At 63.5% G+C, this 53,980-nt stretch carries 57 protein-coding genes (1 of these 57 cut by a window edge); 30 read left to right on the forward strand and 27 right to left on the reverse strand.

What is annotated here, in order from left to right; genetic code table 11:
- Window positions 1–316: 316 nt before the first annotated feature.
- The 3 genes from EN808_RS15860 to EN808_RS15870 all read right to left on the reverse strand — a co-directional run bounded on the left by EN808_RS15860 (window position 317) and on the right by EN808_RS15870 (window position 2,404).
- Window positions 317–1,099, reverse strand: coding sequence for an SH3 domain-containing protein (locus EN808_RS15860; protein ID WP_127280847.1), 783 nt, complete (start codon window positions 1,097–1,099; stop codon window positions 317–319).
- A gap of 105 nt (window positions 1,100–1,204) precedes the next feature.
- Window positions 1,205–1,981: a metallophosphoesterase family protein gene (locus EN808_RS15865; RefSeq protein ID WP_127280846.1), complete on the reverse strand. Its 777-nt coding sequence runs from the start codon at window positions 1,979–1,981 to the stop codon at window positions 1,205–1,207.
- A 66-nt stretch (window positions 1,982–2,047) separates the two neighbouring features.
- Window positions 2,048–2,404 carry a helix-turn-helix transcriptional regulator gene (locus EN808_RS15870; RefSeq protein ID WP_127280845.1) on the reverse strand — a complete coding sequence of 119 codons (357 nt, stop codon included), beginning with the start codon at window positions 2,402–2,404 and terminating at the stop codon, window positions 2,048–2,050.
- Between the two features lie 196 nt (window positions 2,405–2,600).
- On the opposite strand from EN808_RS15870, the gene EN808_RS15875 reads away from it, so the two are divergent.
- Window positions 2,601–3,779, forward strand: coding sequence for an MFS transporter (locus tag EN808_RS15875; protein WP_135916328.1), 1,179 nt, complete (start codon window positions 2,601–2,603; stop codon window positions 3,777–3,779).
- Between the two features lie 46 nt (window positions 3,780–3,825).
- Here EN808_RS15875 and EN808_RS15880 read toward each other — a convergent pair whose 3' ends face one another.
- Entirely contained in the window at window positions 3,826–4,290 is a 465-nt protein-coding gene (locus EN808_RS15880; RefSeq protein ID WP_135916329.1) for a MarR family winged helix-turn-helix transcriptional regulator, read from the reverse strand.
- A gap of 235 nt (window positions 4,291–4,525) precedes the next feature.
- Between EN808_RS15880 and EN808_RS15885 the strand changes: the two genes are divergently transcribed.
- Window positions 4,526–5,320: an SDR family oxidoreductase gene (locus EN808_RS15885; RefSeq protein WP_135916330.1), complete on the forward strand. Its 795-nt coding sequence runs from the start codon at window positions 4,526–4,528 to the stop codon at window positions 5,318–5,320.
- A gap of 385 nt (window positions 5,321–5,705) precedes the next feature.
- On the opposite strand, the gene EN808_RS15890 is transcribed toward EN808_RS15885, so the two are convergent.
- Window positions 5,706–6,305, reverse strand: a complete 600-nt coding sequence (locus tag EN808_RS15890) for a LysE family translocator (protein ID WP_135916331.1) — start codon at window positions 6,303–6,305, stop codon at window positions 5,706–5,708.
- 56 nt (window positions 6,306–6,361) lie between these two features.
- Between EN808_RS15890 and EN808_RS15895 the strand changes: the two genes are divergently transcribed.
- Window positions 6,362–7,270, forward strand: coding sequence for a LysR family transcriptional regulator (locus EN808_RS15895; protein WP_189524127.1), 909 nt, complete (start codon window positions 6,362–6,364; stop codon window positions 7,268–7,270).
- Window positions 7,271–7,315: 45 nt separating this feature from the next.
- Here EN808_RS15895 and EN808_RS15900 read toward each other — a convergent pair whose 3' ends face one another.
- The 3 genes from EN808_RS15900 to EN808_RS15910 form a co-directional block, all read right to left on the reverse strand.
- Window positions 7,316–7,966, reverse strand: a complete 651-nt coding sequence (locus EN808_RS15900; RefSeq protein ID WP_135867268.1) for a dihydrofolate reductase family protein — start codon at window positions 7,964–7,966, stop codon at window positions 7,316–7,318.
- 93 nt (window positions 7,967–8,059) lie between these two features.
- Entirely contained in the window at window positions 8,060–8,902 is an 843-nt protein-coding gene (locus EN808_RS15905; protein WP_189524128.1) for a protein-L-isoaspartate O-methyltransferase, read from the reverse strand.
- A 54-nt stretch (window positions 8,903–8,956) separates the two neighbouring features.
- Window positions 8,957–10,321, reverse strand: coding sequence for an Nramp family divalent metal transporter (locus EN808_RS15910; protein ID WP_135916333.1), 1,365 nt, complete (start codon window positions 10,319–10,321; stop codon window positions 8,957–8,959).
- A gap of 213 nt (window positions 10,322–10,534) precedes the next feature.
- On the opposite strand from EN808_RS15910, the gene mntR reads away from it, so the two are divergent.
- The 3 genes from mntR to EN808_RS15925 all read left to right on the forward strand — a co-directional run bounded on the left by mntR (window position 10,535) and on the right by EN808_RS15925 (window position 12,138).
- Entirely contained in the window at window positions 10,535–10,984 is a 450-nt protein-coding gene (gene mntR / locus EN808_RS15915) for a manganese-binding transcriptional regulator MntR (protein ID WP_127870037.1), read from the forward strand.
- A 104-nt stretch (window positions 10,985–11,088) separates the two neighbouring features.
- Complete coding sequence (locus EN808_RS15920) at window positions 11,089–11,277, forward strand: hypothetical protein (protein WP_127870038.1); 189 nt, start codon at window positions 11,089–11,091, stop codon at window positions 11,275–11,277.
- A gap of 27 nt (window positions 11,278–11,304) precedes the next feature.
- Window positions 11,305–12,138 (forward strand): alpha/beta hydrolase, encoded by an 834-nt coding sequence (locus tag EN808_RS15925; protein WP_135916334.1) that lies wholly within the window; start codon window positions 11,305–11,307, stop codon window positions 12,136–12,138.
- 41 nt (window positions 12,139–12,179) lie between these two features.
- Here EN808_RS15925 and EN808_RS15930 read toward each other — a convergent pair whose 3' ends face one another.
- Both EN808_RS15930 and EN808_RS15935 read right to left on the reverse strand, forming a co-directional pair.
- Window positions 12,180–13,070: a polysaccharide deacetylase family protein gene (locus tag EN808_RS15930; protein ID WP_135916335.1), complete on the reverse strand. Its 891-nt coding sequence runs from the start codon at window positions 13,068–13,070 to the stop codon at window positions 12,180–12,182.
- A 92-nt stretch (window positions 13,071–13,162) separates the two neighbouring features.
- Window positions 13,163–15,226, reverse strand: a complete 2,064-nt coding sequence (locus EN808_RS15935) for a hypothetical protein (RefSeq protein ID WP_135916336.1) — start codon at window positions 15,224–15,226, stop codon at window positions 13,163–13,165.
- Window positions 15,227–15,414: 188 nt separating this feature from the next.
- On the opposite strand from EN808_RS15935, the gene EN808_RS15940 reads away from it, so the two are divergent.
- Window positions 15,415–16,344 carry a neutral zinc metallopeptidase gene (locus tag EN808_RS15940; RefSeq protein WP_135916337.1) on the forward strand — a complete coding sequence of 310 codons (930 nt, stop codon included), beginning with the start codon at window positions 15,415–15,417 and terminating at the stop codon, window positions 16,342–16,344.
- A 154-nt stretch (window positions 16,345–16,498) separates the two neighbouring features.
- Window positions 16,499–17,764, forward strand: a complete 1,266-nt coding sequence (locus EN808_RS15945) for a TCR/Tet family MFS transporter (RefSeq protein ID WP_135916338.1) — start codon at window positions 16,499–16,501, stop codon at window positions 17,762–17,764.
- A 231-nt stretch (window positions 17,765–17,995) separates the two neighbouring features.
- On the opposite strand, the gene EN808_RS15955 is transcribed toward EN808_RS15945, so the two are convergent.
- The 3 genes from EN808_RS15955 to carA all read right to left on the reverse strand — a co-directional run bounded on the left by EN808_RS15955 (window position 17,996) and on the right by carA (window position 19,928).
- Window positions 17,996–18,379 carry a helix-turn-helix transcriptional regulator gene (locus tag EN808_RS15955; protein WP_127279690.1) on the reverse strand — a complete coding sequence of 128 codons (384 nt, stop codon included), beginning with the start codon at window positions 18,377–18,379 and terminating at the stop codon, window positions 17,996–17,998.
- Window positions 18,376–18,642, reverse strand: a complete 267-nt coding sequence (locus EN808_RS15960) for a type II toxin-antitoxin system RelE/ParE family toxin (protein WP_127279691.1) — start codon at window positions 18,640–18,642, stop codon at window positions 18,376–18,378. Before EN808_RS15960 ends, EN808_RS15955 begins: the two co-directional genes overlap by 4 nt.
- A gap of 68 nt (window positions 18,643–18,710) precedes the next feature.
- The gene (carA, locus tag EN808_RS15965) at window positions 18,711–19,928 is read right to left on the reverse strand and encodes a glutamine-hydrolyzing carbamoyl-phosphate synthase small subunit (RefSeq protein ID WP_127870044.1); all 1,218 of its coding nucleotides are present in this window, start codon (window positions 19,926–19,928) and stop codon (window positions 18,711–18,713) included.
- A gap of 275 nt (window positions 19,929–20,203) precedes the next feature.
- On the opposite strand from carA, the gene EN808_RS15970 reads away from it, so the two are divergent.
- Both EN808_RS15970 and EN808_RS15975 read left to right on the forward strand, forming a co-directional pair.
- The gene (locus tag EN808_RS15970) at window positions 20,204–20,653 is read left to right on the forward strand and encodes a GatB/YqeY domain-containing protein (RefSeq protein ID WP_127279693.1); all 450 of its coding nucleotides are present in this window, start codon (window positions 20,204–20,206) and stop codon (window positions 20,651–20,653) included.
- A gap of 45 nt (window positions 20,654–20,698) precedes the next feature.
- Complete coding sequence (locus EN808_RS15975) at window positions 20,699–21,853, forward strand: serine hydrolase (RefSeq protein WP_210235450.1); 1,155 nt, start codon at window positions 20,699–20,701, stop codon at window positions 21,851–21,853.
- A gap of 69 nt (window positions 21,854–21,922) precedes the next feature.
- On the opposite strand, the gene EN808_RS15980 is transcribed toward EN808_RS15975, so the two are convergent.
- Window positions 21,923–22,852 carry a LysR family transcriptional regulator gene (locus EN808_RS15980; protein ID WP_135916339.1) on the reverse strand — a complete coding sequence of 310 codons (930 nt, stop codon included), beginning with the start codon at window positions 22,850–22,852 and terminating at the stop codon, window positions 21,923–21,925.
- 100 nt (window positions 22,853–22,952) lie between these two features.
- Between EN808_RS15980 and EN808_RS15985 the strand changes: the two genes are divergently transcribed.
- Window positions 22,953–23,744 carry an alpha/beta fold hydrolase gene (locus EN808_RS15985; RefSeq protein ID WP_135916340.1) on the forward strand — a complete coding sequence of 264 codons (792 nt, stop codon included), beginning with the start codon at window positions 22,953–22,955 and terminating at the stop codon, window positions 23,742–23,744.
- 28 nt (window positions 23,745–23,772) lie between these two features.
- On the opposite strand, the gene EN808_RS15990 is transcribed toward EN808_RS15985, so the two are convergent.
- Window positions 23,773–24,756 carry a hypothetical protein gene (locus EN808_RS15990; protein ID WP_127279696.1) on the reverse strand — a complete coding sequence of 328 codons (984 nt, stop codon included), beginning with the start codon at window positions 24,754–24,756 and terminating at the stop codon, window positions 23,773–23,775.
- A 287-nt stretch (window positions 24,757–25,043) separates the two neighbouring features.
- On the opposite strand from EN808_RS15990, the gene EN808_RS15995 reads away from it, so the two are divergent.
- Complete coding sequence (locus EN808_RS15995; RefSeq protein WP_135916341.1) at window positions 25,044–25,601, forward strand: GNAT family N-acetyltransferase; 558 nt, start codon at window positions 25,044–25,046, stop codon at window positions 25,599–25,601.
- A gap of 144 nt (window positions 25,602–25,745) precedes the next feature.
- Here the strand turns inward: EN808_RS15995 and EN808_RS16000 are convergent, their stop codons facing one another.
- The 3 genes from EN808_RS16000 to EN808_RS16010 form a co-directional block, all read right to left on the reverse strand.
- Window positions 25,746–26,783, reverse strand: coding sequence for a P1 family peptidase (locus EN808_RS16000; RefSeq protein WP_135916342.1), 1,038 nt, complete (start codon window positions 26,781–26,783; stop codon window positions 25,746–25,748).
- 1 nt (window position 26,784) lies between these two features.
- Complete coding sequence (locus tag EN808_RS16005) at window positions 26,785–27,969, reverse strand: MFS transporter (protein WP_135916343.1); 1,185 nt, start codon at window positions 27,967–27,969, stop codon at window positions 26,785–26,787.
- A gap of 148 nt (window positions 27,970–28,117) precedes the next feature.
- Window positions 28,118–29,782, reverse strand: coding sequence for a Na/Pi cotransporter family protein (locus tag EN808_RS16010; protein WP_135916344.1), 1,665 nt, complete (start codon window positions 29,780–29,782; stop codon window positions 28,118–28,120).
- Window positions 29,783–30,160: 378 nt separating this feature from the next.
- Here EN808_RS16010 and EN808_RS16015 point away from each other — a divergent pair, with 378 nt between their 5' ends.
- The 5 genes from EN808_RS16015 to rpoD all read left to right on the forward strand — a co-directional run bounded on the left by EN808_RS16015 (window position 30,161) and on the right by rpoD (window position 35,799).
- Window positions 30,161–30,541 (forward strand): RcnB family protein, encoded by a 381-nt coding sequence (locus EN808_RS16015; RefSeq protein WP_135916345.1) that lies wholly within the window; start codon window positions 30,161–30,163, stop codon window positions 30,539–30,541.
- Window positions 30,542–30,672: 131 nt separating this feature from the next.
- Window positions 30,673–30,921 (forward strand): type II toxin-antitoxin system RelE/ParE family toxin, encoded by a 249-nt coding sequence (locus EN808_RS16020; protein ID WP_127278335.1) that lies wholly within the window; start codon window positions 30,673–30,675, stop codon window positions 30,919–30,921.
- 12 nt (window positions 30,922–30,933) lie between these two features.
- Window positions 30,934–31,299 carry a helix-turn-helix transcriptional regulator gene (locus tag EN808_RS16025; RefSeq protein ID WP_127278334.1) on the forward strand — a complete coding sequence of 122 codons (366 nt, stop codon included), beginning with the start codon at window positions 30,934–30,936 and terminating at the stop codon, window positions 31,297–31,299.
- 107 nt (window positions 31,300–31,406) lie between these two features.
- Complete coding sequence (dnaG, locus tag EN808_RS16030) at window positions 31,407–33,347, forward strand: DNA primase (protein ID WP_135916346.1); 1,941 nt, start codon at window positions 31,407–31,409, stop codon at window positions 33,345–33,347.
- Window positions 33,348–33,774: 427 nt separating this feature from the next.
- A complete protein-coding gene (rpoD, locus tag EN808_RS16035) occupies window positions 33,775–35,799 on the forward strand; it encodes an RNA polymerase sigma factor RpoD (RefSeq protein WP_127278332.1) in 2,025 nt (674 codons plus the stop codon).
- Between the two features lie 59 nt (window positions 35,800–35,858).
- Here the strand turns inward: rpoD and EN808_RS16040 are convergent, their stop codons facing one another.
- Window positions 35,859–36,917 carry a TauD/TfdA family dioxygenase gene (locus tag EN808_RS16040; RefSeq protein WP_135916347.1) on the reverse strand — a complete coding sequence of 353 codons (1,059 nt, stop codon included), beginning with the start codon at window positions 36,915–36,917 and terminating at the stop codon, window positions 35,859–35,861.
- Window positions 36,918–37,198: 281 nt separating this feature from the next.
- Between EN808_RS16040 and EN808_RS16045 the strand changes: the two genes are divergently transcribed.
- The 5 genes from EN808_RS16045 to EN808_RS16065 all read left to right on the forward strand — a co-directional run bounded on the left by EN808_RS16045 (window position 37,199) and on the right by EN808_RS16065 (window position 40,271).
- Entirely contained in the window at window positions 37,199–37,492 is a 294-nt protein-coding gene (locus tag EN808_RS16045) for a GYD domain-containing protein (protein ID WP_127280454.1), read from the forward strand.
- A gap of 125 nt (window positions 37,493–37,617) precedes the next feature.
- Complete coding sequence (locus EN808_RS16050) at window positions 37,618–37,884, forward strand: DUF333 domain-containing protein (protein ID WP_127280453.1); 267 nt, start codon at window positions 37,618–37,620, stop codon at window positions 37,882–37,884.
- Window positions 37,885–37,962: 78 nt separating this feature from the next.
- Entirely contained in the window at window positions 37,963–39,027 is a 1,065-nt protein-coding gene (locus EN808_RS16055) for a DMT family transporter (protein WP_135916348.1), read from the forward strand.
- Window positions 39,028–39,030: 3 nt separating this feature from the next.
- Window positions 39,031–39,411 carry a DCC1-like thiol-disulfide oxidoreductase family protein gene (locus EN808_RS16060; protein ID WP_135916349.1) on the forward strand — a complete coding sequence of 127 codons (381 nt, stop codon included), beginning with the start codon at window positions 39,031–39,033 and terminating at the stop codon, window positions 39,409–39,411.
- Window positions 39,412–39,575: 164 nt separating this feature from the next.
- Window positions 39,576–40,271 (forward strand): PadR family transcriptional regulator, encoded by a 696-nt coding sequence (locus EN808_RS16065; protein WP_135916350.1) that lies wholly within the window; start codon window positions 39,576–39,578, stop codon window positions 40,269–40,271.
- Between the two features lie 81 nt (window positions 40,272–40,352).
- On the opposite strand, the gene EN808_RS16070 is transcribed toward EN808_RS16065, so the two are convergent.
- Window positions 40,353–40,613, reverse strand: coding sequence for a YiaA/YiaB family inner membrane protein (locus EN808_RS16070; RefSeq protein WP_127280449.1), 261 nt, complete (start codon window positions 40,611–40,613; stop codon window positions 40,353–40,355).
- A gap of 64 nt (window positions 40,614–40,677) precedes the next feature.
- Complete coding sequence (locus tag EN808_RS16075) at window positions 40,678–41,355, reverse strand: PspA/IM30 family protein (RefSeq protein WP_135916351.1); 678 nt, start codon at window positions 41,353–41,355, stop codon at window positions 40,678–40,680.
- 179 nt (window positions 41,356–41,534) lie between these two features.
- On the opposite strand from EN808_RS16075, the gene EN808_RS16080 reads away from it, so the two are divergent.
- The gene (locus EN808_RS16080) at window positions 41,535–42,176 is read left to right on the forward strand and encodes a TetR/AcrR family transcriptional regulator (protein WP_135916352.1); all 642 of its coding nucleotides are present in this window, start codon (window positions 41,535–41,537) and stop codon (window positions 42,174–42,176) included.
- 44 nt (window positions 42,177–42,220) lie between these two features.
- A complete protein-coding gene (locus tag EN808_RS16085; protein ID WP_127278827.1) occupies window positions 42,221–42,514 on the forward strand; it encodes an HlyU family transcriptional regulator in 294 nt (97 codons plus the stop codon).
- A gap of 37 nt (window positions 42,515–42,551) precedes the next feature.
- Here the strand turns inward: EN808_RS16085 and EN808_RS16090 are convergent, their stop codons facing one another.
- Together EN808_RS16090 and EN808_RS16095 are read right to left on the reverse strand one after the other, a co-directional pair.
- Complete coding sequence (locus tag EN808_RS16090; RefSeq protein ID WP_135916353.1) at window positions 42,552–43,439, reverse strand: hypothetical protein; 888 nt, start codon at window positions 43,437–43,439, stop codon at window positions 42,552–42,554.
- A gap of 94 nt (window positions 43,440–43,533) precedes the next feature.
- A complete protein-coding gene (locus EN808_RS16095) occupies window positions 43,534–44,568 on the reverse strand; it encodes a class I SAM-dependent methyltransferase (protein ID WP_127278825.1) in 1,035 nt (344 codons plus the stop codon).
- Window positions 44,569–44,854: 286 nt separating this feature from the next.
- Between EN808_RS16095 and EN808_RS16100 the strand changes: the two genes are divergently transcribed.
- Entirely contained in the window at window positions 44,855–46,861 is a 2,007-nt protein-coding gene (locus EN808_RS16100) for an EAL domain-containing protein (RefSeq protein ID WP_135916354.1), read from the forward strand.
- A 145-nt stretch (window positions 46,862–47,006) separates the two neighbouring features.
- Here EN808_RS16100 and EN808_RS16105 read toward each other — a convergent pair whose 3' ends face one another.
- Window positions 47,007–48,209 carry an MFS transporter gene (locus EN808_RS16105; protein WP_135882324.1) on the reverse strand — a complete coding sequence of 401 codons (1,203 nt, stop codon included), beginning with the start codon at window positions 48,207–48,209 and terminating at the stop codon, window positions 47,007–47,009.
- 228 nt (window positions 48,210–48,437) lie between these two features.
- Window positions 48,438–48,896, reverse strand: a complete 459-nt coding sequence (locus EN808_RS16110) for an Lrp/AsnC family transcriptional regulator (RefSeq protein WP_015316228.1) — start codon at window positions 48,894–48,896, stop codon at window positions 48,438–48,440.
- A 171-nt stretch (window positions 48,897–49,067) separates the two neighbouring features.
- Between EN808_RS16110 and EN808_RS16115 the strand changes: the two genes are divergently transcribed.
- Window positions 49,068–49,802 carry an AzlC family ABC transporter permease gene (locus EN808_RS16115; RefSeq protein ID WP_135916355.1) on the forward strand — a complete coding sequence of 245 codons (735 nt, stop codon included), beginning with the start codon at window positions 49,068–49,070 and terminating at the stop codon, window positions 49,800–49,802.
- Window positions 49,799–50,098, forward strand: coding sequence for an AzlD family protein (locus EN808_RS16120; protein WP_135882326.1), 300 nt, complete (start codon window positions 49,799–49,801; stop codon window positions 50,096–50,098). The genes EN808_RS16115 and EN808_RS16120 overlap by 4 nt, the downstream gene beginning before the upstream one ends.
- A 54-nt stretch (window positions 50,099–50,152) precedes the next feature.
- Here EN808_RS16120 and EN808_RS16125 read toward each other — a convergent pair whose 3' ends face one another.
- Window positions 50,153–50,785 carry an FMN-dependent NADH-azoreductase gene (locus EN808_RS16125; RefSeq protein WP_135867284.1) on the reverse strand — a complete coding sequence of 211 codons (633 nt, stop codon included), beginning with the start codon at window positions 50,783–50,785 and terminating at the stop codon, window positions 50,153–50,155.
- Window positions 50,786–50,894: 109 nt separating this feature from the next.
- Between EN808_RS16125 and EN808_RS16130 the strand changes: the two genes are divergently transcribed.
- Window positions 50,895–51,857, forward strand: a complete 963-nt coding sequence (locus EN808_RS16130) for a LysR family transcriptional regulator (protein ID WP_135916356.1) — start codon at window positions 50,895–50,897, stop codon at window positions 51,855–51,857.
- A 42-nt stretch (window positions 51,858–51,899) separates the two neighbouring features.
- Here EN808_RS16130 and EN808_RS36335 read toward each other — a convergent pair whose 3' ends face one another.
- Entirely contained in the window at window positions 51,900–51,998 is a 99-nt protein-coding gene (locus EN808_RS36335) for a putative RiPP precursor (protein ID WP_189343773.1), read from the reverse strand.
- 176 nt (window positions 51,999–52,174) lie between these two features.
- Between EN808_RS36335 and EN808_RS16135 the strand changes: the two genes are divergently transcribed.
- Both EN808_RS16135 and fabF read left to right on the forward strand, forming a co-directional pair.
- Window positions 52,175–52,756 carry a TetR/AcrR family transcriptional regulator gene (locus EN808_RS16135; RefSeq protein ID WP_127870067.1) on the forward strand — a complete coding sequence of 194 codons (582 nt, stop codon included), beginning with the start codon at window positions 52,175–52,177 and terminating at the stop codon, window positions 52,754–52,756.
- A gap of 76 nt (window positions 52,757–52,832) precedes the next feature.
- Window positions 52,833–53,980, forward strand: the 5' portion of a protein-coding gene (gene fabF / locus EN808_RS16140) for a beta-ketoacyl-ACP synthase II (RefSeq protein ID WP_135916357.1). Its footprint extends 121 nt past the window's final position; the window shows 1,148 of its 1,269 coding nt (coding positions 1–1,148); it begins with the start codon at window positions 52,833–52,835; its stop codon lies off the right edge, out of view.

The raw sequence follows: 53,980 nt of genomic DNA on the forward strand, positions 1-53,980 counted from the left end.
ACAAACCGTAGCCGCTCGTCCATGATCCCAGTTTCTCGCCAAACCATCGCCGGTCCTCCCGGCGGACAAGAAAACTGTCACCCATGCTATCGGTCCATTCTGTTACCTATCTATCCGGTTCGGACACCGGGACCTTCTCCCCGTATAGTGACGGGGAGAGGGGCGCTATCCCTGGTGGTTTCGCCAACCTCCGACGTTGCAAAAAAGCGCGGCTTTGCGGACGGCTTCTTTCTCCCCGTCTACGGGGAGAAATGTCCGGCAGGGCGATGAGGGGCAGCGCAAACCCCGGCAATTGAGCAGCCATTGCAAAAGCCGCCTAATCCCCCAGCACCACCGTATCCATGATCTCGAAGCGCTCGGACACACCAATGCGGATCATGTTGAGTTTGCCTTCCCTGGTGAAGCGGAAGTCGCTGCCGGCGTCCGAGCTTGCCGGCAGGCCGGCATCGAAGGAGATGACGCGGCTGCCGCCATCGGGCCAGGTCACGGTCACGTCGGCCTTGTCCGTGCCCTTGCGCGTCACGTTCGCCGCGCAGAGCGCCATGGGCTGTCCAACGTAGCGGGCGCAGGGAATTTGCAGGGTTCCGTCCGCCGCCAGCGCCAGGCCATAGGCATCCTGCATGGCGATCTCCGCCGCGGATTTCGGCTTGGTTTCGGGGCTGGCCGGCTGGGTCGTGCTGCCCAGCCGAGCGGTCAGGTCGGGTGCATCTGGCGTCGCGCCGGTACCTCCTTCGGCGGGCGCGACGGCAGACGTATCCGCGGCCTGGTCGGGCACCGTCGCCGGATTGAGGGGAACGAGATAGCGTGCTGGCGTCCAGCCGGTTGCCTTGGGATTGTCCGATTCGATCTTGCACCAGGGGTGGCCGTCAATGTCGTTGCAGCCGAGGTTTCGGACGCTCGCACCGGCGGCCAGGCGGGCCTCGGTCTTGCCGATCGGCGATGGCTTGGCGCGGACATTGAGCAGGTCGTCGGGAGCGAGCCCGGTGACAACGGAGATGAACGGCGCCTCCTCGGCGACAGCCGGCCACGCCGCCATCATCAGCGGAGCGGCAATCAGCGCATGCAAACTTTGTCGGAGCGTAATCGTGCGCCTCATCATTTGGCCGTGCGCCGTACTCAAATCACCCTGCCGCGGCGGTCTCGCCGCATGCCCGGCCGGTTTTATAAGGGACGACGCGCCGCCATGTAAGTCGGAAAATTCAGGCTAACCATGGTGCTGGGCGGCTTCCGGCATGAAGCCGGTGCGCAGGCCGTGCGCCCATTCGGCGCGTCCCGCCTGTTCGGCCTGACGCGCCGCCGCCTCGTGGTCGTAGTCCACCGCGATCATCTCGAAACGATCCTGCCGACCGGCGTCGCCCAAGGTGACGATCCCGTAGCGGGCGTGCGGCGAGCCCTGTTCGGAGACATGCGCCGGAGGCGTGTCGTCGTCATAGGCAGGGCAGCCGATGCTGCCCGGATTGAAGATGACTGGGCCATTCGGGATGCGGATCAATTCCGCCCGGTGGCTGTGGCCGCAGAGCGCGATGCGGCAGGCCGGGTCGAGTGCCTTCAACCGGCGCCGGATCGCCGCCAGCGGCGCGCGCACCAAATGGCCATCGGTCACGGTATCGAGCAGATATTTCTCGTCATGGTCGGGGCGGGCATGGAAGGCGATGACGCCAGGCGCGATCTCAAGGGTCAGCGGTTGGGCGAACAGCGCATCGCGCTGCGCCTGCGTCAGTCGCTCCTGCGCATAGACGTCGGACGCCCACATGGTTTCGTCGGGGGGATCGGCGGCGACGCGGCGGTCATGGTTGCCGCGCACCGTCGGCAAGTTGAGCGCTTGCAGCCGCTCCATCGTCTCGCGCGGCCACAGCGGCCCCGAAACGCAGTCGCCGAGATTGACGGTGAGGTCGGTGCCGCCGCGCCGCGCCAGGTCCTCGAGCACGGCGTCCAGTGCGAGAACGTTGCCGTGGATGTCGGCGAGGACGGCTATGCGCATGAGGAGGTTCCCGGTGGGTGGCAGGACCTGGTCTCCTCACCCCGCTTCGCGACTGAGAGGAAAAGTTCAGGCCGGCATTTCCAAATCATGGCCGCCGACCGCGGGCAGGGCGGTGTCGTCCGCGGCCGCGGCGATGACACTGTCGAGCAGGCCGGGGAAGCGGGCGTCGAGATCGGCCCGGCGGAGCGTGATCATGCGGTTGGTGCCGACCACCTCGGCGCGGGTGACGCCCGCCTCGCGCAGTTTGGCGAGGTGGTAGCTGAGATTGGTCTTGGAGGCGAGGTCGAGGAAGCGGCTGCAGTTCAGTGGCAGGCCTTCCTTGCTGGCCAGATAGCGCACGATGGCGAGCCGCGTCGGGTCGCCGAGCACGCCGAGCACGATGGGCAGGCTGATCTGGTCCGTATTGGGGTGTGGCAAGGTCATGGCAGGAACCTAAGCACAGTTCGGGCCGATTTCAACGCGTCGATCCTGCTCGGCCCATACACACTGTTTCTCCTTTCGCGTGACCGTCCTGACACAGGGCTGTCAGCATGGTTCAGCTATTTTGCCCTGGCTTCATTGACATCATGGCCTGTTATGTCCAATTGTTCAATAACTTTTGAACTAAGGACGCATCCCCATGGACAAGAGAATCTTCTGGCTGGCGCTTGGATCGTTCGCGATTTCGACCGAAGGCTTCGTCATATCAAGCCTTCTGCCCGACATCGCCAGGGATGCCGGCATCTCCGTGCCGCTCGCCGGCTCGCTGATCACCGCCTTCGCGCTTGCCTACGCGATCGGCACGCCGATCCTGGCAACGCTGACCGGCGAATGGGACCGGCGCCGCGTCATCCTGTGGACGCTGGTGTTCTTCGTCATCGGCAATGTCGTCGCCGCCCTGAGTTCGTCCTTCGAAGTGCTTCTCGTCGCGCGCATCATCATGGCGCTGTCGTCGGGCCTGTTCGCGGCGACCGCGCAAGGCACGGCGGTAGCGTTGGTCGATGACCATCACCGGGCCCGCGCCATTGCCGTCGTCGTCGGCGGCACCACGGTGGCGGTCGCCGTCGGCGCGCCGCTTGGCGCGCTGGTCGCGGCCATCGCCGGCTGGCGCGGCACTTTCTACGCCATTGCCGGCCTTGGCGCGCTGTCCGGCGCCATCCTGTGGTACCGGCTGCCACGCGGCATCATCGGCACCAGGCTGCCGCTGAAGCGCCGCCTGGCGGCGGCGATGCGTCCCGGCGTGATGCCGATCCTGGTGACGACGGCGCTTGCCCTCATCGGCGCGTTCACCGTGTTCAGCTTCATCGCGCCGCTAGCCATCGAAGGCGCCGGGCTGTCGCCGATCGCGCTGCCGGGCATGCTGCTCGCCTTCGGCGCCGGCGCCGTCATCGGCAACATTGCCGGCGGCCAGGCCGCCGATCGTTTCGGCGCGACGCGTACCGTCGCCTGGTCGCTGGCGCTCTCCGCGGCCATGCTCGTCACCTTTTCGCTGATCCCGACCTTCCTGCCGCATCACCTCGCCGGGCCGGCGCTGATGGGCATGATGGTGCCGTGGGGCATCGTCGGCTGGGCCTTCCCGCCGGCACAGGCGAGCCGCATCATCAAGCTCGCGCCGGACGCGGCGCCGATCGTGCTGTCGCTCAATGCCTCGGCGCTCTATCTCGGCGTGGCGCTGGGTGCTGTGGTGGGCGGCGCGGTGCTGCGTTACGGCGCGCCGGCCGATCTCGGCCTGATCGCCGCGGCCTTCCCGGTCATCGGGCTCGGCATCGTGCTGGCCGGGCGGGTGTTTGCCAGACCGGTGGCGATGCCGGCGGAATAAGACTGACCCCGAGGCTTGCACCCCTGTTTTTTACGCGGCCGCTTCTTCAGCTGGAAGGAGTGGCCGCGGGCAGTTCCAGGTTCAACGCGGCCACTTCATCGAGCGTGGCCCGCAGTTTCGCGGCCTGCTCGGCGCCGATCATGGCCTCGAATTGCCGCTGGGCAACGCTCCATAGCTTGATCGCCTCGTCGAGCTTGACCTGGCCGGTCGGCGTCAGCCGCACGCGCTTGACGCGGCGATCGTCCTTGTCGGCGAAGGTTTCGACATAACCGTCGCGAACCAGAGGCTTCAACGTGTGGCCGAGTGCCGAGAGATCCATGATCAACGCCTCGGCAATGGCCCCCATCGCCGGCTCGCCGCCGACACTGATCTGGAAGAGCAGGCCAAACTGCGTGCCCTTCAAGCCGGAAGGCGCCAGCGCGTCGTCGTAGAAGCGGCCGAGCCTGCGCGCGGTGCGCCGCAAGGTGGCATTGTTGCACTGGCTGAAGCCCGGCTGCTGAACGTCGGTCATGTCAACTCCTTGCCGGAGCATTCCGGCGAAACCGCTGGGCGCTTTTGCTGGAATTGCTCTGGCAGGGGCGCTGGCCCTGCCGCAGAAATAGTTTTCGCGGCTGCCGTTGACAAGATAGTGGCATATACCTATTTCGCCGAAAGTGGTATTTGCCACTAATTGATATCAGGACAATGGGCTCGACCGCCGGCGCGTTCGTCGAAGCCGAATAAGAGCCAACAGAAGGAACGTGACAATGAGCAAGAACGACAACAAGGGGACAGCTGTGGTAACAGGCGCTTCCTCGGGCATCGGCGCCGTCTATGCCGACCGGCTGGCGGGGCAGGGCTATGATTTGGTGCTGGTGGCGCGCCGCGCCGATCGGCTCGGGGAATTGGCCGAGAAGCTGCGCCATGCCTATAGCCGCAAGGTCAGCGTCATCGCCGCCGACCTGTCCGACGACGACGATGTGCGCCGCGTCGAGAAGGCGATATCAGCCGACGAGAGTGTGACGCTGCTGGTCAACAATGCCGGCCTTGGCGGTCAGGCGGTGGTGGCAACCGCCGACGCGGATGCGGCCGAGCGCATGATCAAGGTCAATGTCGTGGCGCTGACCCGGCTGACCCGTGCCGTGCTGCCGGGGTTTTTGGCGCGCAACCGTGGCGGGATCGTCAACATCGCCTCGGTACTGGCCTTCGACACCTCGTTCGGCGGCATCTACAGCGGCACCAAGGCCTATGTCGTCAACTTCACCGAAGCGCTGCATCGCGAGGTCGCGGGCACCGGGGTGACGGTACAGGCGGTGCTGCCGGGCGCGACCCGGACCGATTTCTGGGAGCTTTCCGGCGGCGATATCGATACCCTTCCGAAGGAGATCATCATGACCGCCGACGATATGGTCGATGCCGCTCTTGTCGGCCTCGCGCGGGGCGAGGCTGTCACCGTGCCGGCGCTTGCCGATACGGGAAAGCTGGATACGTTCCTCGGCGCCCGGCAGGCCTTCTATGGCAGCTTGCACGCCGACAAGCCGGCAGCCCGCTACGCGGCTTGAGGCCACTTCGGTCTGGGACTCTGGCGCTTGTGCACATCTTCCGCGACTAGCGTGGCCGATCGGCCCGAGGCTTGATTGCCACGTGGTTCCCCCAATCCGTCGCGGCTTCGCCGCGCCACCTTTCCCCCTCCGGAGGGAAAGGAAGGGAGCGCTACTGGGCGAGCATTGACGGCAAAAAGCCTGGCGCTTTTCCTCTCCCCCGTCGATCGGGGGAGAGGTGGCTCGGCGAAGCCGAGACGGAGTGGGGGTCGACCAGCGCGGCACAAGACAATTCACGCGCTAAGCCGTCATGCCACGCGATCGCCGCTACCAGCCGCCCGGAAATGCGCGCGTCCCGTAGCGCTATGGCGGGGCAAGAAACCCAACTCCTGGAAGGCCGACGCTTCTAATGCGTCTGCCACATCGGAATGATCGAGGCGGCCAGCACCAGCGCCAGCACGATGTTGAGCGCGCGCCATTGCCATTCGGTCTTCAACAGCCGTGCCAGCACCATGCCGGCCGCGCACCAGGCAGACAGCGAGATGGCCGCGGCAAGGCCGAAGGTCGAGCCGAGCAGCAGCGCCAGTTGTCCTGGCCCGTCGGCAAGCGCGGCGAAGGAGGCTGCCGCGCCCAGTCCCATCGCCCAGCCCTTCGGGTTCATCCACTGGATGCCGGCGCCGCCGAAGAAGCTGTTCGGCCTGGCCATGGTCACGTCGAGATTGGGCGGTCCGGCGCGGCCGATCTTGATTGCCAGCCAGACGAGATAGAGCGAGCCGGCGATCTTCATGGCAAGCTGCAGCGACGGCATGGCAAGCAGCAGCCCGGCAAGCCCGGCGGCGGCGGCCCCTGTCACGGTAGCGAGCCCGGCGGCGCTGCCGATCATCAGCGGGATCGACCTTCGGAAGCCGAACCGGGCCCCGGAAGCGGTCGACAGGGTAGTGGCGATGCCCGGCGTGGCGGTGGCCACGAAGGCAAACAGGATCAGCGGCAAGACAGGCTGGAGCATGGGGCATCCTTTGTCGGAAGCTCCATGGTAGACGCGGGCTGGCATCAGTAAATGCAATGTTTGCGATGATCAGCATTAGCATCTATAATGAAGACATGATCCGCAATCTCGACACCAGTCTCGTGCGCACCTTCGTCACTGTCGCCGACAAGGCGAGCATGACGGCGGCGGCGAATGCGCTCCACCTGACGCAGGGCGCGGTCAGCCAGCAGGTCAAGCGGCTGGAGGAGACGCTCGGCTGCAGCCTGTTCGAGCGCGACCGGCGCGGTCTGCGCCTGACCCATTCCGGCGAGCGGCTGTTCGACAAGGCTAGGCGCCTGCTCAGCCTCAATGACGAGATCTGGTCCGAGATGGCGGGGAGCGCTGTCGCCGGCCAGGTGCGGCTCGGCGTGCCCTACGACCTTGTCGGCACCTTGCTGGCGCCCGTCCTGAAAGCCTACGCCGAAGCCTATCCGCAGGTCGAGATATCGCTGCTCTGCGCCTCCTCACCGGAACTGGCGGCGGCACTGGCGGCGGGAACCATCGACCTCGCGGTGATCGAGGAGCGGGTCGGCCCGACCTCGGGCGAATGCCTGGCCGTCGACCGGCTGGTCTGGGTCGGTGCAAGGGGCGGGGCGGCCCGCGCCAAGCGGCCATTGCCGGTCTCGATCGTTGCCGATACTTGCGCCTTCCGGCCGGTGGTGCTGTCGGCACTCAACGCGCATGGGCTGGAATGGCGCAGCGTGTTCGAGAACGGCAATATCGACGCGACCACGGCGACGGTGCGCTCGGACCTGGCCGTCACCACATGGCTGGCTTCCACCGTGCCGGCGGATCTCGACATATTGCCGTTCGACGCCGGCCTGCCGCCGCTGCCGAATTTTGCCATCAACCTGCATCTGCCGGGGCATGGCGTGGGTACGGCTGCGCGGGAGTTCGCGCGGCATATCCGTGAGGGGCTGGGGCGGCGGGCGCAGGCGGCTTGATGGTGCGCCCCTTCTCCCCGTATAGGGACGGGGAGAAAGAACCACTCACTTCCAGTTCTTGCGGCGCTCGAGTTCGGCGTCGGATGGCTCGCCCGTGACAAAGGAGCCGACTTCGATTTCGCCCGCGCGCTCATAGGTCGCCATGATGACGCCGGTGGTGGAAGCCTGCGATTTGACAAGCTTGAAGGCGGCCGGCATCGCGGCATCGCCGAACAACCGCTTGCCCTTGCCCAGCAACAGCGGGAAGGTCATCAGCCGGATCTCGTCGATCAGCCCGTTGGCGAGCAAGGTCTGGATCAGATTGCCCGATCCCTGGATGAGCAGGTCAGGTCCATCTTCTTGGCGGAGGCGGCGCAAAGCCGCGATGATATCAGGCCCGAGCGCGTGCGTGTTCTGCCAGGCCAGGGTATCCGGCCGATGCGTCGCCACATATTTGGTCGCGGGGTTGAAGGCATCCGCGATCGGATCTTTCTGATAAGGCCAGTACGCGGCGAAGATGTCGTAGGTTCTGCGGCCGAGCAGCAGGGCGAACGGTTTGGAGAACAGATCCTCAATTGCCGCGCCCGCCACCTCGTCAAAGTAGTGGAACGTCCAACCGCCGAATTTGAAGCCTCCGACCGGATCTTCTTCCGGCCCGCCCGGCGCCTGCATGACGCCATCGAGACTGACGAAGGTCGCGGCGATGATTTTTCTCATCCGTCTTCTCCTTTTTGCGATCCGCACCGTCACGGCCGGATTCAACCTTACGACGAACGGCAGGCTTCCTTTTCGACACGCGACGACAAATTTCTAGCCGTTGTCGCCGGCGTGAACGGGGTCGGAGGAGAACCAGACTTCGCCGAGGATTGCGGTAGCGGTGCTGTCTGGCTGCCTGTCCTCAATCAGCCAGACAGAACGGCTGCGCGTGGCCTCGTCGCGTGTCGGGATCTTCGCCGCAGGAGGGATCGCCGAGGCGCCGACGCAAGGGATGAACCACGAGCGCATGAACGGATGGCAGGCAAAGCCTTTTTCTCTGTGAGTCACCATCACCGCGAACGGAATGCTCTCGGCCGGACGCCACGGGAAGATCATGCGGCCACCGGGGCGCAGCGCCCTCAGCCATCCGGCGAGAGGGGCCACGACGCCAGCATTGACATAGATGATGTCGGATGGCGGCAGGGGCGAGGTCACGGCATTGCCATGGACAACCGTCGCATTGCCATAGGCTTCGAGATTTCTGCGCGCCAGTTCGGCCATCTGGTCGTCGAGTTCGAAAGCGGCGACGGTGCCGCCTGGCGAAACCAGCGTGGCCAGCAAAGCCGTGTAGTAACCGCTGCCGGCGCCGATATGCGTGACGGCCTCGCCGGGTCTTGGCGCCAGCTTTCCGATCCACATGGCGTGCAGGAACGGCTCGCCATTGTTGATGCCCTTTTCGGCGTCGAGCGTCACCAGCACATTCTGGTAGATATGGGCCGGGTCGGCGCTCGGCGTCGTGATCTTGGCGTTGCCGGCAATGACCGTCCATGGCCCCGGACCGAGAAAGGCCTCGCGCGGCACGCTGGCGAACACCTCTTCCAGGCGGGGATCCGATGAAGCGGCGTTGGCCGCCATCAGCCGCGCGTAGAACCTCCTGATGTCTTCGATGTTGCTCATGGCATCGGGAAAGATAGAGCGATCTGGCGGTTTGTCTCGGGATTAGACGGAGCTTCAACCAACCCCGGACATGGTGTCGTAGAGCAGCTTGAAATTGAGCACCAGGATGACGGCCGCGACAACCCAGGCCAACGCCGCCACGCCGCGCGGGATGGCGAGGTTGCCCATCTTCTTCTTGTCGGAGACGAACTGCACCAATGGGATGACCGCGAAGGGCAGTTGCATGGACAACACCACCTGGCTGAACACCAGCAGCTGGCTGGTGCCCTTCTCGCCATAGAGCGCGGTAACGGCCACCACCGGAATGATGGCGAGGCCGCGCGTCAGCAGCCGTCGTGCCCAGTTGGGAATACGCAGACGCAGAAAACCTTCCATGATGATCTGGCCGGCGAGCGTTGCCGTCACCGTCGAGTTGAGGCCCGAGGCGAGCAGTGCCACGGCAAACAGGATCGAGGCGATGCCCAGGCCAAGCAGTGGCGACAGAAGCTTGAAGGCCTGGTCGATCTCGGCGACATCCTGGTGGCCGGTGTCGTGGAAGGCGACCGCCGCGACGATCAGGATGGCGGCGTTGACGAACAGCGCCAGCATCAAGGCGATGCTGGAGTCCGCCGTCGCCCATTTGATGGCATCGCGCTTGCCCGCGTCGGTGCGTTCATAGGCGCGGGTCTGCACGATCGAGGAGTGCAGATAGAGATTATGCGGCATTACCGTGGCGCCGATGATGCCGATGGCGATGTAGAGCATCGCCGGGTTGGTGACGATGTCGGAAGACGGCACGAACATCGAATGCAGGATCGTGCCGGCCGGCGGGGCGGCAACGAAGATCTGGATCGCAAAGCAGCTGAAAATGATGATCAGTAGCGCCACGACGAAGGCTTCGAGATAGCGGAACCCCTTGTTCATCAAAAGCAGCACGAGGAAAGCGTCGAGCGCGGTGAGTATGGCGCCGCCGATCAGCGGGATGCCGAACAAAAGCTGCAGCGCGATCGCGGTGCCGATCACCTCGGCGAGGTCACAGGCGATGATGGCGAGCTCGCAGGCGATCCACAGCACGAAATTGACCGGGCGCGGGTAGTAAGCGCGGCAGGCCTGGGCGAGATCGCGGCCGGTGGCGATGCCAAGCCGCGCGGCCAGCGCCTGCAGCAGGATCGCCATCAGGTTGGACAGCATGATGATGAACAGCAATGTGTAGCCGAACTGGGCGCCGCCGGCGAGGTCGGTCGCCCAGTTGCCCGGGTCCATATAGCCGACCGAGACCATGTAGCCCGGCCCCATGAAGGCGAACAGGCGGCGGAACCAGACGCCTGACGTCGGCACCGCGATGCTGGAATTGACCTCGCGCAGACTGGGCTGGTCGTCCTCCTCCCGTTTGACGAACCGCCATGCGGACCGGGGGGCTGTGACGTCTGCTTCTGACATGAAAAGGCTTTCCGCAGGTTCCGGAGAATGCCCCTAAGCTATGCCATGGCTCAACATTATGCAATAGGCTATATTTCATTGTCGGTGCTTGTTGTGAGGGCGGGCAGCCGGAGACGCCGGTTGCACCTCTCGCGGAATGCAAATAAACGGCCTGAAGAATCAGAGCCTGTGCTATAAAAGCAGCGACGGCTAAACTTCCGAGGAGGAGTGCGCTTGGCGCTGAAGAACAGACCGGTCCCGCGTGAGCCGTTGCTCGATGCCGATATCCATTCGGAAGGGTTCCGGCAGACCCGCGAAGCGCGCCGCAGCGCGCTGGTCGAGGATTATGTCGAGCTGATCGCCGACCTGATCGAGGATGGCAACGAGGCGCGGCAGGTCGACATCGCCGCGCGGCTCGGCGTCGCCCAGCCGACGGTGGCCAAGATGCTGACGCGGCTGTGCGCCGACGGGCTGGTGTCGCGAAAACCCTATCGCGGCGTGTTCCTCACCGAAGCCGGCCGCAAGGTCGCACAGGAAAGCCGCATCCGCCACCAGACGGTGGAAGCCTTCCTGCGCTCGCTCGGCGTCAGTGCCGAGACGGCGCGCATCGACGCCGAGGGCATCGAGCACCATGTCAGCGCCGAGACGCTGGACGCGTTCCGCAAGGCGATGACGGCGCGCTGAGGCGCGTCATTGCCGGGTTGCCCGACAGCGTTAGCCGCTGGAACCGCCGCCGCTTATGCGCGTTGCTTCTCATCGCGCGCTTGTTGCGCGCCAGGGAGGAAGCAATGGGCGTCGAGCAGGCACCGACCGCGAAAGGCAAGCAGGCAGCCACAGGACTGAAACAGGCGGCGGCCAGGGATGAGCGCAAGACCGAGGCCGAAATGGGCCATCCGCTGAAGAAAGGCGCCGATCGTTTCGAGGAACGCTCGAAAAGCTCGGACGGGAAGAGCGCCGGCGCCAAGCAGAAAGAGTAGGCCGGCAGCAATTCTGGATCGATGCTGATGACGATCGAGTGGCGCCCGCCCGAACGCTTTGTCTTTCAAGGACATTCAATTGCCTGGGGTGTGATGGGGGAAGGACCGCCCGCCGTCGTTCTTCACGGTACCCCATTCTCCTCGGTGGAGTGGCGCCGCATCGCGCCATGGCTCGCGAAGCAGCGGCGCGTCCACTATTTCGACATGCTTGGCTATGGCTGGTCGGACAAGCCTGACGGCGACGTGTCGCGCGGCATCCAGAACGAATTGTTCGCGGCGCTCTATGCCCACTGGAAGCTGGAACGGCCCGACGTGGTCGCGCATGATTTCGGCGGATCGACCGCTCTGCGCGGTCATCTGCTTAATGGGGTGGAGTTCCGCTCGCTGGTGTTGATCGATCCGGTGGCGATCAGCCCGCAAGGTTCGCCGCTGGTCCAGGCAGCCAAACAGAACGAGAAGGTTTTTGCCGAGCTGCCAGCGTATGTTCACGAAGCGATCCTGCGCGCCTACATCAACGGCGCGACGTACAATCCGTTACGCGAAGACGAGATGCAGGCCTATCTGCGCCCATGGCTTGGCGACGAAGGCCAGAAGGCATTCTGGAGGCAAGTCGCGCAGATGGATGACAAGTACAGCGAGGAGGTGGAGTGGCGATATCGCGAGGTTCGATGCCCGGTCACCATCCTCTGGGGCGACAATGACGATTGGATCCCGGTAAAGGACGGCCGGGAACTGGCGCGGCGCATTCCCGGCGCGACGTTTCAGACAGTCCCTGATGCGAAGCATCTCGTCCCGGAAGACGCGCCAGAAGCGATCGCCGCTACGGTCCTTCAGTTCTGGCGGAGCATGGAAGCCGGCTAGGGGACCGATCAACCCTTTGTTTTGGCGTAATTCCCGTGCTCCTATCGGGTCTCCGCGTAGGCCGTCTGCTGGACCGTCGTCACGGTGCCTGTCGTCAGCGATGACACCAGCGGTTCGCGGCCGCGGTGGCCGGGCACCAGCCGCACCACCTTGTAGCCCTTGGCTCTGAGGTCGGCCATCAGGTGCGGCAGCATTTGCGCGGTGCGCGGGTGGATGTCGTGCATCAGGATGATGCCGGAGCCGCGCTGCTCGATGCGGGCCATGGTGCGCTTGCGCAGCTGGTCCGGCGTCGACGGGAAATAATCCTTGGAATCGATATCGGCGTCGATGACGACGATGCCGCGCGCCGCGAGCTGGCGGCGCAGCGTCGCCGTCGAGGCGAGATAGGGGAAGCGGAAGAAGGGCGCGACGCCGTGCATGGACGGCACCAGTGCCGCAGACACGCTCTTGATGCCGCCGTCGATCTGCGCTTGCGCCCCCGTGGCACTCATATGCGTCAGGTTGGCATGGTTCTGGGTGTGGGTGCCGATGGTGTGGCCGTGCGCGGCGACCTCGCGCACAAGGGCAGGGTAGGAGCGGGCCATCTGGCCGACCATCATGAAGGTCGCCTTGACGCCGGCATTGTCGAGCACTTTCAGGACGTTTTCGGTGCGGCCGGGCATCGGGCCGTCATCGAAGGTCAGCACCACCTCGTGGTTGCGCAGCCTGAGGTCGGCGATGCTGTTGACGGTGACGCTGCGGCCGGCAAGGCCGCTGAAGGAATGTGAGGAGAAGAAGCCGCCGGCGCCGGTCTCCTTCGGCTCTGTCGCATAGGCGAGCTTGCCATCCTTGGCGTCGGTCGCAGGTTTCGCCGTCGTGCAACCGGTGGCCAACGCGCCCAAGGCGACAATGCCAAACAGCTGCGCCAGATGGCGCCCGGACACAAAAGCCATGGCGGAAGGATCCCTTTGAATCGCTTACGCTTTTAGTCCGCTTATGGTTAATGAAAGTTTTACTTCGGGCTGTTGCGCAGTCAGCGGACAGCTCACTCGCTAACATCCTGCTTCCAGCTGCGCGGGTGGCCGTCGACGCGGAACTGGAAGATGAAATAGGGCGGGATGCAGGTGCCTTCGCCAGGCTTGGCATCGGGCAGATCGTCATATCCGGCGGTGCAGATATAGTCCTCGCGGCAGGGATGCGCCTTGTCGCAGGCGCGCAGGCCGGCGGTCTTGGTGAATTCCTTCGTGCAGAATTTATGGTCCTTGCCGGACGCGATGCAATCATTGAAGCCGGTCTTGGCGAGGCGACCGCAACTTGCCTCGTCGGGGAGCTTGTCGCAGCTCGCCTTGCGCAGCATGCCGCCGGGAAAGCCGCCGGTCTTCTGTTCGGGATTGTCGTAGCGCTGGCGCGCGGCGCCATAGCCGGCGAGCTTGACCGCCGGCTTCCTGTCGCGTGCCGGATCGATGGCGCAATCCTTGGCGGTTGCCGGCGACAGGCGGCAATACCGGTCGCTGCCCCAGGTCGACATCCTGATTTCGCCGAATTCCACGGGGTCGCCGACCGCGGTGCCTTTCTCGCTGACGCATGTGCCGAAACCAGGATGGATGGCGCTTTCGTGGACCCCGGCGCAGCGCAGGCCGGTGCCGCAGGCCCAGTCCTTGAAGCTTTCATCCTCGCCGCGATAGCAGATCGAGCCCCAGCCATTGTAGAGATCGGTGCCTTTCAGCGCGTCAGCGTATTTCTGGTCGGGACGGGCGGCGAAACCCCTGGTGAAATCGGGATGGCCGCCGGCGGCGAATTCCTCGACGATGGCGCGGCGGCGCGGCAGGTCGGCGAAGAAGACGGCCGAGCCCGGCACGAAGACGGCATTGCGGCGCGGCTCGCTGGCCGGGTCGGCGCCGGTATAGTGGAAGCCGGCAATGCCATGCGTCTGGTGGCAGCCGGTGCAGGACATCTCGTTGAGGCGCAGGTTGAAGCCGGCGACCGACTTGATGGTGGCAAGCGTGTTGCCCCTGGCGACATAGTCCTTCAGCGCCTTGTCGATGTCGGCGTCATCGACCAGCCCATGGACGATGTTGTTCTGCGAGCGGCTCAAGCCGCCGGGTGCCACCGAGACGGCGCTCTTGGCCAGGAATTTCTCGTCGACGATCAGCCGTCCGTGATCGAGATCGTAGATGTTGCGGTCAGTAAGCAGCCATTTGGCGAAGGCGGGCCTGTCAGCCAGCACCGTCGCCCGGTCGATCTCGTTTTCCATCCTGGCTTCATAGAAGCTTGAAATGGCCGGATCCCATTTGAAGATCTTCAACAGGTACTCGGCATGGCCGCCGAAATCGCGCCGCGTCGACGCCGACAGCCTGAGCACCTGCATGTTGAGCTCGAGCCGCATGATCTGCGAGGAATTCAGCATGGCGCCGGACAGCGGGCCTTCGTCGGAGCGCAGCCAGGCGGCCAATTGCTCGGGTGGCAAGTCCTTTCGACCGGCGGCCAGCCAGCGCCGGGCGACGTCCGCGCAGGACGCGTCGGTGGCGCTGGGAAGGTCCTTAGAAGCGCGGGCCTGCGCCTTCCCAGGCTTGGCGTTGAAGACCAGGCTCATGGTCAGCGGCAGGCGCGATGAAATGCGCTGGCCGGGCTTGCCGTTCGCCGGTTTTTCCTGGACCGAATAGTGGAAGCGGTAGATCAGCCGGATCTCGCCGCATTCGGTGTGGCCGAGGTAGCCTCGGTCCATGCGGTTGACGACGCCGGTGAGGTCGAGCGTCGAGCCGTCGTCATCGATGTATCTGGGATTGAATTTCTGGCTGGTGTCGTTCGATTTCGCCATGGCCGCGACATAGGGGTCGGGGCTGGTCTTGGGCTCGTCTGATATCTCGCGCTTGACCGTGTCGCGCACCGTGGCCAGCGCCGGCACCGAAAACAGGCCGCGATTGTCGACGTCGCGGGTGAGGCCGAGGGCGGGGCCGAGCAGGCGGCTGATCGACAGGCCGCCACGCTCCAGCGCTTGCAAGGTGGCGGGATCGGTGACCGCGACGCTGGAATCGAGCGTCACCGCGCCGGCATTTGCAAGCCCAAGGCACAGCACCAGCAGCGACAGGAAACCTGCGATCGTCCTCAAGCCTCGAACCCCTCCGATCCCGGCGATGCTACAGGCCTTGCGCGCTCCCGGCCAGTGCGGTGAAACGGCCACCCAGCGCTGCCGCCCTCACGAAAAATGCTGTGACTTGGCGCAACCATTACGATAATTGTTTGTTGGATTGAGCCGGCCTGCCGGAACAACGGGAAAGTTTGCAGCGAGGAGTTGCCATGCTCTGGAGAGGCCGTCGTCAGAGTGACAATATCGAGGACGACCGCAGCGACAGTGGCGGCGGCGGGATCGGTGGCGGCGGCGGTCAGTTCCAACTGCCCATCGGCGGCCGGACGGGTGGCGGCGGCAGTATCATCCTCGTCATCCTTGTCGTGATCGCCGGCTGGTATTTCGGCTTCGATCCCTCGGCGATCCTGGGCGGTGGCGACGGCGGCCTGCTGCCGGGCGGCGGTGGCCAGATCACGGACAACAGCGGCGGTGGTCAGGATAGCAGCGCGGGTAGCCCGGCCAATGACGAGATGAAGCAGTTCGTGGCGACCGTGCTCGCCGAGACCGAGGACACCTGGACGGGCATCTTCAAGTCGCAAGGCCTGACCTATGAGGACCCCAAGCTGGTGCTGTTTTCCGGCCAGGTCCGCTCCGCCTGCGGTTTTGCTTCCGCCGCGGCCGGACCGTTCTATTGTCCTGGAGATCACAAGGTCTATCTCGACATGACCTTCTTCCAGCAGCTCGACCAGCAGTTCGGCGCTTCCGGCGAGTTCGCCCGTGCTTACGTCATCGCGCATGAGGTCGGCCACCACGTACAGAACCTCACCGGCATCATGGGCAAGTTCGACCAGATGCGCCAAGGCATGAGCGAAGCCGATGCCAATCAGCTGTCGGTGCGCATCGAACTGCAGGCCGACTGCTTCGCCGGCGTGTGGGCGCACTACACCGGGCAGAAGGGCATATTGGAGCAGGGCGACTTCGAAAGCGCGCTGAACGCGGCCAAGCAGATCGGCGACGACACGCTGCAGAAGAAGATGCAGGGCTATGTCGTGCCGGAAAGCTTCAACCACGGCACCTCGCAGCAGCGTCAGACCTGGCTGACGCGCGGCTACAAGAGCGGCAAGCTGTCGGACTGCAATACGATGAGCGGGCCGCTCTAAGCAGTCGTTTTCGGAAAAAGACGTGACGGCGAGACGCCGTCAGGGAGTGTCAGGATCAAAGCTTCCTGCCTGTTCCCTCATTGTTCCTTTTTGCTTGCTCGCCTATAAGGTGCGTCCGCCCGCGCCCCAGGGCGGCCAGAGGAGCTTGACCATCATGATCGACCCCAAAACCGCCAGGCGGGGCCTCGCGCTCGTCTTCACGACGCTGCTGCTCGACATTATCGGCTTCGGCATGATCATGCCTGTGCTGCCGGCCTATCTCAGGGAGTTGACTGGCGTCGGCATCAGCGAAGCGGCGATCGAGGGCGGTTGGCTGTTCTTCGTTTATGCGGCCATGCAGTTCTTCTTCGCGCCCATCATGGGCGGCCTGAGTGACCGGTTCGGACGGCGGCCGATCCTGCTCGCCTCGGTGCTGACCTTCTCCATCGACAATCTGATCTGCGCCATTGCCTGGTCCTATCCGATGCTGTTCATCGGACGTGTGCTGGCCGGCATTTCGGGCGCCAGCTATTCGACGACGTCGGCCTTCATCGCCGACATTTCGAACGACGAGAACCGGGCGAAGAATTTCGGCCTGCTCGGCATTGCCTTCGGCGTCGGCTTCGTCATCGGGCCGGTGCTGGGCGGCCTGCTCGGCACGTTCGGCCCGCGCGTGCCGTTCTTTTTCGCCGCCGGGCTCGCCTTCGTGAACTTCCTGATCGCGATGTTCTTCCTGCCCGAGACGCTCGATGAAAAGCATCGCCGCCGCTTCGAGTGGAAACGCGCCAATCCGGTCGGCACGCTCCTGCAGATGCGCCAGTACCAAGGCATAGGCTGGATCGGGCTGGTCTTCTTCCTGATGACGCTCGGCCACATGATGTATCCGGCAGTGTGGTCGTTCGTCTCCAACTACCGCTATGGCTGGAGCGAGCAGCAGATCGGCTTCTCGCTCGGCGCCTTCGGCCTGTGCGGCGCGATCGTCATGGGCACGGTGCTGCCGCGTGTCATCCCCAGGCTCGGCGAGTGGAGAACGGCGGTCATCGGCCTGACCTTCACCGCGGCCAGCGCCTTCGGCTATGCCTTCGCCTCGCAAGGCTGGATGGTCTATGCGGTGATCGTCGTCGGTTGCCTGGAGGCGCTGGCCGATCCGCCGCTCAGAAGCCTCGCCGCCGCCAAGGTGCCGCCTTCGGCACAAGGCGAGCTGCAGGGCGCGATGACCTCGATCTTCTCGATCACCTCGATCATCACGCCGCTGCTCTATACCGCGATCTTTTCCTGGTTCACCGGACCCAGCGCGCCCGTCACCTTCGGCGGCGCGCCCTATCTGGTCGGCGCGTGCTTCCTGGTGCTGGCGGTCATCGTCTTCGTCACCAAGGTGACGAGGCCGGCGACAATCGGAAACGCCGCGGCCGATGTGGCTGAAGACGGAGCGCAGGCATGAGCCATGACGGCCGCATCGCGCTGACCAGTGACGGGCTGTCGCTGTCGCGCCTGGTCTTTGGTGCGTGGCGCCTGCTCGATGGTGGCGTGCGCCCGGACGCCGGTGCTCGGTTCGATGAAGCCGGAACGTCTGGCTTCCATGGCCAAAGCACTGAATATCGTGCTCGACCGCCAGCAATGGTTCACTATCCTGGAAGCCAGCGAAGGCCGGCCGGTGGCGTGAGGTTGGGGATCAGGCTTCAATCCATTCGCCGGGGACATCCAACGCCTTTGCCAGCATCGTGCTGGTTTGCGCGGAGGGTTTGCGGCGATTGGATTCAATGTCCGACAGGAAGCCCTGACTGACCCCAATGGTCCGCGCCAGGTCGGCTTGCGTCAGCTTGCGCCAGTTGCGCAGCGCCTTGAGGCGGCTGGAACCTCGCAAAATATCCATGGTCACCTCGGCGGGCAGGGCCTTTTCAGCTTTGAACTCAGACTTCCGCTCATCGTAGATAGCCACATCCGCAGCGTCTTCCTGGGCTTCTTCGGCCGCATGCAGCAATGCCTCGTAATCCGCCTTCGGGATAACGACCAGTTCTTCGCCGGTCGAGGTCCTTATGATTTGAGGGGCGTTCATGATGTCCTGTCCCATGGCCTGCTGTAGGTCGTCGTTTCACGCTTGCCGATATAGATCGCAAGGATCGTGGTGCGATCTTCATCGAATATGACGCGGTAGCGGCCAATCCGGAGCCTATAGCCGTCCCTGCCGGAAAGGCGCTTTACATCTCCACGGCCGCTGGCCGCGTAAGCGATCAAACCCTCGGAAACCTGCTCGCGGACATCAGCCGGCAGGTTGTCGAGATCGCGAGCCGCCGGTGCCGAAAGAACGATCGTCTTCACGAGTACAAATATCGCATAAATATCGCTCTTTGTTAAGCGATATTATCGCAGCCGCCGATTTTGCGGGATCAGGCCCGCTCGGCCAGCAATTCCTCACCGCGCTTCTGGCGGATCAGGTTGACGAAGCGGCGGAACAGATAGTGCGAATCCTGCGGGCCGGGCGAAGCCTCGGGGTGGTGCTGGACGGAAAATACCGGACGGCCGGTGAGCGCGATGCCGCAATTCGAGCCGTCGAACAGCGAGACATGGGTTTCCTCGACACCCGCGGGCAGCGAGTCGGCATCGACGGCAAAGCCATGGTTCATCGAGACGATCTCGACCTTGCCGGTTGTGTGATCCTTGACCGGGTGGTTGGCGCCGTGATGGCCCTGATGCATCTTGGCGGTCTTACCGCCCAGCGCCAGCGCCAGCATCTGATGGCCGAGGCAGATGCCGAACACGGGGATGTCGGTCTTGAGCAGGTCCTGGATGACCGGCACGGCATAGTCGCCCGTGGCTTCCGGATCGCCGGGGCCATTGGAGAGGAAGATGCCGTCGGGCTGCATGGCGAGGATTTCCTCCGAACCGGTGCTGGCCGGAACCACCGTCACCTTGGCGCCGAGGCCGGCGAGCAGGCGCAATATGTTGCGCTTGACGCCGTAGTCGATGGCCACGACGTGCAACGAAGGCTCGTCCTGCTCGCCAAAGCCTTCGTTCCAGACCCAGGGCGTCTCGCGCCAGACCGAGGACTGGCCCGACGTGACCTCCTTGGCGAGATCGAGCCCGATCAGGCCCGACCATGCGGCGGCGCGCCGCTTCAGGTCGGCGAGGTCGAAGACGCCGTCGGGCGCGTGCGCGATGACGGCGTTGGGCATGCCTTTTTCGCGGATCAGCGCGGTGAGCGCGCGGGTGTCGATGCCCGAGAGCGCGACGATGCCGCGCTTCTTCAGCCATTGATCGAGATCGCCGGCGGCGCGGTAATTGGACGGGTTGGTGACATCGGCCTTGAACACGGCGCCGACGGCGCCGGCGCGGGCGGCCGGGTTGAGGTCTTCGATGTCCTCGCCATTGGTGCCGATGTTGCCGATATGCGGGAAGGTGAAGGTGACGATCTGGCCGGCATAGGAAGGGTCGGTGAGGATTTCCTGGTAGCCGGTGAGTGCTGTGTTGAAGCAGACTTCGGCCACCGCCGAGCCGGTGGCGCCGAGGCCGCGACCCTCGATGACGGTGCCGTCTGCCAGCACCAGAAGGGCGGTCGGCTTTTCAGTGGCCCAGGGTGGGGTCAGCGCGGGCGTCATCTCGGCCATGGCGGCACTCCTATCAGGCCGCGCTGCAACGAGCCCGGCGGGCCATCTGCGCGGCAAAGGGCGCGAAGCAGCGATTTCGCAGCCTCCACGCAGTCAAGCTTCAGTTCATGCAAGGCCCAGTACATAGGGGAAGGGGGCAGGGCGGTCAATGATCATGCGAAACGCCGCCGCGATTTATTTCATTGAGGAATATCATAGGCTTGCCCTGGCATATGAGGGTTTGCGTTGGCCTGTCCCCGGCGCTATTGTCCGCGCCGACCGAAGGAGAGAGATCAATGCGCGCGAAAATCGCCGAATCCCTGAAGACCGCGATGAAGGCGCAGGACAAGCACCGGCTGCCGACATTGCGGCTGATCCAGGCCGCCATCCACGATCGCGACATCGCCAATCGCGGTGCCGGCAAGGACCCTGCCAGCGACGAGGAAATCCTGCAGATCCTGGCCAAGATGGTGAAGCAGCGCGAGGAATCGGCCAAGGCCTTCGAGGACGGCAAGCGGCCGGAACTGGCGGCTCAGGAGCGCGGCGAGATGGAGATCATCCGCGGCTTCCTGCCGACGCAGCTTGACGATGCGGCGGTCACGGCGGCGGCGCGCGAGGCGATTGCCGCCACCGGTGCGGCCAGCCAGAAGGACATGGGCAAGGTGATCGCCGCGCTCAAGCAGAAATATGCCGGCCAGATGGATTTCGGCAAGGCAAGCGGCATCGTCAAGGGGCTGCTGCAGTAGGGCTTTTACCCGCGCGGTTTGCGAACCACATTTGAAGGGCACCCTATGGGCGCAGCAATGAGCCGTGAAGCCTACATTAGAAGCCTATTCACTGGTGCCGATCAGCGCCAGAATTTCCAGACCATGGATACGATCTTTCCAGTCGGGCGGATGTCGGCATCTCCGGAACCCTTTGTTTTCCCAGGGGCGGCCGAAATAGCCTTGCCGGCGAACTACCGGTATGAAGGGAAACTCAGATCAATTGATGGTTTCCTCGAAGAAACCGAAACCATGGCACTGCTCGTGCTGAAAAGCGGTGTGCTCGTCTTTGAGCGCTATGCGCCTTGGGGTGGTCGGGACAGGCGATGGAAGTCCATGTCCGTGGCCAAGAGCGTCATTTCTGCCTCCCTCGGGATTGCCGTTGGCACTGGATTGGTCGCGACTCTCGATGACAGCATTTCCTCTTACCTGCCGGAATTGAGCGGGTCGGCATATGACGGCGTGCGTATCAAAGATGTGCTTCAAATGTCCTCTGGAGCTGGCTGGAATGAGGACTACAGCGACCCTGATTCGGACATCAACCGCTTCGCCGCGATCACGGCCAAAGGCGGCTCATTCAATGGCTTTCCACCGACTTTGAAGAGAGCGAGAGAGCCAGGCACCTTCAATTTCTACAATAGCACTGATACCCAGGTGCTCGGCATGCTGCTCAAGCGCGTCACTGCCCGTCCGATCCACGCCTACGTCCAGGACGTTCTCTGGCACCCCCTTGGCATGGAATCGGAAGCATGCTGGCTGCTCGACGATACTGGAATGGAAATGGCTTATGCCGGTCTCAACGCTACAGCGCGGGACTACCTCAAGATTGGCGAATTGTTTCGGTTGGGAGGATGCTGGCAAGGGCGCCAGATTGTTCCCAACGCGTGGGTGAAGGCTTCGATCACTCCTGACGCACCCCACTTGATGCCAGGCGATATGAGCCACTCCGATTCTCTGTGGGGGTACGGCTACCAGTGGTGGATTATGGACGGAACCGAAGGGGAGTTTGCGGCTGTCGGCGTCTACAATCAGTTCATCTATGTAAATCCGGCGCGCGACATCGTCATGGTAAAGCTTTCGGCCAACCGCCGATATGGCCTTACCAACGACGAAACGTCATATCGCGAGCTTGAGACGATCGAAGCGCTACGACAGATCGCCATTGCCGCTTCAGACCAATAGTCTCCTGAACCGTCCCCCCGATGCCGATTGAACGGCCTCCGGGAACTCCCCTGGTATCAAGTATCCGTTTCACGGATCAGCCTGGCGTTTGAGTTCTAACGCACGGCGCAAAGCCGGCGCTTCCTGCTGGATATGGTTCCACAGACGGTGGGCGACCGGCCCGTGCGGCCGGTCGCGGCGGCGCGCCACGACCAAGTCGTCGGTGCGGCCCGGCAGATGACTGCCGGCAATGGACAGGAGCTGCCCGTCGCGCAGCTCTTCCGCGATCAGGAAATGCGGCAGGTGGCCCCAGCCGAGGCCTTGGAGGATGATTTCCTTCTTCATGGCTTGATCGGGGACCAGACATTGCGGCGCGCCTTCGACCACGAAGTAGTCCTGTCGTGGTGAATGCAGGGCGGTGTCGCGCATCACGCATTGGGTGAATGCCTGCATCTTCTCCAGTGTGATCGGTCGTTCGATGCACTCGGGCAGGAAGCCCGGCGCCACCACGGGAATGAAGGGCACCTTGCTGAGGTCGATCCATTCGATCCGTGCGTCGCCCTTGTCGATCCAGTGCAGGATCAGATCGGCTTTGTCGTCGAAAAGACGCTCCGACGGGCCGCCGACGGCTTCGAAATGGAGATGCAGCCGGGTGCCGGGGCATTGGGCGAAGAACCGTCCGAGCATGCCCAGCACCCGCGGGCGCGGGCAGAGGTCGCCGATCACGACATGGATTTCGCTTTCCTCGCCCATCGAAAGCTGGGCGGCATGGACGCGCAGGCCGTCCAGTTCGCGCAGCAGCTGCTGCGCGCGCCGCTGGAACGACAGCCCCGCTTCCGTCGCACGAACGCGATAGCCGCTGCGGTCAAGAAGAACCAGATCGAGCTGCCGTTCGAGCTTGGCGACAGCGGCGAACACCGCCGGGTGCGAGCGGTGCAGCATGGCCGCGGCCGGCTGAAAGCCGCCGGTGCGGATCACGGCGTCGAAGCACTGAAGATCGTGCAAGGTGAACTCGGCCATGTCAGCTTTGATTACAGAGATTGTCCTATCTTTGTAATATCACTAAAGCCCGACCACGGCTACGCTTTGCCTCATTCAACGTTCCAAGAGGATCTTCAACATGAGCGAGCTGAATTTCGTGACTGTCGGCGACGGCACGCGCATCGCCTATCGCTTCGACGGCGACGCCGGAAAGCCGGTGCTGGTGCTGTCCAACTCCATCGCCACCACGCTGCATATGTGGGATGGGCAGGTCGGCGAACTGTCCAGGCATTTCCGCGTTCTGCGCTACGACTTTCGTGGTCATGGCGGGTCGAGCGCGCCAGTCGGCGCCTATTCCCTCGACCGGCTTGGCCGCGACGTGATCGAACTCATCGATGCGCTCGGCCTCGGGCGCGTGCATTTTCTCGGCCTGTCGCTCGGCGGTTTCGTCGGGCAGTGGCTCGGCGTTCATGCGCCCGAGCGGATCGACCGGCTGATCCTGAGCAACACCTCGTCTCACCTTTCGCCAGCAAGTTATTTCGACGAGCGGATTGCCGTCGTGCGGCAGGCGCCGGACATGTCGGAAACGGCCGAAGTGTTTCTCAACAACTGGTTCCCGGCGGACATGGTGGCGGCCGACGAACCCGTCATCGAGGAATTCCGCGCTATGCTGCTTGCGATCGACCGGCAAGGCCTGGCCGGCCTGTTCGCGGCGGTTCGTGATGCCGATCTTCGCCGCACCATCGCGCTGATCTCCCGGCCGACGCTGGTGATCGCCGGCGAGCACGACACGGTGACGGCGGCGAGCCATAGCGAGGTGATCGCGGCCGCGGTGCCCGGCGCGAAGCTCGTCGTGCTGCCCGCGGTCCACTTGTCGAACGTGGAATACCCCGCTGAGTTCATGAAGGCCGTGCTCGATTTCCTGCACTAAGCCGGTGCAGGGCGCCGTGGGTACCGTCTCACGGCTCCTTGCAGATCGGCAGTGGCTGCGCAGGTGGTGCGGGATGATCCTGCTTATATTGGGCGATGACAGGCTCGAGGGTTTTTCGCGGCCAGAATTTCGGCGTACCGATCTCCTTCAGGCAGGATGCGTTCCAGTAGGTGCCTGAAGCGGAATGGCCGCTCGCAATGGCGGCGATGTCGCGCGATTCCGGGTAGATGTAGAGCGTCGTCGGATTGTCCTTCACCATCGAGATGAGTTGCCTGGCATCGGCCGGGGACCAACTGGTGCAGCCATTGCTGCGGCCGCCGGCATAGTCCACCAGCTTGCCGAACGGCACCATGCCGTCGTGGTCGGCATAGGCGCTGTTCGGGGTCTTGCGCATGCACATGGTGCGCAGCACCTGCGCCGCGTGGCCGCCGATCACGCGCTGCCTGGCGTTGGCGGCCTCGCCTTCGCCGTCGAACTGGATGAAAGTGCGCTGGAAAGCCACGTCCTGTTTCGCGCCGGTGCGATAAAAGCCCTTGAACGAGGTTTTCGCTTCGCGGGTCATGTAGGCGCCGCCGGCGGTCAGTTCCGAATCCATGGCGTTGCCGAAGTTCTTGGCGCAGCGCCTGCCGTTCGAAAAGTTCACGGTGCCTTTCAGGTTCCGGCCGCCGCCATGGCCCGCCGAAATCGCGCGAAACGACTGGCTGGCTTCGCACACGACATAGTAGCGGCGTCCCAGCACGCCATTGCCGAGATCGCCGGGACGGGTGGCGTCCATGGCGAAATAGCAGGGGTTCCGGACGGCGCCCTGCGCCACTTTCTGCAGGTAAAGCGAGCGCGCCCGCTCCAGCACCACTTGTGAAATCTGGCCGTCGGCGTTGCCGACGTGGGCCTGCAGCCAGGCGGGAACGGCCGATGGCGCGGCAAAGGATCGGGCCGATGCCGTCAGGGCAATGACGACGACGAGGAGGCCGAGGAGCGTAACGACACCCAACGGGACAGATCTCAACCGCACCGGACCCATTCTCCTGTCGAAGCCGTTCGTGATTCCCCACGATGAATCACCCAAGCACAATCATAAAACGCCGCGCGCCATCAGGCGAAACACATCTTGTTTAGCGCGCCGGCAAGTATGCGCGAAAAGCCGAGGGAGACGCGCAACCAGCCATGCCGGCCCAAGGCGGCTGTGGAAGCCTGAAAAACGTCCCCCCGATTTTCGATCCGCCGAGATCCGCTTTCAGGCGGCTTGAGCGCCCTGCTGTCCAAGGGTATGCCTGCTTCGTTTTTCAGGAAGCATCGACCATGATCGAGATCGTCAAACCCGCGCTCGAACATCTGCCGTCCTACAAGGCGGCGCTCGAACGCGGCTGGTCGCCGGACAATGTGCGGCTCATGGAGGCAACACGCGCGGAGCTTGCGGCGATCGACGAGGACCCCATGGCATTCCTCGCCAGCCTCGACGATCCCGAGGCCAAGGGGCCGCCCATCGCCTTGCCAGACGGCACACAAGTGCCACGCCTGCCGGGTTTCCGCCGCTGGATCTGGGACGGCGAGGCGTCGGGCTCGATCGGCTTTCGCTGGCAGAGGGGCACGGCGGAACTGCCGCCGCACGTGCTTGGCCATATCGGTTATGCCGTGGTGCCGTGGAAGCGAAAGCGCGGCTACGCCACCGAGGCGGTGAGGCTGATGCTGGACGAGGCGAGGGCGGTCCGCCTGCCCTATGTCGAGCTCACTGCCAAGCCGGGCAATCCGGCCTCGCACAAGGTGATCCTGGCCAATGGCGGCAGACTCGTCGAGCGCTTCTTCGAGGACGCCGCCTATGGCGGGGTAGAGAGCCTGCGGTTCCGGATCGATTTGTAACGGGCCGTTTGGAACCTACTCCGGCGGCCATCTGAAGGCGTTTTTCGCGCTTCCGATCCTCACGGACCCAATGTCCGCCGCGCTCCGGCACTCGAACCACCATCATATGACTCGCCAGAGCGAATTTCCAAACGGTCTCCAGGCCTATCGCCTTTCGGCCTGATCACGCAGCCAGTCGGCGAGCGATGCGCGGTGCGTGCCGGCCCGGCCGGTGAAAGCGTCGGCGGAAAGCATGGAGTTCAGCACCGCCTCCTGCGTCGCTTCCGCCGCCGCCCTGAAAAGAATGTCGATGCGCGCTTCGTTGAGCGCGAGCAGCGGCACCAGATCGCGGTTTTCATCATGGTCGATCAGGTTGCCGGTGCTGAAGGCGATGGCGATGTCCCCGCTGCCATTGCCCCAGAAGGAGCCAAGCCTGGCGATGCCGGCCCCGGTGCGGCGCGCCACGCGCTCGAGCTGGCGGTGTTCGAGCGGCACATCCGTCGCCAGAACGACCATGATCGAGCCGCGTTCGGGCTCGGCGTGCCGCCTGGGATCGGGCCGGCGCCCGTCGGGCAAGACGAGGTCGCCGGGCCTGCCGAAATTCGACAGGACCAGAACGCCAAGATGATGTCCGCCGCCAAGCGCGATCTTCCTGGAGACCGAGCCGATGCCGCCCTTGAAGCCGAAGCAGCTCATTCCCGTTCCGGCGCCGACATTGCCCTGTTCGACGGCGCCCTCACGCGCATCGGCGAGCGCGGCAAGGGCATGCTCCTCCGATATCGCCAGGGCCTGGATGTCGTTCAGCGGGCCGTCATTGCACTCACCGACCACCGGATTGACGGTTCCGGTGGTGCGGCCGATATCGGGGTTCTGGCGGATGGCGTCACGGATCAGCGCCGTGGCGCAGATGCCGACCGAGAGCGTGTTGGTCAGGAGAACAGGCGTCTCGATGGTGCCGAGTTCCTGCACCTGCATCAGCCCGATGGTCTTGCCGAAGCCGTTGATGACATGGCTTGCCGCCGTCACCTTTTTGCGGAACAGATTTCCGCCATGCGGCAGGACCGCGGTCACGCCGGTGTTGATGTCGCCGTCGCGCAGCGTGCAGTGACCGACGCGCACGCCAGGCACATCGGTGATCGCATTGTGCGTGCCCGTCGGCAAGGTGCCGCAGGTCAGGCCGAAATCAGCGACAGTCCTTGCCATGTTATTCGGCGGCCACCGGTACCGGCGGGCTGATGTCGCTGCGCCGTTCCCAGAGATGGGAAATGACAGCCACGATGACGGCAACCGCCATCGCGAAGGCGCCAACAACCGGCAGGCTGCGATAGCCGTAGCCGGCATTGAGCATGGCTGCTCCGAGCGACGCGGCCAAAGCGATGCCGATATTGAAGCCGGACGGGATGAGCGAAGCGGCGAGACCGGAGGCATCCGCCGTCCAGGCCAGGATGCGGGTCTGGATGGGGGTGCCGATGGCGAAGTTGAGACCGCCCCAGACGATGATCGCGACAACCATCGGCAGGGGGTAGGGGCTGACGAGATAGATGATGGCCAGCGTCACCGCCTGCAGGGCGAGCATGGAGATCAGCGACGGCATCAGTTTCCAGTCGGACAGTTTGCCGCCGAGGAAGACGCCAAGCGTGGCGCCGACGCCGTTGAGCAGCAGCACCCAGGGCACCAGGCTTTCGTCGAGCCCTGTGACCTCCAGCAGCGTTGGGGTGATGTAGGTGAACAGGCAGAACTGGCCGAGCATCAGCATCAGCATCAGGATCAGCGAGGTCCAGACCTGCTGGCGCGCCAGCACCCGAACCTCGCTGGCAAGGCTCGCCGACTTGGCCTGATATCCGGTAGCGCGCGGCAACAAAGCCGCCATGGCAAGAGTTGCCGCCACGCCCAGTGCGCCCATCACCCAGAATGTCGCGCGCCAGCCCCAGATGTTGCCGATGGCGGTGCCCGCCGGCACACCGATGATGTTGGAGACGGTGAGGCCCGACAGGATGACGGCCACCGCCATGCCGCGCTGATCCTCGCGCACCAGGCCGACGGCAACCACCATGGCAACGCCGAAATAGGCGCCATGCGCGACGGCCACGGCAATGCGCAGCAACAGCATGGAGGTGAAGTCGGGCGCCAGCGCGCAGGCCGCCTGACCGATGGTGAAGGCGACAGCGAGGCCGAGCAGCAAGGCCTTGCGCGACAGGCTCTTGGTGGCGAGCGCCAGCAGCGGCCCACCGATGGCGATGCCGCAGGCATAGCCGGAGACGAGGTAGCCGGCGGAAGGAACCGAAACGCCAAGCCCTTGCGCCACCTGCGGCAGCACGCCGGCGATGACGAATTCGGTGGTGCCGAAAGCGAAAGCGGCGATGAACAGGGCGATGAGCGGCAGCGACATGAAAAACAAACCCTCGAAATGGAAGGCTCAAACCATGGATGGCCGTGGCGGGCAATCCAGAAATTTTTGTCGCCGGTTTAGGTTTTCTTGAGCGGGGTGCGGCGATGAAGCGCCAAACTCCCCCTCGAGGGGGAAATTGGCAACTTTGTCAGCTCGCCTTCAGTCTGGATCCAAAAAGCAGGCCGCGCTCTTCCAGCACGGGATAGGCCATCGACGCCAGCAGCGAGTTGATCTGCTTCAGGTCGCGGATGGTATCGAGGTGGATCGAGCTGGTTTCGACGCTTCTGGCGGTGCCTTCGCGCAGGCGCAGGAAATGGCTGGCGCTGGTTTCCTTCTCGCGGTCACGCAGCCGGTCCTTCTCCAGCACAAGCTGGCGAGCGGTCTCGGGGTCTCGCGACACCAGCACGTTGAAGGCAAGACGGGCATTGGCCAGCACCGAGCCATGGAAGGCGCACAACTCGCTCCAGCCTTCGTTGGTGAATTCCAGGCCGCGCTCGAATTTCTTCTTCACATGCACCAGCATGTTCCGCACGATGATGTCGCCGACCTGCTCGAGCTTGACACAAGCGCCGATCAGCTCCTGGCAGCGCAGCGCCTCGTCTTCGGTCATCGGGTTCCTGGTCACCTTTGCGAGGTAGAGCTTTATGGCCGCGTGCCTGCGGTCGACACGGTCGTCGAGGGCCGCCAGCGCCTTGATCTTGTCCGAGTCGGCGTCCTCATAGAGTTCGATGATGCGCTTGAGCATGATCTCGACCGTCTCGCAGACCCGCACCACCTCGCGTGTGGCGTTGGCCAGAGCCTGGCTCGGCACATCGAGCGCGCTTTCGTTGAGCGCCGACAGTTCGACGACCTCGAGCGTGGCGGCAGGCGCCGGCTTGGCGCCGAGGGCCACGATCCTTTCGGAGGCTCGGTAGACCAAACCGGCCAGCGGCAGGCCGGCGAGCAGGATGATCACATTGAACAGGATATGGGCGTTGACGATCTGATCGGCCGCCGTCGAGCCGAGGAAGGCGACATGCGGCCGGAAGATCATGAACAGGATCAGCATGACCAGCGAGCCAAGCCCGCGCATCAGGAGGTTGCCGACCGGCACCACACGGACTTCGGGGCTGGCCGAGCGTGTCAGCATCGGCGCGATCAGCGACGAACCGAGATTGACCCCGAGGATAAGGACGAGGCCGAGTTCAGGGCTGATCAGGCCGCGGCCGGCCAGCGTCGCCATCAACAGCACCGCCGCGATGCTCGACTGGAACAGCCAGGTGATCATTGCCGCCAACAGGTAGGCGGTGATGGAATCGCTGGAGAAATAATTGAGGATGACCGGCAGCAACTGGCTGTTGCGCAGCGGCTCGGACGCCTGGCCGATCATTTCCAGGGACAGGATCAAGAGGCCGATGCCGACCAGGATGCGGCCGGTCTGTCGCCAGTCGCGCCGCTCGGTGGCCATGAACATCACCGTGCCCGATATCAGGCAGAGCGGTACCAAGAGCGTGAGGTCGAAGGTCAGCAGCTTGACCACCAGAGCAGAGCCGATCTCGGCGCCCCGTACCGCCAACTGGCCGGCGGCGCCCGAGACGATGCCGGAACCGGCGAAGGAGCCGACCAGCAGCGTGACCGCGGTCGAGCTTTGCAGCGCGATCGCGAGGCCGGTGCCGGCCAGCACCGCCATGATCGGGTTGCGCATGGTGGCGCGCAGGCGATGACGCAGCACGTCGCCATAGGCGCGCTCGACGCCGGTCTTGACCATGCGGGTGGCAAACAGCATCAGCGCGACGGCGCCGGCCAGATGCAGGAGGACGACGGAGCCGCTCATCGCGGCGCCTGCATGCGTGCATGGCGCTCGCTGCGGCCGGCATGGCGACGGGGGGAGAAGGCGAGGGTACGAATCATGGTCATGACAGCCTTGGAATATAGCCGGAATATTTTAGCCGAATAATAAAAATTTGTCGATTTCAAGGGGCCGCCGCGAGGCGACAGCCGGTGTCGGAAAATGGACGGGTCAGCAAACGGTTGCACCGGCTTGAGCGGCGATCGGCCGGATCTGCGATGTTTTGGCGCCGGTCTTTGTGGCAATGTTCAAATCTTTTGGATAAGCACAGGAATTCATTACACAATTGTAATGCTGGCGTTCAGTTTCGGTTCATCCCCTGGCCGTTATCCCTCCTGGCATCGACAACCAAGGAGACTTCTGATGAAACGCATTGTTCTTTCCGCCCTCGCTTTCTCGATGCTGGCCGCCACCTCGCTTGCCGGCCAGGCAGCGCCGATGAACGCGCCAGTGGCGCCGCAGTCGAACTACACCAAGGTCGACTGGCAGAAGCCTACCCACCGGGACGCCAAGAAGCGCGTCATCCAGAAGCGGTTCGTCCAGAAGAAGGTCGTCGTGAAGCGGAACAACTGGCGCAATGGCCAGAAATATTCTGGCTGGAGGCGGCACCAGCCGATCCGCGACTATGGCCGCTATGGCCTGCATCGTCCCGGCCGCGGCCAGGAATGGATCCGCGTCGGCAATGACTATGTGCTGGTCGGCATCCTCTCCGGCGTCATCTTCGGCGCGCTCGCCGCGCAATAATCATTGACGATGGCCGGCATCTCGCCGGCCCTTCGATAGAAGGCGGCCCGCGAGGGTCGCCTTCTTTTTGACTATCCGGTCTCATGCCGACCCGCCTTGCTGAAAATATCACAATATGCGATATTTAAACGGTGAAGAGGGTCATACTTCTGCCCTTGGCGGCAAAAGCGTTGCGAAAGCATCGGGTCGATGCCGAGAGGATTTTATCGAAGATCGAAACCTATGCCAGGGACGCGAGTACGCTTGCCAACAGCGTCAAGGCCTTGCAGGGATCGTCGGCGCTGCGCTTAAGGGTCGGCGACTATCGCGTGATCTTCGAAGAGACGGATCAAGAGATCATCGTGACCAAGATCGGACCGCGTGGATCGGTATATGATTGAAGGAATGCCGGAATGAACAACATCGCCTATGTCACGACGCCAGGTGGCGAGGAACTGGCCATCCTGCCGCGCAGCGAACTGGAAGCCCTTCGTGAATCGCTGGAGCATGCGCAGGCGCTTGGCGGGTTTCGTGCCGGGCAGCTTCCCGGTCTTACGCCCGATGAAGCACGAGCACTTGTTGGCGCGGTCTCTCCGCTGGCTTTCTGGCGCAGATACCGCAAGCAGACCCAGGCCGTTCTCGCTGCCTCCGTGGGCGTGACCCAGAACTATCTTTCGGATATCGAGAACGGAAAGCGCGGTGGGGACGTCACGCTTTGGCTGCGGATTGCCCGTGCTCTCGAATTGCCGATCGAGAGTTTGGTCGATGACGGCGACTGATCAGCGGACCGCGGAGTGGCCTTGCCCTGTGGAAACCGGGTATGGCCTCTATTGGGGGTCGTCTGAAATCGCGGGCATGATTATATGGTGGCGAAACGAGTTCCCCGATGCGATTTCCGCCTGCCTTCCTCGACGAGATACGCGACCGCGTGCCGATTTCACAGCTTATCGGCCAGCGCGTGGCGTGGGATCGCAAGAAGACCAACGCATCGCGCGGCGACTATTGGGCGTGCTGTCCGTTCCATGGCGAGAAGAGCCCGTCCTTCCACTGCGAGGACAAGAAGGGGCGCTATCACTGTTTCGGCTGCTCGGTCTCGGGTGACCATTTCAAGTTCCTGACCGAACTCGAAGGACTGAGTTTTCCCGAGGCGGTCGAGAAGATCGCCGACATGGCCGGCGTGCCGATGCCGGTCCGCGACGAACGGGAGGAACAACGCGAGAAGGAACGCGCCAGCCTGACCGATGTCATGGAGATGGCGACCGCCTTCTTCCAGGAGCGCCTGCAAGGGCCGGAGGGCGCCAAGGCCCGCGCCTATCTCAGGGATCGTGGGCTGACGCCGGCGACACAGCAGTCGTTCCGGCTCGGCTTCGCGCCCGACAGCCGCAATGCGCTGAAGGAGCATCTGGCGGCCAAGGGTGTGCCGAAAGCCGATATCGAGGCCTGCGGGCTGGTGCGCCATGGCGACGACATTCCGGTCTCCTATGACTGGTTCCGCGACCGCATCATGTTCCCGATCCCGGATTCGCGCGGCAAGATCATCGCCTTCGGCGGCCGCGCCCTGGCCCCCGATGCGCTCGCCAAATACATGAACTCGCCCGACACCGAGCTCTTCCACAAGGGCAATGTGCTCTACAATTTCGCCCGCGCCCGCAAGGCCTTGGCCAAAGGCGGTACGGTCATCGCCGTCGAAGGCTATATGGACGTGATCGCGCTGGCGCAGGCCGGGTTCGAGAATGTCGTGGCGCCGCTCGGCACCGCGCTCACGGAAAACCAGCTCGAATTGTTGTGGCGCATGGCGCCGGAGCCGATGCTGTGCTTCGACGGCGACAAGGCCGGGCTGAAGGCGGCATGGCGGGCAGCCGACATGGCGCTGCCGTCAGTGCAGGCCGGACGCTCGGCGCGCTTCGCGCTGCTGCCGGAAGGCAAGGATCCCGACGATCTGGTCAAGGCCGAGGGGCCTGACGCCTTCCGCGCCGTGCTGGCCGATGCGCGGCCGCTGGTCGACCTGTTGTGGATGCGCGAAACGGCCGGCGGCGTCTTCGACACGCCGGAGCGGCGGGCCGAACTCGAGAAGACGCTGCGCGAACTGACCAGCCGCATCCGCGACGAAAGCCTGCGCTACCACTACCAGCAGGAGATGCGCGAGCGGGTGCTGAGCTTCTTCGGCTCCCAGCGCAATGCGCGGCAAGGTCGTCAGGATGGCGGCCGGCCCGGTCAGCGCGGCCAGGGCAAGCCCGCGCCCGGCGGCCAATTCGCCAAGGCCGGTGGCGGCCGCATGCCGATCACCGAAAGCCTCGGCCAGTCGGCGCTGGTCAGGCGCGGCGAGAGGATGTCGGTGCGCGAGGCGACGATCATCGTGGCACTGGTCAACCATCCGGCGCTGATCGACGAGAATTTCGCCCATGTCGAGTTCCTCGACCTCGCCAATTCCGACCTGACGCGGCTGCATGCCGCCATTCTCGACGCGATGGCGCATGACATGGCCAATGACCGCCACGCCGTGGTGGCGACGATCGAACGCGCCGGCTGCGCCGAGATCTGGGAGCGCGCCGTCGGCCTGATCAAGCGGGCGCGGCAATGGCCGGCGCTGGAGACGGCGGCCCTCGAGGATGCCCGCGACGCTCTGAACCAGGCGTTGCACTTGCAGCGCAGCGCGCGCACCTTACATAAGGAGCTGAAACAGGCGGAAGCGGCCCTCGAAGCGGATCCTTCGGACGAAAACTTCCGCCATCTGATCGAAATTCAGGCGCAATTTCAGGATGTACAAGCGACGGAAGCGCTGATCGAAGGATTCGGCGTTTCGTCGGGCAGGGCTGGGCGGGCCTAAGTGCAGCTGAGTGCGGGAATGAAGGCGCGGCCACGCTTCCCTTGGGGGCGAGGCGCGCTAAGTCGGGTAATTGATTCGCTTTTTTCATGCGAATCATGCCAGAGGCGCTTGACCTTCGGACAGAATGGCGGAATCAGGACGATTCGAAACGTTAACCCGCACCCGCATCGACGGGAAACAAGCGATGCAAGGTACTTGATCACTGGACAGGCGGCCCGCCTGCCACAGATATTAGGGTTAATCTGGACTTAATGTATGCCGCCCAAGAGTGGAACCCGGTTTTGGGGCAACGGCATGCACCAAACAAAAGAGTGGATGCAGCTCATGGGCCGGGTAAAGCGCGTTTAGAAAAACGGGCGTATCCGATTTGACTGGTCCGACAGCTTACGCGGCCCCGATGGCCGGCCGCTAGGAGAAGATAAAGACTATGGCGACAAAGGAAAAGGAAGAGGTCGAGACCGAACGCGAAGGCGCCACCGATGGGCCCTTGCTCGACCTTTCCGATGATGCTGTCAAGAAGATGATCAAGGCCGCCAAGAAGCGCGGCTATGTCACCATGGACGAGCTGAATTCGGTGCTGCCTTCCGAGGAAGTGACCTCCGAGCAGATCGAGGACACGATGGCGATGCTGTCCGACATGGGCATCAACGTCGTCGAGGATGACGAGCAGGGCGAAGAGGCCGAGGCGGGCGACACGGCCGCCGATGCCGAGGAAGACGCCAACGAGCTGGCCGAGCAGACTGGCACCGCCGTCGCCGCCACCACGACCAAGAAAGAGCCGACCGACCGCACCGACGATCCGGTGCGCATGTATCTGCGCGAAATGGGTTCGGTCGAGCTCCTGTCGCGCGAAGGCGAAATCGCCATCGCCAAGCGCATCGAGGCCGGCCGCGAGACGATGATCGCGGGGTTGTGCGAAAGCCCGCTGACCTTCCAGGCCATCATCATCTGGCGCGACGAGCTCAACGAATCCAAGATCCTGCTGCGCGAGATCATCGATCTCGAAGCCACCTATGCCGGCCCCGAAGCCAAGCAGGCCCCCGTTGTCGAACGCATCGAGGAAGCGCCCAAGGCCGAGGAAAAGCCGCGCCGCGGACGCGACGATGAAGACGACGTCACCAATGTCGGCGCCGACACGCGCGGCATCGGCGACGACGACGAGGAAGACGAGGACGAGGCGAGCCTGTCGCTGGCGGCGATGGAAGCGGAACTGCGCCCGCAGGTGATGGAGACGCTCGACGTCATCGCCGACACCTATAAGAAGCTGCGCAAGCTGCAGGACCAGCAGGTCGAGAACCGTCTGGCCGCCGCCGGTACGCTGTCGCCCAGCCAGGACCGCCGGCTGAAGGAACTGAAGGACCAGCTGATCAAGGCGGTGAAGTCGCTGTCGCTCAACACGGCGCGCATCGAGGCGCTGGTCGAGCAGCTCTACGACATCAACAAGCGCCTGGTGCAGAACGAAGGCAAGCTTTTGCGCCTTGCCGAAAGTTATGGCGTGCGCCGCGAGGAGTTCCTGAAGGAATATCAGGGCTCCGAGCTCGATCCGAACTGGACGCGTTCGATCGCCAATCTGACCTCGCGCGGCTGGAAGGAATTCACCAAGAACGAGAAGGATGCGATCAAGGACCTGCGCGCCGAGATCCAGCACCTGGCCACCGAAACGGCGATCTCGATCCTGGAATTCCGCAAGATCGTCAACCAGGTGCAGAAGGGCGAGCGCGAAGCCGCGATCGCCAAGAAGGAAATGGTCGAGGCCAATCTGCGCCTCGTCATCTCCATCGCCAAGAAATACACCAATCGCGGCCTGCAGTTCCTCGACCTGATCCAGGAAGGCAATATCGGCCTGATGAAGGCGGTCGATAAGTTCGAATACCGCCGCGGCTACAAGTTCTCGACCTACGCGACATGGTGGATCCGGCAGGCGATCACGCGTTCGATCGCCGACCAGGCCCGCACCATCCGCATTCCGGTGCACATGATCGAGACGATCAACAAGATCGTGCGCACCTCGCGCCAGATGCTGCACGAGATCGGCCGCGAGCCGACGCCAGAGGAACTGGCCGAAAAGCTTGCCATGCCGCTCGAAAAAGTGCGCAAGGTGTTGAAGATCGCCAAGGAGCCGATCTCGCTCGAAACGCCTGTCGGCGACGAGGAGGATTCGCATCTGGGCGACTTCATCGAGGACAAGATGGCGATCCTGCCGATCGACGCCGCGATCCAGGCCAATCTGCGCGAGACCACCACGCGCGTTTTGGCCTCACTGACGCCGCGCGAGGAGCGCGTGCTCAGAATGCGCTTCGGCATCGGCATGAACACCGACCACACGCTGGAAGAAGTCGGCCAGCAGTTCTCGGTCACCCGCGAGCGTATCCGCCAGATCGAAGCCAAGGCGCTGCGCAAGCTCAAGCATCCGAGCCGCAGCCGCAAGCTGCGCAGCTTCCTGGACAGCTGAGTTCATTTTTGTCGCGAAGAGTTAAGGGCGCCGGTTGGCGCCCTTTTTCGTTTCAGGCGTCAAAGCAACGGCACGTTCAGCCGAGCGCCCTTGACGATGATGCCGCCCCGGTTGCCGATCTCGATGGAGCCATAACGCTGCCTGAAGCATTCAGGCAGCGGACGGTCGCCGGGGACCGACAGCCACAGGCGCAGCATATGACGCCGCTTGGCCGGATCCGGCCAATCGCGAAAGCCCATGCGGTCGTGAAGCAGCGAATGATTGTAGACGAACTGCATGTCGCCGGGCCGTAGCCGCATCGACAGGTTTAGCAGGGGTTCATTGGCGAGGCTGTCGAAGAGATCCAGCGCTTCGACATGGGCGGCGGTGAGTCGCATGGCATCGGGGAAGCGTTGCGCGCTGTCGATGTACTGGCGCTGATAGATGCCGGTCAGCAGTCCGGCATGCCAGTTGAGCACCGGGATTTCGAAATAGGGCTTTTGCCCTTCCGGTATTTCGCCGCGCCGGTCGGTGGCGATCGGATCAAACAGCATGCGGACGAGATCAGGCCGTCTCTTTCGCATCTCGTTGTAGATCGTCACCGTGCTGACCAGCAGGGACTCGCCGCCTTGCATGGCGTCTTGCAGGCAGAGCAGGCCGACGACATCGGCGGAATCGGTGTGAAATGTCTGGCGCTCCGCCGTCTGGTAGATGCGCGTCCTGGTGTCCCTGGCGTCGGCGCCGATGTCGCGGACATGGCCGAGGATGTGGCCCTGGGCATTCTGGGACCGCGCGCTACCCAGATGGGCGCCAACCCCGCAGAAGATCGTTGCCGCCATCTCGGCGGAATATCTTTCGACCGGGAGACCGCGCAGCACCTCGAAGCCGATGCCTGCGATCAGTTTTTCCCGAAGGGCGGCAAGATGGCCGCCCAGACGAGGCAAGGGGAAAACCGCCTTGGTCAGGCCGCCGATATCATGCGAGCCGGCAAGGAAGCTGGTTGCGGCGGCTTCCAACTCCGCCACGTCCTGCGGCTCCAGTTCGACGAGCCATGTCTCGGGATGCCTGGCCATATCCTCGCCGATCCATGCGGCGGGAATGTCGATCTGTACCGGTGGCAGGTCTGTTGTCTCGCGCATGAAGCTCTCCGGCGGCTGGACGGGCCTCGGACGTTTTGCCGGGCTGACGCCACGACGGAGATTGCCGCAATCAAGCGGGTTTTCAAACAGGGCTTCAACTGGCCGCGCTCACTGCAATGGGGCCGGCGCGGTAGTGCTTGCAGGACGTCGGCAGCGGGAGGATAATCCGACGTCGGATGCATTTTTCGGGCGACAACCCCGGAAGCCCGCCCCGGTCGAGACCGTGTCGACAGACCAACGGCCTCGTTGCCGTGCTCCGTGGCCCCGGAGGGAGGTGTGCCATGACAAGCTACATCGTGCTGATGAACTGGACCGAGCAGGGCGCCAAAAATTTGCGCGAGTCACCGAAGCGGCTCGACGCCGCCAGGAAGCAATTGGGTGAGATGGGTGGATCGTTCAAGGCGTTCTACCTGACCATGGGCGAGTACGACATGGTGGCGGTGGTCGAGGCGCCCGACGACGCGATCCTGGCGCGTTTCTCGCTGATGCTGGCGGCAGCCGGCAACATCAGGACGCGGACGATGAAGGCCTTCCCCGAATTCGCCTATCGCGAGATCATCACCTCACTTGGATAATAAGGTTTCCGACGGCCGGATCAGGTGCCGCCTAAGGGCACCTGATCCGGCGTTCCGACAAATCTGACATCTGCCTCGGGACAGGACGCCTGGCCATGGTAGACATGCGGCCAGGAGAGATCGCGATGAACATTTTTTCGACACCGGCCATCGGCCTTGCCTTGATATCCATGATGCCCGTCGATGCCGGCGCCGCGCAAAAATCGGTCGCCATGGCCAATCCGGCATCGGTCCATTGCGGTGCGATCGGCGGCCGCTTCGTGGTCAGGAAGGACAAGGCCGGCAACGAATACGGGTTTTGCCGCCTGCCCAATGGACGCCTGTGCGAGGAGTGGGCGCTGTTTCGCGACAACAAATGCGTCGGGCCGAAGGCCGCGATGCGTCGGAACTGACGCGTCTGTTGGAAGCGGCGCAAGCCGTGTCGTGCGGTCCCGTCGATGACATGGCGCGCCGCCGTGATAGGGTGAGCCATGTCCGAAGCACAGTCCCATTCGCATCTGTGGCCAGGCGTGCCGCTTGCCCTTGGCTCGGCCGCCTTGTTCGGCGCGACGCCGCCGCTGTCCAAATTGCTGCTCGGCAGCGTCAGCCCGTTCATGCTGGCGGGTCTGCTGTATCTCGGCGCCGGCATTGGCCTGGCGCTCTACCGGCTCTTGCGCGGCAGGCAAGCCGGCGCCGGCGAAGCGCGCCTGGCCGCCGGGGATATTCCGTGGCTGGCGCTGGCGATCGGCATGGGCGGCATCGTCGGGCCGGTTCTCCTGATGTTCGGCCTCACCCTCAACACGGCGTCCAGTTCCGCCCTGCTGCTCAATCTGGAGGGGCTGGCGACGATGGCCATCGCCTGGCTCGTCTATCGCGAGAATGTCGACCGGCGCCTGCTTTTCGGCGCCTTCGCCATCCTGGCGGGCGCGCTGCTGCTGTCCTGGGCGGGGCAAGGCATTGCCTTCAATCTTGGCGCATTGCTTGTCGCGGGGGCCTGCCTGGCATGGGGCCTGGACAACAATTTCACCCGCAAGATATCAGCGGCTGATCCGGTGGCCATCGCCATGCTGAAGGGGTTGGTGGCGGGCGCCGCCAATGTCGGGCTGGCGCTCGCCTCCGGCGCGGCGTTTCCGGCCGCGACCACGGTGATGGCCACGGCCGCGGTCGGTTTCTTCGGCATCGGCGTCAGCCTCGTGATGTTCATCCTGGCGCTGCGGCATCTCGGCACGGCACGCACGGGAGCCTATTATTCGCTCGCTCCCTTCATCGGCGCGTTGCTGGCGATCCTGATGCTGGGCGATGCCGTCACGCTCAAGCTCGGCATTGCGGGCCTGCTGATGGGGGTTGGCCTGTGGCTGCATCTGTCCGAGCGTCATGATCACGAGCACGACCATGAAGCGCTGGAGCACGAGCACAGCCATGTGCATGACGAGCATCACCAGCATCATCATGACGGGCCGGTCAGCGAGCCGCATTCGCACTGGCACCGGCATGCGCCGCTGCGTCACAAGCATCCGCACTATCCCGACCTGCACCATCGGCACGATCACGGCTGACCGATGCCAGGGCCAGCGCTGACCGTCTGGTACAACACGCGCTGCCCGGTCTGCGATGCCGGCATCAGCCGGCAGAAGCGGCGGTTGATCGAGGCGGTCAAGGCCGGGCGGATCGCGTTTCGCGACATCAACCTGGAGCCCGATGCGCTGTCGTCGCATGGCGCCTCGCTGGAGGATATCCGCCGCCGGCTGCATGCGACCGATGCCGACGGTGGATTGCTCGTTGGCGCCGACGTCGCGATCGCGGTCTGGCTGGCAACGCCGGGCGAGGGCTGGCTGGCGAGCCTGTTCGGCAATCGGCTCGTGCTGCCGCTGACCCACCTTGCCTATGATCGCTTCGCCGATCTGCTCTACGGCTGGAATCGGCGCAAGGGCCACTGGTAGCCTACCTCCATTCACACACCATCCAACCTCACCGGGGCCTGAAGCGTCGAACGCCATGGATGTCGCTTGGCTCATGACCAGATACATCGTAAGATATATCTTGACTCAGCAGTTTGTGTGCCTAACTAAGATATATCGTAAGATAGAACTCAGGGAGCAATCAAATGCACAAGCACAATTTCGGGCACAATCACTCAGACCATCGTAATTTCGGCGAGCGCATGTTCATGCACATGGCCGGCAAGTTCGGTGGCAGAGGCGGCGGCGGCTTCGGTCCGTTCGGGGGCAGGGGCGGCGGGCGCGGTGGCCCGGGCGACTTCTTTCGCGCCGGGCGGATGCTCGCCGATGGCGACCTCAAGCTGATCACGCTGTCGCTGCTGGCCGAAGCGCCGCGCCATGGCTACGACATCATCAAGGCGCTGGAAGAGCGCACCAGCGGCATCTACAGTCCGAGCCCTGGCGTGGTCTACCCGACGCTGACCTTCCTGGAAGAGGCCGGTTATGCCGTCTCGTCGAGCGAAGGCAACAAGAAGGTGTTTTCGATCACCGAGGCCGGGCAGGCGCATCTGGCCGACAACCGCGAGATGATCGACGGCGTGCTCGAACACCTCGAACGCTTCGGCCGCAAGATGGCCAAGGCGCGCGACTGGTTCGGCTGGAACGATGATGGCGAGGACCGTCGCGGCGGCCGTGGCGGTCGTGGCGAACGCTCGGAAACGCGTGACGAATTCCGCGCCATCCGCCACCGGCTGCGCGCGGCGCTCGGCGACATCGTCGATGCGCCTGCCGAAAAGCAGGCCGAGGCGATCGCCATTCTCGAAGCCGCCGCCGAAGCGCTGGAAGCGCTTACACACCGCTGAGCCAGCAAGACCGGATCTTGCCAGTTAGACCGCAAAAAAGCCCGGGGAGACCCGGGCTTTTGTCGTGGGGCCATGCCGGCATCATTCCTTGCCGACATATTCGCTGATCAGCTTTTCGTTGCGCGCCTTTTCGATCTTGGCGGTGGTCTCGGCGGAGATGCGCTCGTCGGTGCGATACTTGACCAGGTTCACCAGGCTGCCGGTGAGCAGCAGGATGCCCATGCCCCAGTAGCCCTTGGTCGACAAGTCGACGGGCGCCAGCCACAGCGACAGGCCAAGCATGAAGTAGGCGGCGCCGACCGAGACGGTGTTGAACATGATGTAGGTCTGGTTGCTGTTCATGGTCGTGTTTCCTTTGACTGGATCGAAGTTGGGTTTGACAAGGTTATGGTCAGGTCCGAGATATTCAGTTGATGGTCTTCAGGCGTTCCAGCACGTCCCTGGCGCGCACTTTCACCGCCGGACCGTGCCCGGCGTCGGCAAGGCGGTCGCGGATCGCGTCATGACGCAGCTCGCCGTCGATCTCGTCGAGAATGCCGGCCTCCTCGAACGGATCGCTGGCTCCCTTGATGCGGGCCAAAAGCTCCTCGGCGTCGTTTAGGCTCGCCGAATGACCGATCGACCTGACGAGACGCGACTGCGCCTTGCGCTCGGCATCGATGGCCCGGGCCGAGATCATGCCCTGGTTGAGGTCGATGATGCGGCGGTGCGCCCGCTCCACCGAAACGCGCATCCGCAAGGTCTTTTCGCTGAGGCTATGAACCGTGGCACGGCGGACCTCGCGTTCATTTTCCAGTTCGGCGATGGCCGCGGCACCGCTTTCGGCCAGCCCGTTGTTGCCGGCAGCCAGTGCGCTGATCGTGCGTGTCTCCAAGTCGGCGTGGCGGCGGTCGAGATGGTCGAGGCCGGCCTGCTCGGCACGTTGGCGCACGATCAGTGAGGCAAGCGTCTGCTTGGCGGCGGCAAGTCCCGTCTCGGCATCGCGAATGCGCTGTGCCAGAAGGTCGATGGCGAAGCGATCCTTCAGGCCGTCCTCGGCCCGTGCGCTCGCGCCGTCGAGCAATGTTCTGATCAGGCTAAGCATGGTTCTTCTCCCTTCGAAGTTTTGTGAACAATGTTCACGATGCCAACGTAACAGGAAATGAACACTGTTCAAGAGCTTTTTTGAACGCTGTTCACGGTGCGCGGCATATGGTAAACGAAGCGGCATCGGGTCGCGAACAGCAGGCCATCCGCAAGGCGCGCTCATTCAGAAGGAAAAGCATGGCACTGGACAAGGAAGAGGCGGGCGAGCGGGTGCTGGTCATTGCCGAGACGCTGCTCGATGAAGGCGGCATGGACAATCTGAAGGCCAGGACCATCGCCGAGCAGGCGGGCATCTCGGTCGGCTCGGTCTACAATCTGTTTTCCGATCTCGACGGTGTGCACCGCGCCGTCAACATGCGGCTGCTCGACCGGCTGGGTGTCGCGGGGGCGGCGGCGATGGCCGATCTTGGCAGGCGCGGCATCACCGACGTACGCCAACGGCTGATGGCACTGGCCGGCGCCTATGTGCGCTTCGTCGAGGCTCATCCCGGCAGCTGGCCGGCGCTGCTTGCCTTCAACAGGCGGCGTCCGGTGCTGACCGAGCCCGATGTCTATGAGGCGCGGCTCGACCAGTTGTTCGAGATCATCGCCAGTGTCCTTGCCGATGGCGGCTTCGATCTCGACGAGGACACGCGCCGGATCGCAGCGCGAACCCTCTGGTCAAGCGTGCATGGCATCGTCACCAGCGGTTATGCTGCCAGGTCCGTGCGCCGGCAGGCGGACGAGATCGACCAGCAGATCGCGCTCCTCGTCTCCGTCTTCATCAGGGGGCTGGAACGAGGCGGCACATTCGCGCATGCTGGGAAAACAACGTCGTGAATCGCACACCGACGGCGATCGCAGGCGACAAGGAGATTTGAGCGATGTCTTTTCTGAAACGTCTTTTCGGCGGCGGTGGCGGCGAAGCAGCCGAGCCTGCAAGTGCCGCGCCCGCCAAGCAGGTCGAACACAAGGGGTTCACGATCAGCGCCACGCCCTACAAGACCGAGGGCCAGTACCAGACCTGCGGCGTCGTCTCCAAGGAGGTCGATGGCGTGGTGAAGGAGCACAAATTCATCCGCGCCGACCGCTTTGCCGGGCTGGACGATGCCGTCGACATCTCGATCAAGAAGGGCATCCAGCTCGTCGACGAGCAGGGCGAGCGAATTTTCGGCTAGGGCACAAGACGCGCCATACCTTACCGAAGCAGATGCATCAGTTCGTCCGGGATTGAGTGACCGCCGGCGCGGGAGCAACCGTCGGCGTCGGTGCGGCCGTCGCCGGGGGAGTGGCCTTGGCCTCAGATCCACCAATGACATAGCCCGGCTCTTCCGAGTACGAATAGACCTTCGTTACGATGCCTGATTTGAGCGCTTCAGCGTCCCAGACGTTATATAGGCCCTGCGGTGTTGCCAGCCCCATCATGGCGAACACATCGGCGCTGTCGAGGCCCATTTCGTCGAAATAATCGGACATCATCTGCTTCAGCGCCGGATCAGCCACCGTCGAAATTTCATCGAGATTTCTTCTGCCGTTGTGCATTCGGGGTTTGTTCCGGCCGTTCGTTATCTGATGGACGGCGATACGGGCAGTGGCAGCCGCGGCGCGAACCCGGCCTCCGGCCAAGGCCCATGGGCAAGCCGAGAAACAGTACGCCCCGCCAGAATGAACTTCCCCTTCCGACCAGCCGTCCTTAACGATCTTTTCCGGACAGCGCGGAACCAGCATCGGGCAGCCATTCAACTGCGTCCTGCCTATCGCGGTTTCGAGGTTGGCGTCCCGGATCATGTGCCCGATCGCAAGCGCCGCATCCACGTTCCCGCCGCCGGACTGAAACACGATCGGAAGTCTCTGGCCCTTCAGACTCCGCAGAAACTTCTCAAATTGTCTATCTGTATCAGGTTTAATGATACCTTCTGCGGATATCCATTGAATGCAGCTTACATTGCAATCGCCGTTCCGAACCAAAATGAAATTCATAGGCCATTCTTCGGGCGCTTTCTGCTTTGCGGCGCCCGACGAGGTGCCAACCAAGGTCAGCGACGCAAGGAAACCTGCGACAATCAAGCGAAAGACTGCCCGCAAGCCCAGGCGAGTTGCCATGATGGAAACCCCCACAAACAAAAGAAGAACCCTCGAGCACTCCGTCTGAAGCGCTCGAGGTCCTTATATCAGCCGGTGTGCGTTCAGGCTGGTGTTATCCGCGCTTTTGGATGACGCCGTAGAGCACGTTGCGGTTCTCGCCGAAGTACACCTGCGCCTCGACGGTGTTGCGGTCGACGCTGGCATTGATGATGTTCCACATGTCGACCTCCGACCGCAGCAGCAGCACCCAGTCCATGAACGTTTCCCGGTAGCCGGCGTCAGGAGTGCCCTCGGCGTAGTTCGCAAACAGGAATGTCCCGTTCGGCTTCAGCATCTGCAGGCATGTCTTGGTGAGTTTCACGGCGACATTGTGCTGGAGGTAGTCGTAAAGGCCCGACGCATAGATGAGATCGAACTTGCCGAGCTTTTGGCTCCTGGTGAGCACGGTGCGTACCGAGCCGTCGATGGCCTCGACCGCGGTGCCCTGGAAGTCGCGCGCGATCAGTCCGACGCTCTGGGGATCCTGGTCGAGCGCGACCCAGCGCTTGAGGCGGCCCTCGGCCAATGCGGTCGAACGGTTCGCTTCGCGCAGATGGCCGGCCGCGATCGCCAGGACTTCGGTTTCGGGTCCATTCTTGGCCGCGGTTTCATCGACATAGCGGGTCAGCAGATCGCGGCGTTCCCGTGCCGCGACGCATGACGGAACGTTCTGGGTATGGCTGTAAAGCGCCTTGCCGATCTCCGAGGCGCTTGCCACGCTCTCGGCCACGTGCGGGTCACAATAGATGTAGTCGAGCAACTGCGCGTCGCCGGAATACCCCCTGGGCTTGGTGAAGGACCAATGCGTCAGCGGATCCTCGAGAAAGTACTTCTGGAGCGGGTGGTTCTGCACCAGCGGTATCAAGGCTTGCCACACGTCGGGATGGACCTTGGCACGCAGCGCGTTGAGGAGCGACAGCAGGCGGCGAACGATCTCGGCGGGAGATTTTTGCTGCTCGACCTGTTGCTGTGTCGTCTGGAGGATGAGCGCCAGCTCCGCGCGAGCGGTTTCGAACGCTTCGCCGTGATGCTCGGGCTTTCCGCGACGGAGACCGCCGGCGATCGCCTCCGCGGTAATCAGACTCTGGCCGTCAAAGACAGTTTGCACACCAAGGCTCCATAGTTAACAGTCAGTTAACTTATTGCTTAGAATACTCGATTTGCCAATGTCGGCTCGCGGGCATTTTATCGGTATGATTAATTTCCCGCTAACCATGTCAATTCTTTGAGGTTTTTAAGGAGGGGATTCCGGGTTCGAGTTAACGGAAACTTGTCCTGCATCATTGCATTTGATCGCGCGGCAAGACGTGTCGTGCCCAAGGAGTCGGTCTGCGTTGGGGGCAGAAGCTGCAAAAGAATTCGGAACGCGAGATGCCCTTCAGCCGGGATTCGTCGTGAACGAACGCGCGTCGTCCAGAGTGGCAGATGCGGTGGATTCGGAACCGCACGACCCGCGCCAGGAACTGGGGGCCGCTGAACTTCGCATCCTTTACCGGACGGAAGCCCAGGCGAAGCGAAGAAAGGAGGCCAGGCCGGGCCTTTGGATCGCCGTCGTCATCTATGTCTTGTTTTCGGTATCGGATCTGCTGCTGATACCGGATGTCGCGGCCCTTACGATCACGGCCCGCTTCGCTGTCGGACTGACCGCACTGTTGGTTCTGGAAGCACAGCTTCGCCGGGGAGTCGCCACGGACTGGCTTGACGTGACCTGCGCCGGGGCCATCATCTTCGGTTATCTCGGCTGGCTTGGCCCTGCCTCCATGGGCGCGAACAAGGAAAGCGTCGCCTATTACATGGTCTTCGGCACCATCTTCATGATGAGTGCCAATCTTTTCTTCACGTTCCGGTTCAAAGTGTCGATCATAACGTCGACCATAATTTTGTGTATCTTGTATGTGGTGAACTACTTTCTGCCGGCGTCGCTGACATACAAGATGGTATTTGGCACTTTCTACGTTTCGTGCTTCACGTTCACGTCCTATGTGAACTGGAAGCTGAACGAAGAGCGCTACAACGTCTTCCTCAACGCGCTGGAAGCCAAGATCCAGCACAATGAGGCCACCGAGCGCGGCAAGGCCCTGCTCAGGCTGTCACGGACGGATCCGCTTACAGGTCTGGAGAACCGGCGCGCGATCGACGAGAAACTGCGCGACTACTGGAATGACTGGCAAAAGCTTGGCCATGGTTTTGCGGCGATCCTCATCGACGTCGACTTCTTCAAGAAGTTCAACGACTGCTATGGCCATCAGGAAGGCGATCGTTGCCTGATCCAGGTCGCCAATGCGCTCAGCGAGCTGATCAAGCAATATGACGGCTCCATCGGCCGCTATGGCGGTGAGGAATTCATCGTCCTGGCCCGCATGGGCAGGAAAGACCAGGTCGCGGATCTCGCGGAAGCCATTTGCCGCACGGTCGAGAACCTGGCGATCGCGCACGAGTTGCGGCGGGACGGCATCGCGATCGTGACGGCGAGCGTGGGCGCCGCATTCACCAGGAAGCAGACCGCCGCCAAGCTGGAAAAGATCATCCACGAGGCCGATCGAGCGCTCTATCTGGCAAAAGCCAGCGGCCGAAACTGTGTCCGGCTGTTCGATCCGACCGATCCCCAGAGCAGCGACGAGAGCGAGAACCTGGCGGCTTTGCTGAAGATCGCGATCGGCCAGGATCTCGTTTCGCTCGTCTATCAGCCCATCCAGGACGTCGCGTCGGGCAGGGTCGAGGCCGTGGAGGCGCTGATGCGCCTCAAGATGCTGGACGGCACCTTGGTTCCGCCGAGCCTGTTCATTCCCGTCGCGGAGCGAACCGGCGCCATCCTCGAGCTCGGGCGTTGGGCAATAAGGACCGTGTGCGCCGAACTCCTGGCGCAGGATCACGTGCGTGTCGTCAGCGTCAACGTCTCGCCGATCCAGCTCAAGACGCCCGGCTTCGCGACATCGGTCGCCACCATTCTGGGCGAGACCGGCGTGACCGGCAACAGGCTGGCCTTCGAGATCACCGAAGGCCTGGAGATGGAGATGCACTCCGACATCCTGCGCTGCATCAGCGACCTGAAGCTGCTCGGGATCAGGATTTGGCTCGATGATTTCGGGACGGGCTTCGCCGGCCTTTCGTGGCTTCGTCTCATCGATTTCGATACGGTCAAGATCGACCGCTCGTTTCTCCACGACTGCGGCACCCCCAAGGGCATGGCGATGCTGCAGGACATCATCGCGCTGGTCAGAAATCGCGGCCACAAAATCCTGGTCGAAGGGGTGGAGACCGAGGAGCAGATGCTCCTCATGCGCCAGTTCGGCATAGACAAGGTCCAGGGCTTTCATGTCGGCCGCCCGGCTCCGGCCGCGATTTTCCAGGCCAAACGGGCCGTTCAAAAACGGCCGTTCACGGTCCTCAAGTCGGCGTGACGCCGAAGCAGGCGGTGGCTTGACCGGCCATTGGCCCGTCAAGCCCGTTTGTTATCTGGCCGCGATTGCCGCGCGGCCGTGCCTACAGCATGTCGCGGCGAATAGGATTCGCCCGACCTGCTGTAGGCTTCTGATTTTATGCATGTTATGCCGTCTGCAACGTCCTGCGTGGCAGCGGCGGGAAGGCGATGGCTATGCCCGCGGCGCCCAGTCCGATGAGAGCCGAGCCGATGAACAGCCAATGGTAGCTAGCATAGGCGTCGAAGATCATGCCGCCGGCAAGCGGCCCCAGCGCCATGCCGAGGCTGGAGAGCATGGTGGCGGCACCGAACACGGTACCGAGGATGCGCTGGCCGAAATATTCACGCGCCAGCACCGCGTAGAGCGGCATGACGCCGCCATAGGTGGCGCCGAAGATGACGGCCAGCATATAGAACTGGTCGAGCTGGCTGATCGAGAGATAGGCGGCAATGACGATCGCCTGGATCGCCAGCCCGGCGATCAGCACCGGCTTGACGCCCAGCCTGTCGGCAAGCACGCCGTAGAGCAGCCTGCCGCCGAGGCCAGCCAGACCCTCGACACTGTAGATCGAGACAGCGGCCATCGGGGCGACGCCGCACAGCATGGCGTAACTGACCATGTGAAAGATCGGGCCGGAATGGGCCGCGCAGCAGGCGAAGAAGGTCAGCCCCAGCACGATGAATTGCGGCGAGCGCAGCGCCTGCCCGACCGTCAGGCCGGCGCCTTCGGCGACTGGCGCCGCGGCCGCATCGGAGGCGGCGGGCTTCGGCGGCTGGCGCACCAGAAGGACGGCGGGCAATAGGAGCACCCAGGCCAGGAGGCCGATGTCGAACATGGCGGTGCGCCATTCATAGGCCGAAATCAGCCAGCGGGCCAAGGGCGAGATCGTCATCGGCGCCACGCCCATGCCGGCCGAGACCAGCGATACCGCCAGCCCGCGATTGGTGTCGAACCAGCCTGAGGTCAGCGCGATCATGGGCGCGAAGAAGGCGCTGGCCGCAAGCCCGACGAGCACGCCATAGGTGATCTGGAAGGTGAGAAGCGAACCGGCGCGGCTTGCCAGCACCAGCGCCAGCCCGAGCAGCACGGCACCGATCGTCACGACGATGCGGGCGCCGAAGCGGTCGGACAGGGCGCCCCAGGCGAATCCGCCGAGGCCCATTACCAGGAAGTTGAGTGTCATGGCGCTCGAAATGCCCGCGCGCGACCAGTTGGTATCGAGCGCCATGGGTTCGAGGAAGATCGCCAGCGAGAACATGGTGCCGATGGCGACGCAGGACATCAGCGCGCCAGCCGCGACGATGACCCAACGGTAGGAAAGGTTCATGGTTTTCTCCCATGCCGGAACGCAGTCTTGAGGCGGCACGGTCCAGCTTCGCCGTGCCCTTGCGTCCGTAGGACGCCGGCATCGGCGTTCATCCTACAATCCGGTTGCATTTTTTATCCAGTCTGGATGCCCGGATTGCGGCGGTGCCCCGAAATACTGGCTCCCTGGATTTGACCTCCATTTTCGATCGTGCTTTCGAGTTGCAAGCTGCTGCATTCCTGGCTTGTCCTAGATCGGCAGTTCCGACGTGTATTTGATCGTCTGGCTCGGCACGTCGGTCTTGACGTTCTGCACGCCCTTGATGCGGCTGAGATGTTCCGACTGGAAGCGGCGGTAGTCGTCGATGCCGGCTGCCACCACGCGCACCATGGCGTCGCAGTCGCCCAGCATGAGATAGCATTCCATCACTTGCGGCAGCTTGGCCACCTCGGTGGCGAAATGTTCGATCGTGTCCTCGTCCTGCGCCTTCAGCCAGATGCGGGTGAAGAAGGTGAGGCCCTTGCCGATGCTGGCCGGATTGATCACGGCGACATAGCGGTCGATGATGCCGGCTTCCTCCAGCAGCTTGACGCGCCGCAGGCAAGGCGAGGGCGACAGGCCGACCTCATTTGCCAGATCATTGTTGGCCATGCGGCCGTCGCGCTGCAGCGCCCGCAGGATGCGCTTGTCGATGTCGTCGAGCTTCATGGTGTTGAATTCCATTTTCCTGGCAATATGTGACATTGAATGCCAAAATTGGCTCAAGGACAACAATCTTCGCAACCAAATTGCCGAGAAGTGTGGGTATGTTTTGCTCCTGACACCCAAGAAATTTCAAACGCAGGGCAGGGCGGCTGTGAGGCTGGCCTATGGCAGACCATGAGCATTTCACAGGCAGTCGAAGCGGCCGGCAATGGTTCGCAATCCGAGTTCCGTCGTGGTGTGACGTCCTGCGCGCCGGTGCTGGTCGGCACCATTCCCTACGCGCTGGTGCTTGGCGCCCAGGTCACGCAGAAGGGGCTGAGCACGGTCGAGTTATCGATGATGACCGGGTTGAACTTCGCCGGCGGCTCGGAATTCGCGGCGATCCAGCTGTGGACGTCGCCGCCGCATATCCTCCTCATCGTCGCCATCACCTTCCTGGTCAACAGCCGTCATTTGCTGATGGGAGCGGCGCTGGCGCCATTCCTGCGCGAACTGCCGCGGCGCAAGGTTTTCCCGGCGCTGTTCCTCATGTGCGACGAAAGCTGGGCGCTGGGCCTGGCCGACGCCAAGCAGCGCGCCGCCGCGGGCATCGGCCCGGCCTTCAGCCCGCGCTACTATATGGGCGCCGCGCTGGCGATGTATCTCACCTGGGTGGCTTTCACCTCGCTCGGCGCCTTGCTCGGCCCGATGCTGGGCGATGTCGGGACCTATGGTTTCGACATGGCGTTTCCGGCCGTCTTCCTGGTGCTGATGCGCGGCATGTGGAAGAGCGTGGCGGCGGCGCGGCCCTGGCTGGTCAGCCTAGTCGTCGCGGCCCTTGTCTATCTCTTCATTCCCGGCGCCTGGTATGTCGCGGCGGGTGCGGTGTCGGGGCTGCTTGCTGCCTGGTTGATGGCAGGTGATGCATGATCGACATGACAACCCTTTTCACCATCGTGCTGATGGCCGGCGTCACCTATCTCACACGGATCGGCGGCTATGTCGTCCTGCGCAACCGTGTGCTGAGCGCGCGGGCGACCGCGGTGATGGAGGCGGCACCCGGTTGCGTGCTGATCTCGGTCATCGCGCCGGCCTTCGTGTCGCGCAATCCCGCCGACCTTCTGGCGCTGGCCATCACCTTCATCGCCGCGACGCGGCTTTCGATGCTGCCGACCGTGCTGATCGGCGTCGCTTCGGCGGGCCTGCTCAGGCTTTTCATTGGCTAAAACGAAAAAGGCACGCGCGAACGCCTGCCTTTCGAGTTCAGATGATCGCGAGCCTTACGCGGCGGCAGCGGCCTGCTGGCTGGCCACCACGGCATCGACCTTGGCGGTCGCCTTGGCGAGCGCCGCGGTGACCGCGTCGGGCCCCATGCCGACGCCTTCGATGCGGATGACATCGACATCGGTCATGCCGAGGAAGCCGAGCACGCCGCGCAGATAGGGAATGGCGTGATCGAACTGCACGGCCGCGCCCTCGGAATAGATGCCGCCCGAAGCCAGCACGATATAGACCTTCTTGCCGGTGACGAGGCCCTTGGGGCCGTTCTCGCCATAGGCAAAGCTCCGGCCGGAGCGGGCGATGTGGTCGACCCATGACTTCAGCGTCGAGGAGATGTTGAAGTTGATGAAGCCGGTGGCGAGGATCACCGTGTCGGCGGCGAACAACTCGTCGAGCACGACGTCGGAAACGCCCACCACTTCGGCCTGGCGCGGGGTGCGCGCTTCAACCGGGGTGTAGATGCCGGTCGCATAATCGGTATCGATATGCGGCAGCGGGTTGGCGACGAGATCGCGCACGACCAGCGTGTTCGACGGGTCGGCGGCCAGAAGCTTCTGGGCGAATTCGGTGGCGATGCGGGTCGAGTGCGAGGCAGCGCCGCGCGGGCTCGAGGTAACAAGAAGAATGGACATAGCGGGTCTCTCCAGTGGAATGAATTGTCCCGCTCCATATGGGGCTATCGATCCATCAGATAAACTGGTATATTTTCTATATGATCCATCTATCGAATGGATAGGATAAATGCAGCCGAACCCGACCCTCGACCAGCTCCAGATCCTTGTCGCCGTTGCCGACACCGGCAGTTTCTCGGCCGCGGGCCGCAAGCTCAACCGGGCGCAATCCGTCATCAGCTACGGCATCGCCAATCTCGAGGCGCAGCTTGGGCTGAAGCTGTTCGAGCGCGAGGGCACGCGCGAGCCGCTACTGACCGAGATCGGCCGGGCCATGCTGGAAGACGCGCGGCGCATGGTGAGCGTGCTGCAGCGCATCCGCTCACGCGCCGACGGCCACCATCATGGGCTGGAGGCCGAGGTGGCGCTGGCGGTCGACGTGGCATTGCCTTCACCCGTGCTGGTGCGGGTGCTGAAGGCGTTCGAGAAGCAGTTCCCGACCGTGACGCTGCGCCTGCATATCGGCACGCTCGGCCTCATTCCCGATCTCGTCGTCAGCGGCCAGGCGGATCTCGGCATTGGCGGCTTGCTGGGGGATGTCGACGTGCACCTCGTGCGCATCGGCTTCATGTCCCTGGTGCCGGCGGCCGCACCCAACCATCCACTGGCGCTGCTGCCGAAGCCAGTGGCGCTCGAGGATGTGCGCGAGCACACGCAGCTCGTCGTCATTGACCAGTCCGAGCGCACCAAGGGACGCGATTACGGCGTCTTCGCCTATCGCACCTGGCGACTGACCGACATGCGCACCAAGCACATATTGATGCGCGAGGGGCTGGGTTGGGGCGGGCTGCCGCGCTGGCTGATCGCCGACGATCTGGCCAGTGGCCGCCTGGTGGAACTTGATCTCGAACCCTACCAGGAAACGAGCTCGCCCTTGTTTGCCATGCACCGCAACGACCGCAGCCCGAAGCCGGCTGCCGCGTGGCTGATCGACCGCTTCAAGCGCGGGCTCGGCTGCTTCAACGAATTCGAGCCCGGCGAGGTGCCCGAGGACGAGCCGGAGACCCATGGCGCTTCTGGTTCCGGTATCTGACCTGGCAACTCGCAGCCGAACTTCCAGGTCCCGCCGCGGACATCACCGGATCACCGTCACCCCGGAAACCACGATCTGCGCCGTGCGGGCCGTCAATCTCCCACGTCTGCGTAGCGTCGGTTTTTCATAGGTCTTTTTCATCTGTCGGTCCCAATGTAAGCCTCGAGGGATGAGTTGAGCCCTGACATAACGAGATACGAGCGTTCCGGTTGCGTCGCCATTCCATCCTCTGCCGCGGAGGGAGGGATTCAAATTAGATTGCGTTCAAACTCTATCCTTGTTATAGATGTCGAACGAAATCTAAATTGGGAGTCGAGATGCGAGTCAGTCGCACACAGGCGGAAGCAAATCGCGACGCGGTGATCAACGCGGCGAGCCGGCTTTTTCGAGAGCACGGCTTTGACGGTATCGGGCTGAAGGATCTGATGAAGGGTGCCGGGCTGACCCAAGGCGCCTTTTACAAGCAGTTCGACTCCAAGGAGGATCTGGCAGCGCAGGCATCGCGGCGAGCGATGGAACACGCGACCCGCAGATGGTCGGCTGTTGCTGCCGGAAGCCCCGACCCCCTTGAAGCCCTTATCGGGCTCTACCTTTCAACAGGGCATCGCGAAGAGAAGAGCGACGGTTGTCCGATCGTGGCGCTTGGTTCGGACGCGGCGCGCCAAGGCGAGGAGGTCAGGGCGCCATTCCAGGATGGCATTGCAGCCCACCTCGAGGTTCTCGACGAATTGATGCCGGCGGCAAAAGGTCCAAAAACCCATCGCAAGGCCATGGCGATGCTGTCTCTGATGGTAGGTGCCGTGACGATCTCCCGTATCCTCAAGGATGAAGAGATGTCGCAGGGTTTTCTCGATGCCGCCGCCGGCGAAGTCAGGCGAATTGCGGCCGCGCAGGAATAGAGGCGGTTATCGCGACCGGGCGCCCGCGCTGCGCCATCACGCGAACGGATCAAGCAGAATGACAGCTGGAGTAGAGATGCGTCGGATCGTTATTACAGGCATGGGAGCAGTCAGCCCTCTTGGGGCCAGCGTGGCGACGTCCTGGTCCCGGCTCCTGGCTGGCCGCTCGGGCATAAGGAGCCTGCCGGCCGAAATGGTGGGAGACCTGCCGGCGAAGGTCGGCGGAACGGTTCCCTCGTTGCAGGAAGACCCCGAAGCCGGCTTCGATCCAGACACCGTCCTGGCTCCGAAGGAACAGCGCAGGGCGGACCGCTTCATTGTCTTTGCACTGGCGGCGGCGGAAGAGGCGCTGGCCCAGGCGGGGTGGAAGCCGGTCTCGGACGATGACAGGGCCCGCACCGCGACGATCATCGCTTCGGGTGTCGGAGGATTTCCCGCGATAACCGAAGCCGTGCGAACCGTCGACCAGCGCGGTGTTCGGCGTCTCTCGCCGTTCACCGTGCCATCTTTCCTGGTGAACATGGCAGCGGGACAAATTTCGATCCGACACGGGTTCAAGGGTCCGCTCGGCGCTCCGGTGACGGCCTGCGCGGCCGGCATCCAGGCGATCGGCGATGCGGCGCGTCTGATCCGCGCCAATGAGGCCGACATCGCGGTCTGCGGCGGAACGGAAGCCTGCATGAATGCGGTCAGCCTCGGCGGCTTTGCCGCGGCACGCTCCCTTTCGACCTCCTTCAATCACCGTCCCGATCAGGCGTCCCGTCCGTTCGACATGCTGCGAGACGGCTTCGTCATGGGCGAAGGAGCCGGAATCCTGGTCGTCGAGTCCTTGAGCCATGCGCTTGCGCGCGGCGCCAAGCCGCTGGCCGAGCTCGTCGGCTACGGCACGACGGCGGACGCTTATCACATCACGTCCGGACCCGAGGATGGCGACGGTGCGCGCCGGGCTATGGAGATCGCGATCGCCCAAGCCTGCATTTCGGCACGGGAAGTCCGCCATCTCAACGCGCACGCGACCTCCACGCCGGTCGGCGATGCGGGAGAGATCGAGGCGATCAAAAGGGTCTTCGGCGCGGACTTCGGCATAGCGGTCAGCGCAACGAAGTCGGCGACCGGACATCTGCTCGGAGCCGCCGGCGGGCTTGGAGCCATCTTCACGGTGCTGGCGCTCAGGGACCAGGTCGCACCGCCGACCCTCAACCTGAGCGCCCCCGATCCGGCCGG

Origin of the sequence: Mesorhizobium sp. M8A.F.Ca.ET.165.01.1.1 (genome assembly GCF_004792065.1) — a bacterium.
In the GTDB taxonomy this organism is placed as follows: Bacteria; Pseudomonadota; Alphaproteobacteria; order Rhizobiales; family Rhizobiaceae; genus Mesorhizobium.

What these genes read in the sequence shown, in the direction of transcription:
- EN808_RS16060 (WP_135916349.1), top strand. Translation starts at nt 39,031, where the DNA reads ATGCCAGGGCCAGCGCTGACCGTCTGGTACAACACGCGCTGCCCGGTC.
- EN808_RS15920 (WP_127870038.1), top strand. Translation starts at nt 11,089, where the DNA reads ATGGGCGTCGAGCAGGCACCGACCGCGAAAGGCAAGCAGGCAGCCACA.
- EN808_RS15890 (WP_135916331.1), bottom strand. Translation starts at nt 6,305, where the DNA reads ATGCTCCAGCCTGTCTTGCCGCTGATCCTGTTTGCCTTCGTGGCCACC.
- EN808_RS15970 (WP_127279693.1), top strand. Translation starts at nt 20,204, where the DNA reads ATGCGCGCGAAAATCGCCGAATCCCTGAAGACCGCGATGAAGGCGCAG.
- EN808_RS16085 (WP_127278827.1), top strand. Translation starts at nt 42,221, where the DNA reads ATGTCTTTTCTGAAACGTCTTTTCGGCGGCGGTGGCGGCGAAGCAGCC.
- EN808_RS15870 (WP_127280845.1), bottom strand. Translation starts at nt 2,404, where the DNA reads ATGACCTTGCCACACCCCAATACGGACCAGATCAGCCTGCCCATCGTG.
- EN808_RS16125 (WP_135867284.1), bottom strand. Translation starts at nt 50,785, where the DNA reads ATGTCCATTCTTCTTGTTACCTCGAGCCCGCGCGGCGCTGCCTCGCAC.
- EN808_RS16070 (WP_127280449.1), bottom strand. Translation starts at nt 40,613, where the DNA reads ATGAACAGCAACCAGACCTACATCATGTTCAACACCGTCTCGGTCGGC.
- EN808_RS15880 (WP_135916329.1), bottom strand. Translation starts at nt 4,290, where the DNA reads ATGACCGACGTTCAGCAGCCGGGCTTCAGCCAGTGCAACAATGCCACC.
- rpoD (WP_127278332.1), top strand. Translation starts at nt 33,775, where the DNA reads ATGGCGACAAAGGAAAAGGAAGAGGTCGAGACCGAACGCGAAGGCGCC.
- EN808_RS15995 (WP_135916341.1), top strand. Translation starts at nt 25,044, where the DNA reads ATGATCGAGATCGTCAAACCCGCGCTCGAACATCTGCCGTCCTACAAG.
- EN808_RS16080 (WP_135916352.1), top strand. Translation starts at nt 41,535, where the DNA reads ATGGCACTGGACAAGGAAGAGGCGGGCGAGCGGGTGCTGGTCATTGCC.
- EN808_RS16025 (WP_127278334.1), top strand. Translation starts at nt 30,934, where the DNA reads ATGAACAACATCGCCTATGTCACGACGCCAGGTGGCGAGGAACTGGCC.
- EN808_RS15980 (WP_135916339.1), bottom strand. Translation starts at nt 22,852, where the DNA reads ATGGCCGAGTTCACCTTGCACGATCTTCAGTGCTTCGACGCCGTGATC.
- EN808_RS16050 (WP_127280453.1), top strand. Translation starts at nt 37,618, where the DNA reads ATGAACATTTTTTCGACACCGGCCATCGGCCTTGCCTTGATATCCATG.
- EN808_RS15905 (WP_189524128.1), bottom strand. Translation starts at nt 8,902, where the DNA reads ATGAGCAACATCGAAGACATCAGGAGGTTCTACGCGCGGCTGATGGCG.
- EN808_RS15975 (WP_210235450.1), top strand. Translation starts at nt 20,699, where the DNA reads ATGGGCGCAGCAATGAGCCGTGAAGCCTACATTAGAAGCCTATTCACT.
- EN808_RS15875 (WP_135916328.1), top strand. Translation starts at nt 2,601, where the DNA reads ATGGACAAGAGAATCTTCTGGCTGGCGCTTGGATCGTTCGCGATTTCG.
- EN808_RS15910 (WP_135916333.1), bottom strand. Translation starts at nt 10,321, where the DNA reads ATGTCAGAAGCAGACGTCACAGCCCCCCGGTCCGCATGGCGGTTCGTC.
- EN808_RS15940 (WP_135916337.1), top strand. Translation starts at nt 15,415, where the DNA reads ATGCTCTGGAGAGGCCGTCGTCAGAGTGACAATATCGAGGACGACCGC.
- EN808_RS16005 (WP_135916343.1), bottom strand. Translation starts at nt 27,969, where the DNA reads ATGTCGCTGCCGCTCATCGCCCTGTTCATCGCCGCTTTCGCTTTCGGC.
- dnaG (WP_135916346.1), top strand. Translation starts at nt 31,407, where the DNA reads ATGCGATTTCCGCCTGCCTTCCTCGACGAGATACGCGACCGCGTGCCG.
- EN808_RS15860 (WP_127280847.1), bottom strand. Translation starts at nt 1,099, where the DNA reads ATGATGAGGCGCACGATTACGCTCCGACAAAGTTTGCATGCGCTGATT.
- EN808_RS16090 (WP_135916353.1), bottom strand. Translation starts at nt 43,439, where the DNA reads ATGGCAACTCGCCTGGGCTTGCGGGCAGTCTTTCGCTTGATTGTCGCA.
- EN808_RS15895 (WP_189524127.1), top strand. Translation starts at nt 6,362, where the DNA reads ATGTTTGCGATGATCAGCATTAGCATCTATAATGAAGACATGATCCGC.
- EN808_RS16110 (WP_015316228.1), bottom strand. Translation starts at nt 48,896, where the DNA reads ATGAAGCTCGACGACATCGACAAGCGCATCCTGCGGGCGCTGCAGCGC.
- EN808_RS16040 (WP_135916347.1), bottom strand. Translation starts at nt 36,917, where the DNA reads ATGCGCGAGACAACAGACCTGCCACCGGTACAGATCGACATTCCCGCC.
- EN808_RS16105 (WP_135882324.1), bottom strand. Translation starts at nt 48,209, where the DNA reads ATGAACCTTTCCTACCGTTGGGTCATCGTCGCGGCTGGCGCGCTGATG.
- EN808_RS16130 (WP_135916356.1), top strand. Translation starts at nt 50,895, where the DNA reads ATGCAGCCGAACCCGACCCTCGACCAGCTCCAGATCCTTGTCGCCGTT.
- EN808_RS16010 (WP_135916344.1), bottom strand. Translation starts at nt 29,782, where the DNA reads ATGAGCGGCTCCGTCGTCCTCCTGCATCTGGCCGGCGCCGTCGCGCTG.
- EN808_RS16075 (WP_135916351.1), bottom strand. Translation starts at nt 41,355, where the DNA reads ATGCTTAGCCTGATCAGAACATTGCTCGACGGCGCGAGCGCACGGGCC.
- EN808_RS15885 (WP_135916330.1), top strand. Translation starts at nt 4,526, where the DNA reads ATGAGCAAGAACGACAACAAGGGGACAGCTGTGGTAACAGGCGCTTCC.
- EN808_RS36335 (WP_189343773.1), bottom strand. Translation starts at nt 51,998, where the DNA reads ATGAAAAAGACCTATGAAAAACCGACGCTACGCAGACGTGGGAGATTG.
- EN808_RS15985 (WP_135916340.1), top strand. Translation starts at nt 22,953, where the DNA reads ATGAGCGAGCTGAATTTCGTGACTGTCGGCGACGGCACGCGCATCGCC.
- carA (WP_127870044.1), bottom strand. Translation starts at nt 19,928, where the DNA reads ATGGCCGAGATGACGCCCGCGCTGACCCCACCCTGGGCCACTGAAAAG.
- EN808_RS16000 (WP_135916342.1), bottom strand. Translation starts at nt 26,783, where the DNA reads ATGGCAAGGACTGTCGCTGATTTCGGCCTGACCTGCGGCACCTTGCCG.
- EN808_RS16115 (WP_135916355.1), top strand. Translation starts at nt 49,068, where the DNA reads ATGAGCATTTCACAGGCAGTCGAAGCGGCCGGCAATGGTTCGCAATCC.
- EN808_RS15930 (WP_135916335.1), bottom strand. Translation starts at nt 13,070, where the DNA reads ATGGCTTTTGTGTCCGGGCGCCATCTGGCGCAGCTGTTTGGCATTGTC.
- EN808_RS16120 (WP_135882326.1), top strand. Translation starts at nt 49,799, where the DNA reads ATGATCGACATGACAACCCTTTTCACCATCGTGCTGATGGCCGGCGTC.
- EN808_RS15955 (WP_127279690.1), bottom strand. Translation starts at nt 18,379, where the DNA reads ATGAACGCCCCTCAAATCATAAGGACCTCGACCGGCGAAGAACTGGTC.
- EN808_RS16065 (WP_135916350.1), top strand. Translation starts at nt 39,576, where the DNA reads ATGCACAAGCACAATTTCGGGCACAATCACTCAGACCATCGTAATTTC.
- EN808_RS15865 (WP_127280846.1), bottom strand. Translation starts at nt 1,981, where the DNA reads ATGCGCATAGCCGTCCTCGCCGACATCCACGGCAACGTTCTCGCACTG.
- EN808_RS15945 (WP_135916338.1), top strand. Translation starts at nt 16,499, where the DNA reads ATGATCGACCCCAAAACCGCCAGGCGGGGCCTCGCGCTCGTCTTCACG.
- EN808_RS15900 (WP_135867268.1), bottom strand. Translation starts at nt 7,966, where the DNA reads ATGAGAAAAATCATCGCCGCGACCTTCGTCAGTCTCGATGGCGTCATG.
- EN808_RS16055 (WP_135916348.1), top strand. Translation starts at nt 37,963, where the DNA reads ATGTCCGAAGCACAGTCCCATTCGCATCTGTGGCCAGGCGTGCCGCTT.
- EN808_RS16045 (WP_127280454.1), top strand. Translation starts at nt 37,199, where the DNA reads ATGACAAGCTACATCGTGCTGATGAACTGGACCGAGCAGGGCGCCAAA.
- EN808_RS16135 (WP_127870067.1), top strand. Translation starts at nt 52,175, where the DNA reads ATGCGAGTCAGTCGCACACAGGCGGAAGCAAATCGCGACGCGGTGATC.
- EN808_RS15925 (WP_135916334.1), top strand. Translation starts at nt 11,305, where the DNA reads ATGACGATCGAGTGGCGCCCGCCCGAACGCTTTGTCTTTCAAGGACAT.
- EN808_RS16015 (WP_135916345.1), top strand. Translation starts at nt 30,161, where the DNA reads ATGAAACGCATTGTTCTTTCCGCCCTCGCTTTCTCGATGCTGGCCGCC.